This window comes from Streptomyces sp. NPDC048196 (assembly GCF_040652715.1).
Classification (GTDB): domain Bacteria; phylum Actinomycetota; class Actinomycetes; order Streptomycetales; family Streptomycetaceae; genus Streptomyces; species Streptomyces siderophoricus.
Window position 1 is genome coordinate 170,624 of sequence record NZ_JBEZMM010000007.1, and the last position, 55,717, is coordinate 226,340.

The 55,717-nt window shown below is 71.8% G+C and carries 51 protein-coding genes and 1 tRNA gene (1 of these 52 only partly in view); 30 read left to right on the forward strand and 22 right to left on the reverse strand.

Annotated features, from left to right (window positions below):
* From AB0E02_RS11340 to AB0E02_RS11355, 4 genes are all read right to left on the reverse strand, one after another.
* Positions 1 to 1,223 carry the 5' portion of an FtsW/RodA/SpoVE family cell cycle protein gene (locus tag AB0E02_RS11340; RefSeq protein WP_030412304.1) on the reverse strand. 175 nt of this gene lie to the left of the window's left edge, so the window shows 1,223 of its 1,398 coding nt (coding positions 1–1,223); the start codon lies at positions 1,221 to 1,223; its stop codon lies off the left edge, out of view.
* A gap of 22 nt (positions 1,224 to 1,245) precedes the next feature.
* Positions 1,246 to 2,799, reverse strand: a complete 1,554-nt coding sequence (locus tag AB0E02_RS11345; RefSeq protein WP_030412305.1) for a PP2C family serine/threonine-protein phosphatase — start codon at positions 2,797 to 2,799, stop codon at positions 1,246 to 1,248.
* A 132-nt stretch (positions 2,800 to 2,931) separates the two neighbouring features.
* Positions 2,932 to 3,465: an FHA domain-containing protein gene (locus tag AB0E02_RS11350; protein ID WP_362137760.1), complete on the reverse strand. Its 534-nt coding sequence runs from the start codon at positions 3,463 to 3,465 to the stop codon at positions 2,932 to 2,934.
* 10 nt (positions 3,466 to 3,475) lie between these two features.
* A complete protein-coding gene (locus AB0E02_RS11355; RefSeq protein ID WP_030412307.1) occupies positions 3,476 to 4,309 on the reverse strand; it encodes a DUF3662 and FHA domain-containing protein in 834 nt (277 codons plus the stop codon).
* 669 nt (positions 4,310 to 4,978) lie between these two features.
* Between AB0E02_RS11355 and AB0E02_RS11360 the strand changes: the two genes are divergently transcribed.
* Positions 4,979 to 5,062 (forward strand) — tRNA-Leu (locus AB0E02_RS11360).
* 231 nt (positions 5,063 to 5,293) lie between these two features.
* Here the strand turns inward: AB0E02_RS11360 and AB0E02_RS11365 are convergent.
* Positions 5,294 to 6,205 (reverse strand): LysR family transcriptional regulator, encoded by a 912-nt coding sequence (locus AB0E02_RS11365; protein ID WP_362137762.1) that lies wholly within the window; start codon positions 6,203 to 6,205, stop codon positions 5,294 to 5,296.
* Positions 6,206 to 6,350: 145 nt separating this feature from the next.
* On the opposite strand from AB0E02_RS11365, the gene AB0E02_RS11370 reads away from it, so the two are divergent.
* Positions 6,351 to 7,724 carry an MFS transporter gene (locus tag AB0E02_RS11370; protein ID WP_362137763.1) on the forward strand — a complete coding sequence of 458 codons (1,374 nt, stop codon included), beginning with the start codon at positions 6,351 to 6,353 and terminating at the stop codon, positions 7,722 to 7,724.
* 172 nt (positions 7,725 to 7,896) lie between these two features.
* Here AB0E02_RS11370 and AB0E02_RS11375 read toward each other — a convergent pair whose 3' ends face one another.
* The gene (locus AB0E02_RS11375; protein WP_362137764.1) at positions 7,897 to 8,547 is read right to left on the reverse strand and encodes an NAD(P)H-dependent oxidoreductase; all 651 of its coding nucleotides are present in this window, start codon (positions 8,545 to 8,547) and stop codon (positions 7,897 to 7,899) included.
* A gap of 354 nt (positions 8,548 to 8,901) precedes the next feature.
* Between AB0E02_RS11375 and AB0E02_RS11380 the strand changes: the two genes are divergently transcribed.
* Positions 8,902 to 9,264 (forward strand): helix-turn-helix domain-containing protein, encoded by a 363-nt coding sequence (locus AB0E02_RS11380; RefSeq protein WP_030417213.1) that lies wholly within the window; start codon positions 8,902 to 8,904, stop codon positions 9,262 to 9,264.
* Positions 9,265 to 9,364: 100 nt separating this feature from the next.
* Here AB0E02_RS11380 and AB0E02_RS11385 read toward each other — a convergent pair whose 3' ends face one another.
* Positions 9,365 to 9,799: a MarR family transcriptional regulator gene (locus AB0E02_RS11385; RefSeq protein ID WP_362137765.1), complete on the reverse strand. Its 435-nt coding sequence runs from the start codon at positions 9,797 to 9,799 to the stop codon at positions 9,365 to 9,367.
* Between the two features lie 145 nt (positions 9,800 to 9,944).
* On the opposite strand from AB0E02_RS11385, the gene AB0E02_RS11390 reads away from it, so the two are divergent.
* The 4 genes from AB0E02_RS11390 (at position 9,945) to AB0E02_RS11405 (ending at position 15,361) form a co-directional block, all read left to right on the forward strand.
* Complete coding sequence (locus tag AB0E02_RS11390) at positions 9,945 to 11,264, forward strand: ABC transporter permease (RefSeq protein WP_362137766.1); 1,320 nt, start codon at positions 9,945 to 9,947, stop codon at positions 11,262 to 11,264.
* Positions 11,265 to 11,745: 481 nt separating this feature from the next.
* Positions 11,746 to 13,206 (forward strand): DUF2252 domain-containing protein, encoded by a 1,461-nt coding sequence (locus AB0E02_RS11395; protein ID WP_362137835.1) that lies wholly within the window; start codon positions 11,746 to 11,748, stop codon positions 13,204 to 13,206.
* A 609-nt stretch (positions 13,207 to 13,815) separates the two neighbouring features.
* On the forward strand, positions 13,816 to 15,006 hold the full coding sequence (locus AB0E02_RS11400; RefSeq protein WP_362137767.1) for a hypothetical protein: 1,191 nt from the start codon (positions 13,816 to 13,818) through the stop codon (positions 15,004 to 15,006).
* 10 nt (positions 15,007 to 15,016) lie between these two features.
* A complete protein-coding gene (locus tag AB0E02_RS11405; RefSeq protein WP_362137768.1) occupies positions 15,017 to 15,361 on the forward strand; it encodes a rhodanese-like domain-containing protein in 345 nt (114 codons plus the stop codon).
* A gap of 324 nt (positions 15,362 to 15,685) precedes the next feature.
* On the opposite strand, the gene AB0E02_RS11410 is transcribed toward AB0E02_RS11405, so the two are convergent.
* From AB0E02_RS11410 to paaA, 6 genes are all read right to left on the reverse strand, one after another.
* Positions 15,686 to 16,819, reverse strand: coding sequence for an acyl-CoA dehydrogenase family protein (locus AB0E02_RS11410; RefSeq protein ID WP_362137769.1), 1,134 nt, complete (start codon positions 16,817 to 16,819; stop codon positions 15,686 to 15,688).
* A 513-nt stretch (positions 16,820 to 17,332) separates the two neighbouring features.
* Positions 17,333 to 18,376, reverse strand: a complete 1,044-nt coding sequence (gene paaE, locus AB0E02_RS11415; RefSeq protein ID WP_362137770.1) for a 1,2-phenylacetyl-CoA epoxidase subunit PaaE — start codon at positions 18,374 to 18,376, stop codon at positions 17,333 to 17,335.
* On the reverse strand, positions 18,376 to 18,843 hold the full coding sequence (paaD, locus tag AB0E02_RS11420; protein ID WP_362137836.1) for a 1,2-phenylacetyl-CoA epoxidase subunit PaaD: 468 nt from the start codon (positions 18,841 to 18,843) through the stop codon (positions 18,376 to 18,378). The genes paaE and paaD overlap by 1 nt, the downstream gene beginning before the upstream one ends.
* A 152-nt stretch (positions 18,844 to 18,995) precedes the next feature.
* Positions 18,996 to 19,715, reverse strand: a complete 720-nt coding sequence (paaC, locus tag AB0E02_RS11425; RefSeq protein ID WP_362137771.1) for a 1,2-phenylacetyl-CoA epoxidase subunit PaaC — start codon at positions 19,713 to 19,715, stop codon at positions 18,996 to 18,998.
* Positions 19,712 to 20,062: a 1,2-phenylacetyl-CoA epoxidase subunit PaaB gene (paaB, locus tag AB0E02_RS11430; protein ID WP_310724046.1), complete on the reverse strand. Its 351-nt coding sequence runs from the start codon at positions 20,060 to 20,062 to the stop codon at positions 19,712 to 19,714. The genes paaC and paaB overlap by 4 nt, the downstream gene beginning before the upstream one ends.
* The gene (paaA, locus tag AB0E02_RS11435; RefSeq protein ID WP_362137772.1) at positions 20,059 to 21,009 is read right to left on the reverse strand and encodes a 1,2-phenylacetyl-CoA epoxidase subunit PaaA; all 951 of its coding nucleotides are present in this window, start codon (positions 21,007 to 21,009) and stop codon (positions 20,059 to 20,061) included. The genes paaB and paaA overlap by 4 nt, the downstream gene beginning before the upstream one ends.
* 167 nt (positions 21,010 to 21,176) lie before the next feature.
* Between paaA and AB0E02_RS11440 the strand changes: the two genes are divergently transcribed.
* The 3 genes from AB0E02_RS11440 to AB0E02_RS11450 are packed head-to-tail and all read left to right on the forward strand — an operon-like array spanning position 21,177 to position 23,976.
* The gene (locus tag AB0E02_RS11440; protein ID WP_362137774.1) at positions 21,177 to 21,848 is read left to right on the forward strand and encodes a DUF5819 family protein; all 672 of its coding nucleotides are present in this window, start codon (positions 21,177 to 21,179) and stop codon (positions 21,846 to 21,848) included.
* An 8-nt stretch (positions 21,849 to 21,856) separates the two neighbouring features.
* Positions 21,857 to 23,305, forward strand: coding sequence for an HTTM domain-containing protein (locus tag AB0E02_RS11445; RefSeq protein ID WP_362137776.1), 1,449 nt, complete (start codon positions 21,857 to 21,859; stop codon positions 23,303 to 23,305).
* Complete coding sequence (locus AB0E02_RS11450) at positions 23,302 to 23,976, forward strand: TrmH family RNA methyltransferase (protein WP_030802955.1); 675 nt, start codon at positions 23,302 to 23,304, stop codon at positions 23,974 to 23,976. Before AB0E02_RS11445 ends, AB0E02_RS11450 begins: the two co-directional genes overlap by 4 nt.
* A gap of 51 nt (positions 23,977 to 24,027) precedes the next feature.
* On the opposite strand, the gene paaN is transcribed toward AB0E02_RS11450, so the two are convergent.
* Positions 24,028 to 25,710, reverse strand: coding sequence for a phenylacetic acid degradation protein PaaN (gene paaN / locus AB0E02_RS11455; RefSeq protein WP_362137777.1), 1,683 nt, complete (start codon positions 25,708 to 25,710; stop codon positions 24,028 to 24,030).
* Between the two features lie 146 nt (positions 25,711 to 25,856).
* Here paaN and AB0E02_RS11460 point away from each other — a divergent pair, with 146 nt between their 5' ends.
* Positions 25,857 to 27,383, forward strand: coding sequence for a 3-hydroxyacyl-CoA dehydrogenase (locus AB0E02_RS11460; protein ID WP_362137778.1), 1,527 nt, complete (start codon positions 25,857 to 25,859; stop codon positions 27,381 to 27,383).
* Positions 27,380 to 27,970, forward strand: coding sequence for a TetR/AcrR family transcriptional regulator (locus AB0E02_RS11465; RefSeq protein ID WP_362137779.1), 591 nt, complete (start codon positions 27,380 to 27,382; stop codon positions 27,968 to 27,970). Before AB0E02_RS11460 ends, AB0E02_RS11465 begins: the two co-directional genes overlap by 4 nt.
* A gap of 67 nt (positions 27,971 to 28,037) precedes the next feature.
* Here the strand turns inward: AB0E02_RS11465 and AB0E02_RS11470 are convergent, their stop codons facing one another.
* A complete protein-coding gene (locus AB0E02_RS11470; RefSeq protein ID WP_362137780.1) occupies positions 28,038 to 28,562 on the reverse strand; it encodes an Lrp/AsnC family transcriptional regulator in 525 nt (174 codons plus the stop codon).
* A 225-nt stretch (positions 28,563 to 28,787) separates the two neighbouring features.
* Between AB0E02_RS11470 and pdhA (AB0E02_RS11475) the strand changes: the two genes are divergently transcribed.
* The 9 genes from pdhA (AB0E02_RS11475) to AB0E02_RS11515 all read left to right on the forward strand — a co-directional run bounded on the left by pdhA (AB0E02_RS11475) (position 28,788) and on the right by AB0E02_RS11515 (position 39,074).
* A complete protein-coding gene (gene pdhA / locus AB0E02_RS11475; protein ID WP_362137781.1) occupies positions 28,788 to 29,978 on the forward strand; it encodes a pyruvate dehydrogenase (acetyl-transferring) E1 component subunit alpha in 1,191 nt (396 codons plus the stop codon).
* A complete protein-coding gene (locus tag AB0E02_RS11480; RefSeq protein ID WP_030411539.1) occupies positions 29,975 to 31,009 on the forward strand; it encodes an alpha-ketoacid dehydrogenase subunit beta in 1,035 nt (344 codons plus the stop codon). The genes pdhA (AB0E02_RS11475) and AB0E02_RS11480 overlap by 4 nt, the downstream gene beginning before the upstream one ends.
* Positions 31,009 to 32,478, forward strand: a complete 1,470-nt coding sequence (locus AB0E02_RS11485) for a dihydrolipoamide acetyltransferase family protein (protein WP_362137782.1) — start codon at positions 31,009 to 31,011, stop codon at positions 32,476 to 32,478. Before AB0E02_RS11480 ends, AB0E02_RS11485 begins: the two co-directional genes overlap by 1 nt.
* Positions 32,479 to 32,569: 91 nt before the next feature.
* Entirely contained in the window at positions 32,570 to 33,451 is an 882-nt protein-coding gene (locus AB0E02_RS11490) for an NTP transferase domain-containing protein (protein ID WP_362137783.1), read from the forward strand.
* Positions 33,448 to 35,028 (forward strand): molybdopterin-binding protein, encoded by a 1,581-nt coding sequence (locus tag AB0E02_RS11495; RefSeq protein WP_362137784.1) that lies wholly within the window; start codon positions 33,448 to 33,450, stop codon positions 35,026 to 35,028. Before AB0E02_RS11490 ends, AB0E02_RS11495 begins: the two co-directional genes overlap by 4 nt.
* On the forward strand, positions 35,025 to 36,167 hold the full coding sequence (locus AB0E02_RS11500; RefSeq protein WP_362137785.1) for a potassium channel family protein: 1,143 nt from the start codon (positions 35,025 to 35,027) through the stop codon (positions 36,165 to 36,167). The genes AB0E02_RS11495 and AB0E02_RS11500 overlap by 4 nt, the downstream gene beginning before the upstream one ends.
* 104 nt (positions 36,168 to 36,271) lie before the next feature.
* Positions 36,272 to 37,249, forward strand: a complete 978-nt coding sequence (locus tag AB0E02_RS11505; RefSeq protein ID WP_362137786.1) for an NAD(P)H-quinone oxidoreductase — start codon at positions 36,272 to 36,274, stop codon at positions 37,247 to 37,249.
* Between the two features lie 137 nt (positions 37,250 to 37,386).
* A complete protein-coding gene (locus tag AB0E02_RS11510; protein WP_362137787.1) occupies positions 37,387 to 38,250 on the forward strand; it encodes a hypothetical protein in 864 nt (287 codons plus the stop codon).
* Positions 38,251 to 38,510: 260 nt separating this feature from the next.
* A complete protein-coding gene (locus tag AB0E02_RS11515; protein WP_030411532.1) occupies positions 38,511 to 39,074 on the forward strand; it encodes a bacterial proteasome activator family protein in 564 nt (187 codons plus the stop codon).
* Between the two features lie 63 nt (positions 39,075 to 39,137).
* On the opposite strand, the gene AB0E02_RS11520 is transcribed toward AB0E02_RS11515, so the two are convergent.
* On the reverse strand, positions 39,138 to 40,799 hold the full coding sequence (locus tag AB0E02_RS11520; protein ID WP_362137788.1) for a protein kinase: 1,662 nt from the start codon (positions 40,797 to 40,799) through the stop codon (positions 39,138 to 39,140).
* A 321-nt stretch (positions 40,800 to 41,120) separates the two neighbouring features.
* Here AB0E02_RS11520 and AB0E02_RS11525 point away from each other — a divergent pair, with 321 nt between their 5' ends.
* A complete protein-coding gene (locus AB0E02_RS11525; protein ID WP_362137789.1) occupies positions 41,121 to 42,734 on the forward strand; it encodes a protein kinase in 1,614 nt (537 codons plus the stop codon).
* Between the two features lie 21 nt (positions 42,735 to 42,755).
* Here AB0E02_RS11525 and AB0E02_RS11530 read toward each other — a convergent pair whose 3' ends face one another.
* The 3 genes from AB0E02_RS11530 to AB0E02_RS11540 all read right to left on the reverse strand — a co-directional run bounded on the left by AB0E02_RS11530 (position 42,756) and on the right by AB0E02_RS11540 (position 45,072).
* Positions 42,756 to 43,799: a phosphotransferase gene (locus AB0E02_RS11530; RefSeq protein WP_362137790.1), complete on the reverse strand. Its 1,044-nt coding sequence runs from the start codon at positions 43,797 to 43,799 to the stop codon at positions 42,756 to 42,758.
* Positions 43,800 to 43,851: 52 nt separating this feature from the next.
* Complete coding sequence (locus AB0E02_RS11535) at positions 43,852 to 44,271, reverse strand: pyridoxamine 5'-phosphate oxidase family protein (RefSeq protein ID WP_362137791.1); 420 nt, start codon at positions 44,269 to 44,271, stop codon at positions 43,852 to 43,854.
* Between the two features lie 141 nt (positions 44,272 to 44,412).
* On the reverse strand, positions 44,413 to 45,072 hold the full coding sequence (locus AB0E02_RS11540; RefSeq protein WP_362137792.1) for a response regulator transcription factor: 660 nt from the start codon (positions 45,070 to 45,072) through the stop codon (positions 44,413 to 44,415).
* A gap of 327 nt (positions 45,073 to 45,399) precedes the next feature.
* Between AB0E02_RS11540 and pdhA (AB0E02_RS11545) the strand changes: the two genes are divergently transcribed.
* From pdhA (AB0E02_RS11545) to AB0E02_RS11565, 5 genes are read left to right on the forward strand one after another with little or no spacing between them, the layout of a single operon-like run.
* A complete protein-coding gene (pdhA, locus tag AB0E02_RS11545) occupies positions 45,400 to 46,617 on the forward strand; it encodes a pyruvate dehydrogenase (acetyl-transferring) E1 component subunit alpha (RefSeq protein ID WP_362137793.1) in 1,218 nt (405 codons plus the stop codon).
* A gap of 2 nt (positions 46,618 to 46,619) precedes the next feature.
* Positions 46,620 to 47,603, forward strand: a complete 984-nt coding sequence (locus AB0E02_RS11550) for an alpha-ketoacid dehydrogenase subunit beta (RefSeq protein WP_362137794.1) — start codon at positions 46,620 to 46,622, stop codon at positions 47,601 to 47,603.
* Positions 47,604 to 47,626: 23 nt separating this feature from the next.
* Positions 47,627 to 49,108, forward strand: a complete 1,482-nt coding sequence (locus tag AB0E02_RS11555; RefSeq protein ID WP_362137795.1) for a dihydrolipoamide acetyltransferase family protein — start codon at positions 47,627 to 47,629, stop codon at positions 49,106 to 49,108.
* A gap of 6 nt (positions 49,109 to 49,114) precedes the next feature.
* Positions 49,115 to 50,122 (forward strand): helix-turn-helix domain-containing protein, encoded by a 1,008-nt coding sequence (locus AB0E02_RS11560; RefSeq protein ID WP_362137796.1) that lies wholly within the window; start codon positions 49,115 to 49,117, stop codon positions 50,120 to 50,122.
* Between the two features lie 48 nt (positions 50,123 to 50,170).
* On the forward strand, positions 50,171 to 50,626 hold the full coding sequence (locus tag AB0E02_RS11565; protein WP_362137797.1) for a VOC family protein: 456 nt from the start codon (positions 50,171 to 50,173) through the stop codon (positions 50,624 to 50,626).
* A gap of 6 nt (positions 50,627 to 50,632) precedes the next feature.
* Here AB0E02_RS11565 and AB0E02_RS11570 read toward each other — a convergent pair whose 3' ends face one another.
* On the reverse strand, positions 50,633 to 50,809 hold the full coding sequence (locus tag AB0E02_RS11570; protein ID WP_362137798.1) for a hypothetical protein: 177 nt from the start codon (positions 50,807 to 50,809) through the stop codon (positions 50,633 to 50,635).
* A gap of 198 nt (positions 50,810 to 51,007) precedes the next feature.
* Between AB0E02_RS11570 and AB0E02_RS11575 the strand changes: the two genes are divergently transcribed.
* The 3 genes from AB0E02_RS11575 to AB0E02_RS11585 all read left to right on the forward strand — a co-directional run bounded on the left by AB0E02_RS11575 (position 51,008) and on the right by AB0E02_RS11585 (position 54,053).
* Positions 51,008 to 51,847, forward strand: coding sequence for a GNAT family N-acetyltransferase (locus tag AB0E02_RS11575; RefSeq protein WP_362137799.1), 840 nt, complete (start codon positions 51,008 to 51,010; stop codon positions 51,845 to 51,847).
* A 125-nt stretch (positions 51,848 to 51,972) separates the two neighbouring features.
* Positions 51,973 to 52,656 (forward strand): GntR family transcriptional regulator, encoded by a 684-nt coding sequence (locus tag AB0E02_RS11580; RefSeq protein ID WP_362137800.1) that lies wholly within the window; start codon positions 51,973 to 51,975, stop codon positions 52,654 to 52,656.
* 143 nt (positions 52,657 to 52,799) lie between these two features.
* Entirely contained in the window at positions 52,800 to 54,053 is a 1,254-nt protein-coding gene (locus tag AB0E02_RS11585; protein ID WP_351534322.1) for an MFS transporter, read from the forward strand.
* 107 nt (positions 54,054 to 54,160) lie between these two features.
* Here AB0E02_RS11585 and AB0E02_RS11590 read toward each other — a convergent pair whose 3' ends face one another.
* The gene (locus AB0E02_RS11590; RefSeq protein WP_362137801.1) at positions 54,161 to 54,985 is read right to left on the reverse strand and encodes a maleylpyruvate isomerase family mycothiol-dependent enzyme; all 825 of its coding nucleotides are present in this window, start codon (positions 54,983 to 54,985) and stop codon (positions 54,161 to 54,163) included.
* Positions 54,986 to 55,138: 153 nt separating this feature from the next.
* The gene (locus AB0E02_RS11595) at positions 55,139 to 55,669 is read right to left on the reverse strand and encodes an LURP-one-related family protein (protein ID WP_362137802.1); all 531 of its coding nucleotides are present in this window, start codon (positions 55,667 to 55,669) and stop codon (positions 55,139 to 55,141) included.
* Between the last annotated feature and the right edge of the window lie 48 nt (positions 55,670 to 55,717).

Genomic DNA, 55,717 nt, shown 5'->3' on the forward strand with positions numbered 1-55,717 from the left:
CCGGTCACACCGCCGGCGACGACGAAGACCTGCAGCGCGAAGGCGCCGGACAGGCCGATCGACAGCAGCTTGCCGAAGGGGTCGCGGGCGGCCAGTGCCGTACGGATGCCGCGCTCGATCAGCAGGCCGTAGAGCAGCAGGATCGCCATCAGGCCGGCCAGGCCGATCTCCTCGCCGACCGTGGCGAGGATGTAGTCGCTCTTGGGCGCGATACCGCCGATGAGCCGGGAGTAGCCCTGGCCCAGGCCCGAGCCGAGGATGCCGCCGGAGCCGAAGGAGTACATCGCCTGCGCGGTCTCGGTGACACCGCCGTTGAGCAGCTCCAGCGGGTTCAGCCAGTTGTGGACACGCACCTGGACGTGGGACTCGAACGTGGCCACGGCGACCGCGCCGCCGGCGCTGAGCAGCAGACCGAAGACGATCCAGCTGGTCCGCTCGGTGGCCACGTACAGCATGATCACGAAGAGGCCGAAGAACAGCAGCGAGGTACCGAGGTCCGTCTCGAAGACCAGGATCATCAGGCTGAGTGCCCAGATGACGAGGATCGGGCCGAGGTCGCGGCCGCGCGGGAGGTACAGGCCCATGAAGCGGCGGCTGGCCAGCGCCAGCGCGTCCCGCTTCACCATCAGGTAACCCGCGAAGAAGATCGCGATGATGATCTTGGCGAACTCGCCCGGCTGCAGCGAACCGACACCGGGGATGGTGATCCAGATGCGCGCGCCGAAACGGGCCGGGAAGAAGATCGGCGCGATCAGCAGCACCAGCGCGACCACCATCGAGATGTAGGTGTAGCGCTGCAGGACGCGGTGGTCCTTCAGGAAGATCAGCACGCCGAGGAAGAGCGCGACACCCAGCGTCGACCACATCAGCTGCCCCGGCGCCATCGCACCGCCCAGCTGCGGGGTGCTGATCTGCGGCTCCTGGTCCAGGCGCCAGATGAACACCAGGCCCAGACCGTTCAGAAGCGTCGCGATCGGCAGCATCAGCGGGTCCGCGTACGGCGCCCACTTGCGCACGACGAGGTGGGCGACACCGGCCAGCAGGCCGAGGCCCAGCGTGTAGCCGAGCACGCCGGCGGGCACGGCCTCTTCCTTGGCCAGCCCGACGTTGATGTACGCGAACACCGGGATCAGCACGGCGAAGACGAGCATCGCCAGCTCGGTGTTGCGGCGGCTCGGGGCTCCGATCGTGCCGATGGTGGTGGTGTTGGTGGTACTGCTCATGAGATGTACGGCCCCCTACGCCCTACTGCTGGGTGCTGCAATTCTTTTCCAGCTTCTGCTGCTCCTCGGAGGGGGCCTGGCTGGGAGTGGGTGTGGGAGTCGCGGACGCGGGCGCCGACAGCGCCCCTGCCGTACCGGTGCCGGGCTTGGTGGTCGGCGTACCGGGCTTGGTCGGCGTGCCGGGCTTTGTGCCGGGCTTGGCGGGCGTGCCCGCCTGGCCCTTGCCCTTGTTGCGCGCCGCTTCGCGCTCGGCGGCCTCCCGCTGCTCCTTGCTGCGGCAGGCGTTCGCCTGCTTGCTCAGCTCGGTGACCTTGTCGCCGCCCTGCATGCGGCTGTCGACCGCGATCGTCTGCTTGACCTGGTTGCGCTGGTACAGCGGCAGGTACTTGAGTTCGATCTCGGGGTGGTCCTCATCCACGGCATTGAGCTTGAACCAGGCGAGGTCCTGGCTGATGCCGCGGTACAGCGCCACGTGGTCGTCCTTGGCGCCGACGAAGTACTGGGTCTGCGTCCAGCGGTAGCCCGCGTAGAGCCCGCCGCCGACGACGGCCAGCGCCAGCACGCCGAACAGCGACCGCTTGAGCCACCGCCCGCGCTTGGGCTTGACGAAGTCCTCGTCCATGAACGCGCCGAAAGAGCCCTGCGGCGGACCGCCGACCTCCGGGTCGCCGCTCCCGGGCGGCCCGAAGGCACCACCGGGCGCGGACGGCTGCCCGCCCGGGCGGCCGAGCTCGGCGGCGCGGGCGGCCGGCGTCTGGAGCGTGCTGGGGTCGTTGAGCTGGTTCTGGTTCTCCGCGACGGCACCGACGATCACCGGGGTGTCGTTGAGCTGCCCGGCCATCGTGTCGTTGCCGTCCACGTCCAGGACGTCGGCGACGATGCACGTGATGTTGTCCGGGCCGCCGCCGCGCAGCGCGAGCTGGATCAGCTCCTGCACCGTCTCGTGCGGCCCGTGGTAGCCGGCCAGCGTCTCTTCCAGCGTCTGGTGGCTGACGACGCCGGACAGTCCGTCCGAGCAGATCAGATAGCGGTCGCCGGCCCGCACCTCGCGGATCGACAGATCGGGCTCGACGTGATCACCGCTGCCCAGCGCCCGCATCAGCAGCGACCGCTGCGGATGGGTGGTGGCCTCCTCCTCGGTGATCCGGCCCTCGTCGACCAGCCGCTGCACCCAGGTGTGGTCCTGGGTGATCTGGGTCAGCACACCGTCCCGCAGCAGATACGCGCGGGAGTCGCCGACGTGCACCAGGCCGAGCCGCTGGCCGGTCCACAGCAGCGCGGTCAGCGTCGTCCCCATGCCTTCGAGCTGGGGGTCCTCCTCGACCATCACCCGCAGCTGCTCGTTGGCGCGCTGCACGGCACTGCCGAGCGAGGTCAGGATGTCCGACCCGGGGACGTCGTCGTCGAGCTGGACGAGCGTGGAGATCACCTCGGAGGAGGCGACCTCACCGGCGGCCTGGCCGCCCATGCCGTCCGCGATGGCGAGCAGCCGCGGCCCGGCGTAACCGGAGTCCTCGTTGCCCTCGCGGATCATGCCCTTGTGCGATCCGGCGGCGAAGCGCAGTGACAGACTCATGCGCACCTCACCCGTCGGCTCGGGGTACAGCCGGTCTCGCCTGGCCACACAGCCCACCCTCCGGTCGGGAGCACGCCCGGGTCCGCCGAGTGGACCGCCGCGGCTCGCTCGCTCCGCTCGCTCATTGTCGTACTACTTCCGCAGCTCGATGACGGTCTTGCCGATGCGGATCGGGGCTCCCAGCGGAATCGGTGTCGGGGTCGTCAGTCGGGTCCGGTCCAGGTACGTGCCGTTGGTGGAACCGAGGTCCTCGACGATCCACTGGCCGTCACGGTCCGGGTAGATCCTGGCATGCCTGCTGGACGCGTAGTCGTCGTCCAGCACGATCGTGGAGTCGTGCGCACGGCCCAGGGAGATCGTCTGGCCTTGGAGGGCGACGGTGGTGCCGGTCAGCGACCCCTCGGAGACCACGAGCTTCGTGGGCGCTCCGCGGCGCTGGCGGTTGCCGCCGCGGCCGCCTTCCTGGCGGCGCTGTTGTTGTTGCTGCGGCGGGGGCGCGGCCTGGCGCTGCGTACGGGCTTCCTGCCCGCCGCGCCGGGCGGCCCCGCGCTGGGTCACGCGGGTGCCGAACAGATCGCTGCGGATGACCTGAACGGCCACGATGACGAACAGCCACAGTACGGCGAGGAAACCCAACCGCATGACCGTGAGGGTCAGCTCTGACATTGCCCCCGCTTCACCCTTCGGCTTGCCGGTAAACGATGGTGGTACTGCCCACGACGATCCGCGAGCCGTCGCGGAGACTAGCGCGGGTGGTGTGCTGCCCGTCTACCACGATGCCGTTGGTAGAACCCAGATCCTGGATCGTGGGGGGCGTTCCGACCCGGATCTCACAGTGACGCCGGGAGACACCCGGGTCGTCGATCCGTACGTCAGCGTCGGTGCTGCGGCCCAGCACGAGCGTGGGGCGCGAGATCTGGTGGCGGGTGCCGTTGATCTCGATCCAGCGCCGGGTCTGCGCGTGCGGCTGCGGTCCTGCACCGGGCGGTGCCGTACGGGGTACGGGCTGTGCGCCGCCGGGAGGCGGGGACGAAGGCATGGGGGGCGGACTCACGTGGCCGGCGCCGGGCCGCGGGCCCTGCGGGATCGCCGAGGCGCGCTGGGCGGCCGCCTGGCCCGGGTGGTCCTGGGACGTGCTGGAGGCGAGGGTGCGGCTGCGCACGCGGTACAGGCCGGTGTCGAGGTCGTCGGCCTTCTCCAGGTGGACCTTGATCGACCCCATGAAGGTGTAGCGCTGCTGCTTCGCGTAGTCGCGGACCATGCTCGACAGCTCGTCGCCGAGCTGCCCGCTGTACGGGCTCAGCCGCTCGTAGTCGGGGGCGCTCAGTTCGACGATGAAGTCATTGGGGACGACCGTGCGGTCGCGGTTCCAGATGGTGGCGTTGTTGTCGCACTCACGCTGCAGCGCACCGGCGATCTCGACGGGCTGCACCTCGGACTTGAACACCTTGGCGAAGGTGCCGTTGACGAGACCTTCGAGACGCTGCTCGAAACGCTTCAGTACTCCCACGGGGCACCTCCTTCCTCAGTCTTCGTCGGTGTCGTCCTGATCGGGTGGTCCTGATACTGCTTACTGATCGTATCCACGCCTTGGGAAATCGGCTGGTTCCCCTTTCCCGCCTTGAGGACGAGTGTCGCCTCTCACAGGGTTGCCCGGTGCCTGTCCGCTCCTTGCCCGCTGCTCGTGCACTGCGATCGTAGATGTGCCCCGATGACAGTGTCCCGCAACCGCCGACCACTCCGGGCGGCCGGGGGCCGCAGTCGGACGGGCCCCGGACACCCTGCCCGTCCCGTGCCTTTGCACGCCACCTCGCGGTTCCGTCCGTCACCACACCGCCCCGCACGTCCCCTTTGCGGTGCTGCATGTCACCTCGATGTAGACCTCGCGGTGCCGCAGGTCACGTCACCTCGCGGTTCCGGCCGTCACGTCACCTCATGGTTCCGGCCGTCGCTTCATGGTTCCGCCGTCGTCCCGGGGCCCCGCACGCCCTTGTACGGCGCTGCACGGGCCGGGAGCCCCGCCCAGGTCCCAGCAGTCCCGGGCGGGGAGGGGCCCGGGGGAAAGGCGTGTGAACCCACCCCAGCCAGCGTGCTAATGTTCTGGATGTCGGCAGGCGCTCGCACAAGACCCGGACAGAACAAGCCGGATCGCGTGAGAGAATCAACCGGCAGCACCCATGCGCGGGTGGCGGAATAGGCAGACGCGCTGGATTCAGGTTCCAGTGCCCGAAAGGGCGTGGGGGTTCAACTCCCCCCTCGCGCACAGATGAGACCCCCGGTCTCCGGAGAAATCCGGCGACCGGGGGTCTTTCGTTGTGCCTGTGTGCGTTGCCTTCCTCACATTGTTGCCTCGGTCACCTTCTCGGTGGGGATGGGGGTTGGGCGAGGGTTCAGCGCGGGTCGGCCGCGGCTTGTGTGGGCTGCGTCACGGGCGTCAGCGGTTCGTGATGGTTCCGCACGGAGGCCGTAGGGATATACGGCTTCGCGGGATTCGTCAGGGGTGCCGTAGCGAGTCCGCGACGGCCGTGCGGAAGGCGCGGATCCGGGCCGTCTCGCGGGCGGGGTGGTGGACCAGGCCCAGGACCGAGTCGGGGAGCCCGGTCACGGGGACGAAGGCGAGGTCGCGCCGGCCGTGGTAGTCCGCGGTGGGCCGGCACAGCAGCATCGCCCCGCGTCCGGCCGCGGTGAGGGTGAGGCCCTCCTGGAGGGTGCTGATCCGCGGGCCGGCAGGTACGGGGCGGCCCTGGGGTGTGGTGGCCGGGGCGTGGGCCGCGCGCCAGTAGGGCGGAGCCGGATCGTCCGGGGAGATCAGCGGGACACCGGCGAGCTCCTCGGCGCCGATCGCGGTCCGGGACGCCAGGGGATGCCGTACGGACACCGCGAGGGTCTGCTGCTGGGCGGAGAAGACCGGGCCGAGGGCGAGGTCAGGCTCGGCCATGGGCAGCAGCGTCACGGCGACGTCGACGGCTCCGCTGCGCAGCGCGCCGAACGGGTCGCACAAGGGGATCTCGACGATTTCGGTGGCGCAACCGGGGTGGCGGCTCTGGAAGGTGTCGATGGCCTGCATGATCCGGTCGTCCGCGGTCCCCTGGAACCCGATCGTCAGCCGCCCTTCGACGCCCCGGGCGGCACTGCGGGCACGCTCCACGGTGGCGCGCAGGGCGTCGTACGCGGGGCGCAGCGACGTACGGAACTCCTCGCCGAGCGGGGTCAGCCGGACCCGGCGGCTGGTGCGGTCGACGAGGCGCGCGCCGATCCGTGACTCCAGGGAACGCAGCAGCTGGCTGACGCGGCTCTGCGAGACGTACAGCCGCTCGCCGGTGCGCCCGAAGTGCAGTTCCTCGGACAGCACGAGGAAGCACTCCAGCTCGCGGAGTTCGAGGCCGGGGCCGGGGGCAGCGGGCATGACGTGTACTCGCTCTTGAGGTCGAGGGGGATCGGTGGGGAGGGATGGGCAGGGACTGGGATCGATGGGGATCGATGAGTCCTGCTCATAGAAGGGTGAGGAGTTGGCCGTTGTTCCCCGGGGGCCGCGCGCCTTGGCTGGGGGCATGACGAACAGTGAGGACGGGCCGGTGGTGAGGCCGGGGATGGGGCACGTGGGGGTGGCTGTGGGGCAGCCCGTGAAGGCGGCGGGTGGCGAGCAGCAACTTCTAGGGCAGGGTGGTGAGTTGGGCGTGGGGCGGGGTGGGGGCTGGCCGGCGGTGGCGGCGCTGACGGCGGCGACCTTCACGGTCGTCACGTCCGAGATGCTGCCCGTCGGGCTGCTGACCCCGATCGGCCGGGAGCTGCGGGTCTCGGACGGTACGGCCGGGCTGACGCTGACCGTGACCGGTCTGGTGGCCGCGGTGGCCGCGCCGGTGTTGACGCTGCTGGTGGGGCGGCGGGACCGGCGGGCAGTGCTGGCCGCCCTGATGGCCACGCTGACGGCGGCGAACCTGCTTGCCGCGTACGCCCCGAACGTCGCGGTGCTGCTGATGGCCCGGGTGCTGGTGGGGCTGGGGATGGGCGGGGTATGGGCGATTGCGGCGGGGCTCGCGGTGCGACTGGTGCCCGCGCACCGCGTCGCGGCGGCCACGTCCCTGGTCTTCAGCGGGGTCGCGGCGGCCTCCGTGCTGGGGGTCCCGGCCGGTACGTCCCTGGGCGAACTGGGCGGCTGGCGCGCGGCGTTCGTGGGGATGGCCGCGGTGTGTGCGGTGGTGGCGCTCGCGCTGGTCGTCCTGCTGCCGCCGCTTCCGGAGACGGCCGCGGTCCGCCTCGCCGGGGCGCTCGGCCTGCTGCGCGGTGCGCCCGTACGGAGCGGACTGATGCTGGTGACGCTCCTGGTGACGGGCCATTTCGCGGCGTACACGTATGTGCGGCCGGTGCTGGAGGGCGTGGCCGGTGTGCAGCCGGGGCAGATCAGCACGCTGCTGCTGGCCTTCGGCCTCGCCGGACTGGCCGGGAACTTCGCGGCGGGGGCCGGTGCCGCGCGGTCCCCGCGCGCGACGCTGGTGGTGATCTGCGGAGTGCTCGCCGGAACGATCCTGCTGGTGCCGCTGCTGGGGCGCGGCCCCGGGGTGGCCGGGCCGACGGGCCTGATGGCCGTGGGGGGCCTGTTGGCCGTATGGGGCCTGTCCTACGGGGGTGTCTCGGTCAGCACCCAGACGTGGCTGATGGCGGCCGCACCGGGGGCGCGGGAGGCCGCTTCCGCGTTGTTCGTGGCAGTGTTCAACGGGGCCATCGCCCTGGGCGCCTTCCTGGGCGGCCGGGCCGCTGACAGTTGGGGACCGACCGGCGTGATGTGGCTGGGCAGCGCACTGGCGGCGGGCGCGCTGGTGACGGCCGGGGTGGGGAAGGGACCGGGAAGGGGCGGCGAAGGGGATGGTGAAGGGGTCAGGAAGGGGGCGGTGAAGGGGACGCGGTGGGAGAGGAGCGGGGCGTAGGGGGGAGGGGGCGTAGGGGTGTGAGGACTCTCCGTTCGTCGCCGGGAGGTTCGTTGGCGAGCCCCCCGCCGCGGGTTCCGGGCTCTGCGGCCGGCCCGGAGCCCGCGGCTGGGTGGTCCCGTTCAGGGGTTCTGGTGGCCTGGGCCCGCGGTTCGGGGCCCGGCTCCCGTTCTCAGGCGGCGAGGCGTGCGACGAGGGCCTTGGCCTTGGCCGTGGCGTCCTCGTGGGCCTTGTCGCGGGAGGTCTCGTACAGCGGCACCAGGTCGGCCATCGCCGGGTTGACGGGTGCCATGGTCAGCTCGGGGACGATGAAATCGACGTCCAGCCCCATGCCGCCGCCCAGCACGGCCTCCAGGTAGTTCTGCACGTACTCCATGCCCTCACGGGGCGTGCCCGGCGCGTACGAGCCGCCACGGCTGGCGACGACCGTGACGGGCGTCCCCTTGGCGGACGGCGCCTCGCCCGCGGTACGGCCCATGATGATCACCTGGTCGAGCCACGCCTTGAGCGTGGAGGGGATCGTGAAGTTGTACATCGGCGCGGCGATGACGACCGCGTCGGCCTGCTCCAGCTCCTCGGCGAGCTTGACCCGCACGGCGAACGCGGCCTGCTGCTCGGGGGTGTGGGAGGACGGGTCGGAGAACGCGGCGGAGGCGGCGACGCCGTCGAGGTGCGGCAGCGGGTCGGCGGCCAGGTCGCGGTGGATGACGGTGCCTTCGGGGTGCTGCTCCTCCCAGGTCTTGCGGAAGGCCGCGGTGACCGAGCGGGAGGCGGAGACGCCCTCGGGGGAGACGGACGAGTCGATGAGCAGAAGCGTGGCCATGGGAATCGTTCCTTCGGTCGGTGCTGTCCGGTTGATGCGGTCTGGTTGATGCGGTCTGGCTCTGGTAGGTGCCGTCCGGTGGGTGCCGTCCGGTAGGGGCCGGGCGGGGACAGCGGGGCTTCAGCGGGTTCAGCGCGTTCAGCGCGTTCAGGTCCAGCGGGGGCTTGCCAGTGGTCTCACCGGGGGCTCGGCCCCTGTTCAGCGCCCCAGGGATCAGCGGGCACTGCGGTGCTGCCCACGTTGAGCACGTACTGACCAACGTTTGGCTAGCTGGTTGAATTCCGTACGTCACTATTCATAGCACAGGAGCTTACTTTTCTGCAGTAGCCAACGAGAGGGCGGTACGCTGGGTGTATGGCGGACCACAGCGAGGCGACGTGTAAGCAGGTCGACGACGGCATGGCGCGCGTCTTCGAGCTGTTCGGGAAGCGCTGGACGGGACTGATCGTCGCCACCCTGATGTCCGGCCCGGTGCACTTCGCTGACCTGCGGCGGGCGATCCCCGGCATCAGCGAGCGGATGCTCTCCGACCGCCTGATGGAGCTGGCGGGTGTTGGCCTGATCGTGCGCGAAGTGGATGCGGGCCCTCCGCTCCGTGTCTCTTACCGGCTCACGGAGGCCGGCCTTGCGATGGACCCCGCCCTCAAGGAGCTCGGCCGCTGGGCGGAGACGTATCTGGCGGACGGCGGGCAGTGCCCGAAGCGGTTCCGGAGGTAGCCGGTCGGGGGCTTCGTTCCTGGTTCTTTGCCTGTTGGCCCCCTCTTTCCGCTTTTCCTGAGCTCCACCCCTCTTCCCTCTGTCTGGTGGGTTGCGCCAGTTACCCCAGTCGCTCCTGAGCCGCGTTGTAGCGCTGTAGGTAGGTGGCGAAGCGGTCGAGGTCGGCCTCGTCCCAGTCGGCCAGGCGCTCGCGGAAGGCCTGCCGGCGGCTGGCGGTGACGTTGGCGAGCACCTGGGCGCCCTTCTCGGTGGGGTGGAGCACCTGGACGCGGTGGTCGTCCGGGTCGACCCGGCGCTCGACGAAACCGAGCTTCTCCAGTGCGGCGATCTGCCGGCTGACCGTGGACTTGTCCAGGAAGTAGTGCGCCGCGAGGTCCGTAGCGCGGCATCCGCGCTGGTCATCGAGGTGCGCAAGCAGGGTGTAGGAGACCAGCGACAGCTCGGGATGCATCCGGGCGGCGGTCGCGCGGGCCCGCCGGGCGAAGGCGGTCATCTCCTGCTGGATGGTCTCGACGGAGTCATCGCGGTGGGCCACGGGTTGCCTTTCGTAGATGTAGTTGTAGAGTACAACGTAAGTATGAGTTGTATTTGCCAACTGTTGCTGGCAGCTGTTGCCGGCTGCCCGCCCGCAGTCCGCCGCGGGCCGGCGACAGAACCCTCAGCGTGAGAAGGCTCGCCCCATGAGTACGGTCCGACGTCCCGACCACCACCGAAGTGCGCCCCAAGGCAGCCACCGGGCCGCCTCCGCCGGCCGCCCTGCCGCCCACACGGCCGGGCTCCGCCATGTCCTGACGCACCTGGTCACGCCCCTGCTGATGTGCATCGGCATGGGGCTCGCCTACCTGGGCGCGTTCGCCCATCCCGCACCCCACCACCTGCCGGTCGCGGTCGTCGGATCGAGCCGGAGCGCACAACTGCTCGCCCAGTCGATCAACGACAGGTCGGGCGGCGACCTCGCGGCGCGTACGGTCCCCCGTCGCGCTACCGCGGTCGAGCAGCTGAAGCACCAGGACATCTTCGGTGCCTACGTGATGAACGGGGCGGCGCAGGGACAGACGGGGGAGCGGCCGCAGGGGCAGGCGCAGGAGCGCACGCAGGGACAGACGGGCGGGCGAATGCAGGGACAGACGCGCGGCCAGGGGGTCCCCGAACTGCTCGTGGCCACCGCCGGATCCGACACCAGCGCCTCCGTCGTGCAGAAGATCTTCACTCCTCTCGCGGCCCGGCAAGGTGCCCCGCTGAAGGTCACGGACGTCGCGCCGCCCGCCGAGGACGATCCGACCGGGCAGGGCATCTTCTTCCTGCTGGTGGCGATCAGCATCGGCTCGTACGCCTCGGTCGCGGTGATCGGCGGTGCCGGCGCCGTCCTGCCGCTCCGGTTGCGGGCCGTGTTGGCGATCGGTACGTCCGTCGTGGTCAGCCTCATCGGCACGGCGTTCGCGGGCCCGGTGTTCCACCTCGTCGACCACGGACTGTGGGGCCTGTGGGGCATGGCGTGGCTGTACTCCGCCGGCGTTCTGCTGATCGGCACCGGCCTGCACACCTTCCTCAAGCGGTGGACGACGCTCGGCGTGATGGCCCTCTTCGTGATGCTCAACTTCACCTCGTCCGGCGGGATTTTCCGGCCCGAGATGCAGAACGGCTTCTTCGCCGCCCTGCACTCCTTCTGGAACGGTGCCGGCTTCGTGGAGGGCCTGCGCAGTCACGTCTACTTCGACGGTTACGGCCTGTCCGGGCACGTTGGGACGCTGGTCGGCTGGCTGCTCGTCGGCGTGCTGATGGTCGGTCTGGCGGGGCTGGCCGAACGACGCCGACGGGCCGCGGAAGCGGAGGCGACGGCCAATGCGGCGGCGGTGGCAGCGGCTGCGGTAGCGGCAACGGTGCCGGAGCCCAGGCCGCAGCGGCCGGTGGGGGCGGCGACACCCGGCACCGGCTCGGCGGAAGCGGCCACGGAGGAAGAAATGACGGAGGAAGAAATGGAGGAGGCGGTGGGGGTCTAGCGGGCCGATGACTTACCACTGCGAGGGTGGTCGCTGAGTGCCTGGCGGGTTGTGATTGCGGCTTGACGGCTTGACGGCTTGACGGCTTGGTGGGTGAGGGGTTGGCGGACTTGGTGGCTTGGGAGTTGGGGGCTGACGGCTGGACGGCTGGACGGCTGGACGGCTTGACGGCTTGGGGGTTCGGCGGGTTGGCGTCAGTGGCTGACCGCCTGGCCGCCTGACCGCCTGACCGCCTGAGCTTCTGACCGCCCCATCCCCTGCCTCCCCTCGACACGACCAGCGATACGCAGAGTTATCCACAGGCCCTGCGCGCGATGGCGCGACGTCGGTAACGTCATTGCACGTCGGCAGGCCGGGAGCAGTCCCGTCCGGCAGCCGGTAAGTAGTGCCCAGTGACAGAGAATTCGCCGACCCCACCGACCCGGTGGATGTCGCCGAAGTCGCCGCAGCCGTGAAGGTCCTGAAGGGGGAGGTGGCCCGCATGACGCGTGTGCCGTACGTACCGGGGTTTGCCAAGGCCGATGCACAGGGCCCGTCGCCCAAGGCGGCCGGCCGGGCGTTGCGGGAGCGGCTGCCCCGTGCCGCGCAGTCCGCACTGTCGAGCACGCTCGAACGCCCGGACGCGGTAGCGGCGGTGGAGGAATCCAACGCTGGACGGCTTACGGACCTGACTCCCATACGGGTCGGCCGGATGGCAGCGAGCCCGTTCGCCTTCCTCCGCGGCTCCGCGGGCCTGATGGCGTACGACCTGACGGCCGACCCGGTGACCGGTATCGGTGCCCAGATCTGCGGTGACGCCCACGCCGCCAACTTCGGGCTCTACGGCGATGCCCGTGGCGGTCTCGTCATCGACCTCAACGACTTCGACGAGACCCTGTACGGGCCGTGGGAGTGGGATGTGAAGCGGCTCGCCACGTCGATGGTCCTGGCGGGCCGGGAAGCGGGCGCGGCTGAGGACGAGTGCCGCAAGGCTGCCCAGGACGCGGCGGGCGCGTACCGGCGCACGATGCGGCTGCTGGCGAAGCTGCCGGTGACCGAGGCGTGGAACGCGATCGCCGACGAGGAACTGGTCTCGCACACCGACGCCCGGGACCTGCTGGGGACGCTGGAGCGGGTGTCTGCCAAGGCGCGGAAGAACACCAGCGCGCGGTTCGCGGCGAAGGCGACCGAGCGGACGGCGGACGGAGGCCGTCGGTTCGTGGACGCGCCACCGGTGCTGCGCCGGGTGCCGGACGCCGAAGCGGCGGCCGTGGCCGCCTCCCTCACCGGCTATCTGGACACCCTCCCCGAGGACCGGCTGCCCCTGCTGGCCCGGTACGCGGTGCACGACGTGGCTTTCCGAGTGGTCGGCACGGGCAGTGTGGGCTTGCGGTCGTACGTGGTGCTGCTGCTGGATCACCGGGGCGAGCCGCTGGTCCTGCAGGTGAAGGAGGCCCGCAGCTCGGCGCTGGCACGGTACGTGGAGAAGGCCGGCTTCCCGGCCCCGGCGGTGACGCATGAAGGCCGCCGGGTGGTGCTCGGCCAGCGGAGGATGCAGGTCGTCAGCGACATCCTGCTCGGCTGGACGACCGTGCAGGACATACCCCCGGCCGCCGGGCGAGGGACCTGCTCCACCCACGACGACCACGGGACGGGCGGTTCGGCTGCCGGACTTCCGTTCCAGGTCCGCCAGTTCAGGAACCGTAAGGGCAGCGTCGACCCGGCCCAGCTGACCGGCGACCAGCTGGACGACTACGCCCGGATGACCGGCGCCCTCCTGGCCCGAGCCCACGCCCACAGCGCCGACCCACGCCTGGTGGCCGGCTACTGCGGCAAGAGCGAAGAACTGGACGAGGCCATAGCGAAGTTCGCCGTCGCCTATGCAGACCGCACGGAGGCAGACCACACGGCACTGACCACAGCAGTGAAGAGCGGCCGCATAGCGGCAGAAATGGGGGTATGAGCTCGGCCGATCTCGGCCGCGCCACAGCAGACCACACCTGCGCGTGACTGTCCGGTCTCTTCGGGGCCTGCCTGTGGCGACCAACGATGGCCGCGCTGATCGAGGGGGCCCATTGCCGATCGACGGTGGTCTCTGTTGTCGCCCGATGCCCGATGCCCGATGCCCGATGCCCGATGCCCGATGCCTGTGCCGACCGGCGGTGCCGACTGTTGATCGACGAGTACCGACCGTTGATCGTGGTGCCCTCAAGCTGCTGTCGTGCTGCTGTCATGGCGCTGGCCGGGAGTCGGCGGTCGGTGGGGGACGGGGAGGCGGTCAGTGGTGAGCGGTAGGGGGGCGGGTGGTCGCCGTAGGCGGCGAGCGGTGAGTGGTGCGCGGGGGTGGGGAGCCGCGGGTGGTGAGCCGAGGGGAGGCGGTAGGTGGTAGGTGGTGCGGGGTCGGGGGTGGGTGAGGGGTGGGGTGGGGGCGGGGGAGGGGCCCAGGGGGAAGGCAGCAGGGAAAGGCGAAGCGCCACCCTCCAGGGCAGACCGCGGCCGAGGTACGGGTAACGGAAGCCTTCAGCCGGTGGCGAGGCAGGGAGCGGGTTGGCTCGGGCCGTACGCTGACCGGGTGACGAACTCGCACGCGGAGAACACACAGGACGGCCAGCACCGAGCGGACGGACCGGGCACGGCGGATGCCCTGGGAGAACCGCAGGCGCCGGATGCTCGCGACGGCGGTCAGGGCGCCCCAGCCGCCGGCACGGAAGGACAGCCGGCCCAGTTTGACGGCTCCGGCTCGTCCGGCGACGCCGCCCCGTCGGGCGAACCCAGCAATGTCACCGGCCCGGGCCCGTCCACTGGTCAGGGCGCCTCCGCTGGCCAGGGCCCGTCTGTCGGCCAGAACGCGTCCGCCGACCACGGCCCCTCCGCCGCCCAGGCCCCGTCCGTTGATCCGGACTCATCCCCCGGCCAGGACTCCCCCGGTCAGGACTCCCGCGGCCAGGGCTCCCCTGGTCAGCAGGCACCCAACCCGCAAAACGCGGCCGACGAGGGGACGCGGCGGTTGGCCAAGGCCGTGTTGGCGGCGGAGCAGGCGTTGATCGAGTTCGAGATCGCGGTGGAGACGTTCCGGGTGGAGGTGGAGAACTTCTCCCGGCTGCACCATCAGCGGCTCGGCCCCATGTATGCGCGGCTGGACGAGCTGGACGCGCAGATCGCCGAGGCCGTGGCGGCGCGTACCGGCGACCCCGAGGACATCCGTAAGGCGCACGAGGCGCGGGCGTCGGTGCTGCCCATGCCGGAGGTGGAAGAGCTGTTCCACGGCTGGATGGGGTCGGACGGGCTCTTCCCGGAGGCGCAGGCGATGCTCACCGAGCAGCCGGTGCAGCCGCCGCAGAAAGTACGGCCCAGCGAGGAGGTCCGTAAGGTCTACCGCGAGCTCGTCCGCAAGGCACACCCGGACCTGGCGCGGGACGACGCGGAGCGGGCGCGGCGGGATGCGTTCATCGCGCGGGTCAATGCGGCGTACGGCCGGGGCGACGCGGCGGCGCTGCGGGAGCTGGCGCGGGAGTGGGAGGCCGGTCCGGCGCCGGCCGAGGAGTGGCTCAGCGAGAGTGAGGAGCTTTACGCCCGTCTGGAGTGGCTGGCCACGCGCAAGGAACTGCTGGCGGCCATTGCCGCCGAGCTGGAGGAGAGCGCGATCGGCGCGATGATCAAGATGGCGCCGGAGGACCCGGACCGGCTGCTGGACGAGATCGCCGAGAAGCTGCTCGCCGACGTCGCAGAACGTGAGGCGTACCTCACGCAGCTGGTCGGGTAGCGTCGGGACCATGCAATTTGGTTCTGTACCCACCGTCGGTGTCGATGCGCTCTCGGCCGAGGCCTTCCTTCTGGACGTCCGGGAGGACGACGAGTGGGAGGCGGGGCACGCCGAAGGTGCGCTGCACATCCCGATGAGCGAGTTCGTCGTCCGCTACGGGGAGTTGACCGAGAAGGCGCCCGAGGGCGACAAGGTCTACGTTCTGTGCCGCGTCGGTGGCCGTTCGGCCCAGGTGGCGCAGTACCTGGTCCAGCAGGGCATCGACGCCGTGAACGTCGCGGGCGGCATGCAGGCATGGGAGGCCGCCGGTCGTCCCGTTTCGGACGGTAAGGGCGGAACGGGGACGGTTGTCTAGCCGGCCGGTGCCTAGCTGGGCAGGGGCTAGTCGGCCAGTGTTTGGCTAGCTAGCTAGCTAGCCAGCCAGCCAGCTAGCCAGCCAGCCGGTCGGTCAGTGCCTGCGTGGCACAGTTGGCCGGCTTCCGCCAACCACCTGGCCGCTGCACAGTGCCCGCCTGCGTTGCCACGCCCTCCGCCCCTCCCCTCCCCGCAGGCCGAGAGGGCAACGCACGCTCGCCCGATGAGCGCGCACCAGACCGGGGAACGCGCGATAACCCAGGGAGCGCGCCAGCCCCGTGAGCGCATGGCACCCCGTGATTCCGCGCGCCCTCCCCACCAAATCTCACCCCAGCGGATGCGCCGCGAGCAGGTCGCCGAGGGACTCTTCGTGGGCGGCAGCGGGCCCGAGGGAGAGTTCGAGCTGCTTGGCCCAGGCGTGGTAGCGGTGCAGCGGGTAGTCGGTGTCGGCACCGAAACCGCCGTGCAGGTGCTGGGCGGTCTGGACGACGCGGCGTACGCCCTCGGAGGCCCAGATCTTGGCGACCGCGATGTCCCCGGCAGGTGGGAGCGGGCCGGGTGCGTCGGAGGTGAGGCGCCAGGCGGCTTGCCAGAGGGTGGCCTCCATGGCGCGCAGGTCGATGAAGCGGTCGGCGGCCTGGACGGCTACCGCCTGGAAGGTGGCCAGCGGGAACCCGAACTGTTCGCGCTTGCCGGTGTATTCGCTGGTCATGGCGAGTACCCGCTCGCCGAGCCCCAGGGCCAGGGCGCAGGTGCCGATGGTCAGGAGGTGGCGGAGGGATTCCCAGGCGTCCGGGTCCGTGAGCGTTTCGGCGGTGCTGATACGAACGGAGTCGAGCCGTACCTCGGCCTGGCGCTCGCCGCTGGTCGAGATCTGGTCGGCGAGCGTGACGCCGGGGTGGGCACGAGGGACGAGGGCGAGGACGGCGTCGCCCTCGGCGGTGTGTGCCGGCAGCAGGATCCGGTCGGCGGTCGCGGCCCAGGGGACGGCGGTCTGCGTGCCGTCGAGGATGCAGTCGGTGCCCTCGTGGGTGGCGCGCACGGCGAGTTCGGCCGGTTCGTGGCCCGTACGGCCGGCGGCGGCGACGGTGACGACGAGGTCGCCGGTGGCGATCTGCGGCAGTACGTCCGTGCAGAGCGCGGCATCGGCGTACCGCTGGAGGGTGAGCGCAGCTGCACCGGACTCCAGGAGAGGTACACGGGCCAGCACCTTGGCCGATTCGCGCAGTACAAGGCAGAGGGCTATCGGGTCGAGGCCGGCGCCGCCGTACTCGGGCGCGATGAGCAGGCCCAGCAGATCCGCGTCGGCGAGCTTGCGCCACAGCGCGCGGTCGAAGTCGTCGGCGACCGCTCCGGTGGTGAGTGCCGGGCTGGGTACGTCGTCCGGAGCGGCCCCCGAGAAGACGGCCCGCGCCGCTTCGACGGCGGCCTGTTGCTCCTCGGTGAAGGTGAAGTCCACTGCCTGTCCTTCCTTCCGCACGACACCGCGACCTGACGAGCCATCAGGTCAGGCGCCAAGGTAGAACAGGTTCCAGGAATTGGGAATGGTGTGGTGACGAGGAGGCGCTAGCCCGGCCCCCTGGCTTACGAACTTCCCCAAGCGCTTCAAGCCCGCGGGACCGAGCGACCGTCCGTCCGTCCCCTGACCCGTCGGACCGCCCGGGACCACTCGACATGCGCCAAGCGGCGGTTGCGTATGGGCTGCTGCCGGGAGTACTGGGCTGGAGTTCGGCGGAGAAGAGGAAAGGACCGGGAAGGGCGATGGGCGGGAGCCCATGGGCGGACTTGGCCCTGAACAGGCAAGGGCAGAGCTTCGGCCGCGGCCGGTCGAGCGGGGTCCAGGCAGACCAGGCCGCCGGCCCGCAGGCGGTGGGCGAGGCGAGGGTGCCGAAGGCGGCGCCGCCGGTGTGCGGCAGACCTCCATGCGTTTCGGCCGCTCGAAGGTCAGGTCTCCTCCTCCCGGGCCCACCCCCTACCGATCGAAGTCCAGCTCCACCTTCTCCGTGGCCGGGTGGGACTGGCAGGCGAGGACGTAGCCGGCGTCGACCTCGTCGGATTCGAGGGCGAAGTTGCGGTCCATGCGTATCTCGCCGGAGACCAGGAAGGCGCGGCAGGTGCCGCAGACGCCGCCCTTGCAGGCGTAGGGGGCGTCGGCGCGGTTGCGGAGGACGGCTTCGAGGAGTGATTCGCCGTCGTGGACGGGCCAGGTGCCGGAGCGGCCGTCGAGGGTGGCGGTCACCGTGCTGTGTGCGGGGGCCTTGGCCGTGGGCGCGGTCGGGGTGCCGTTGTCGACGTGGAAGATCTCTTCGTGGATGCGGTTGCGGGGGACGCCGAGGGTGCGCAGGGCGCGTTCGGCGCCCTGGACCAGGCCGTACGGGCCGCAGAGGTACCAGCCGTCGATGGCGTCGGTCTTCAGCAGGGCGGGCAGCAGGGTGCGGAGCCGGTCCTCGTCCAGGCGGCCGGAGGGCAGGCCGGCCTGCTGTTCCTCGCGGGAGAGGGTGTGGATCAGCTGGAAGCGGTCGGGATAGCGGTCCTTCAGGTCGGCGACCTCCTCCAGGAACATCGTGGAGGCCGCGGTGCGGTCGCTGCGGATCAGGCAGAAGCGGGCGTCGGGCTGCTGGGCGAGGAGGGTGGCGGCGATGGACAGTACGGGGGTGATGCCGCTGCCGCCGACGATCCCCACGAAGTGACCGGGGCGCGGGGCGAGGACGAACCGGCCGGCCGGGGCCATCACCTCCACCGTGTCGCCGACCGCCAGCTCCTTGAGCGCATACGTCGAGAAGGCGCCGTCCTCGACGTGCCGGATGCCGACGCGCAGGACGGGCTCGTCGGTGGCCGGGGCGCAGATGGAGTACGTACGGCGGATCTCCTGGCCGTCGACCGTTCTGCGCAGGGCGATGTGCTGCCCGGGGGTGTGCCGGAAGGCGCTGCGGAGTTCGGGCGGAACGGTGAAGGTGACGGCCACCGCGTCGTCCGTGAGCCGCTCGACCTGCTGGACCCGGAGCGGGTGGAACATCACAACTCCTTGAAGTGGTCGAAGGGTTCGCGGCAGGACTCGCAGCGGCGCAGCGCCTTGCAGGCCGTGGAGGAGAACCGGCTCAGCAGGGTGGTGTCGGTCGATCCGCAGTGCGGGCAGCGGATAGTGAGGGCGACGGAGACCGGTCCGCCGGACGGGCCGGCCGGGCGCGGTGGGGCGATGCCGAAGTCGGCCAGCTTGCGGCGGCCCTCGGCGGTGATCGCGTCCGTGGTCCAGGGCGGGCTGAGGACCGTACGGACCTCGACGTCGGGTATGCCGTGGACGTGGAGTATCCGCTCGATGTCGGCGGACATGGCCTCGATGGCGGGGCAGCCGGTGTAGGTGGGGGTGAGCTCGACCTCGACGCGGTCGGGGGCGGTCAGCCGCAGAGCGCGCAGGACGCCGAGCTCGGCGAGGGTGAGGACGGGCAGCTCGGGGTCGGGAACGGAGCCGGCCAGTGCCAGCAGTTCCGCTTCGAGGGCCGTGGTGGGGGCGGCGGCGGGCGGGGTGGCCGTCCCGACCCTTCCGCCCGTGCCGGCCGTGCCGCCCGTGGTGGGCCTGCCGGCCGTGCCGGCCGTAGGGGGAATGACGGGCCTGGTGGTCGTGGTGTCTCCGGTGGTCACCATGTCGCCCCCGGGTGACTGCGGTGGAGGTGCTGCATCTCGGCGAGCAGCCGTCCGAACGATTCTGTGTGCAGGCCCTGGCGGCCCGCGCCGGCGGTCCACGCGCCGCGCTGCGGTCCTTCGGGGAGGCGGAGGGTGGCCTGCTCGACGGTGGCGGTGATGCGGGTGGTCCACACGTCGTGGAACGTGGCCCAGGGCAGCGTTTCCAATCCGGCCACCGGCTCGAACATCTCGCCCGTGAAGCGCCACAGGGCGTCCAGGGCGCGCTGCATCCGGGTGTGGCTCTCGTTGGTGCCGTCGCCCAGCCGGAGGGTCCACTGGGTGGCGTGGTCGCGGTGGTAGGCGACCTCCTTGACGGCCTTGCCGGCCAGGGGCGCCAACTCGGTGTCTCCGCTTGCCAGTTGCTCGAAGAGCAGCTCCTGGAAGGTGGAGAAGTAGAGCTGACGGGCGATGGTGTGGGCGAAGTCGCCGTTGGGCTGCTCGACGAGCTGGAGGTTGCGGAACTCCCGCTCCTCGCGGAGATACGCCAGCTCGTCCTCGTCGCCGGCCAGGGAGAGCAGCACCCGGGCCTGGCCGAGCAGGTCCAGTGCGATGTTGGCCAGCGCCACCTCCTCCTCCAGGACCGGGGCCTGGCCGGCCCACTCGCCCAGGCGGTGGGAGAGGATCAGCGCATCGTCCCCGAGGGGCAGGGCGGGGGTGGTCACGGTGTCCGTCACAGGTGGTGCACCCCCTCCGGGATCTCGTAGAAGGTCGGGTGGCGGTACGGCTTGTCGCCGGCCGGTTCGAAGAAGGCGTCCTTCTCGTCCGGGGAGGAGGCGGTGATCTGGGCGGAGGGCACCACCCAGAGGGAGACGCCTTCGGAGCGCCGGGTGTAGAGGTCGCGGGCGTTGCGCAGTGCCATTTCGGCGTCCGGGGCGTGGAGGCTGCCGGCGTGGGTGTGCGACAGGCCGCGGCGGCTGCGGACGAAGACCTCCCACAGGGGCCAGTCGGTGGGGCGGGCGTCCGCCGCTTCGGCGGGGGCGCCGGAGGCGGGGGTTTCCGCGGGGCGGGGTGTCGTCGTCATCGTCCGGCCTTCCCGTGCTTGGCCGCGTGTGCGGCGGCTGCCTCGCGCACCCAGGCGCCTTCTTCGTGGGCCTGTCGGCGGCGGTTGATCCGCAGTTCGTTGCAGGGTCCGTTGCCCTTGAGGACCTCGCGGAACTCGGTCCAGTCGATGGAGCCGAAGTCGTAGTGACCGCGGTCCTCGTTCCACACCAGGTCGGGGTCGGGGAGGGTGAGGCCGAGGGCCTCGGCCTGGGGGACGCAGATGTCGACGAAGCGCTGGCGGAGCTCGTCGTTGGAGTGCCGCTTGATCTTCCAGGCCATGGACTGGGCGGAGTGCGCGGACTCGTCGTCCGGCGGGCCGAACATCATCAGGGAGGGCCACCACCAGCGGTCGACCGCGTCCTGCGCCATCGCGTGCTGGGCGTCCGTGCCGCGGCTGAGGGTCAGCAGGAGCTCGTAGCCCTGGCGCTGGTGGAAGGACTCCTCCTTGCAGATGCGGACCATCGCGCGGGCGTAGGGGCCGTAGGAGCACCGGCACAGTGGGACCTGGTTGGTGATCGCCGCGCCGTCCACCAGCCAGCCGATGGCTCCGACGTCCGCCCAGGTCAGGGTGGGGTAGTTGAAGATCGAGGAGTACTTCTGGCGGCCGCTGTGGAGCTTGTCGAGGAGTTCGTCGCGGCTTGTGCCGAGGGTTTCGGCGGCGCTGTAGAGATACAGGCCGTGGCCGGCCTCGTCCTGCACCTTGGCCATCAGGATCGCCTTGCGGCGCAGGGAGGGCGCGCGGGTGATCCAGTTGGCCTCGGGCTGCATGCCGATGATCTCGGAGTGGGCGTGCTGCGCCATCTGTCGCACGAGTGTGGAGCGGTACGCCTCCGGCATCCAGTCCCGTGGCTCGATCCGCTCGTCCGCGGCCACGGTGGCGTCGAACGCGGCCTCCTGAGCCGCCTCCTCCGGCGCGATCGTCGTCATGTGTGCCCCCTCGCTCCCGACCGACCGATCGTTCGGTTCAATGGTGAGTGGGCGGGCAGCGGGTGTCAAGCCTGTGGATAAGTCGGGGGAGGGTGTGCCCGGTGCGGCCGCGTAGGTACGGTTCCCCAGCGGAGTTGACCGCATGGATTTACGGGAACGGGGCGGGAATGCAGTCATACGGGGACGAACCGCGGCCTTTGGCCGCGCTGTCGCTACCCTCGCGGATCGTCATAGGCGTGGCGGCCTGCGCCGTCGCCGTCATCGTCGCGATTCATCTCGCCATGATGTTTCTGCACGTCGCGCCGCAGAACACGCTCAGCAAGCAGCAGGGCGCCCTGATCAGCGACTACGTCTATCCCGAGTACGAACAGAACTGGAAGCTGTTCGCGCCCAACCCCCTCCAGCAGAACGTCGCGGTCCAGGTCCGCGCGGAGATCCGTGCCGAGGACGGCAACGGCCGCACCACCGGCTGGACCGACCTGACCGCCCGTGACGGCCGGGCCATACTCCACAACCCGCTGCCCAGCCACACCGAGCAGAACCAGCTGCGCCGGGGCTGGGAGCTCTTCGTCAACAGCCACAACGCCCAGGGCCGTCCGATCGGCACCCGCGGCGAGCTGGCCGAGCGCTACATCCGTCGGATCGTGATGTTCCGGATGCAGGGCGAGTGGACCGCGGGCGGCGGCCGGGTCGAGCGCATCCAGGTCCGCTCCCGTACGGCCGCCGTGAGCCCGCCGTCGTGGAGCACCGAGAAGATCAGCGACAAGCCCGTGTACCGCGTGCAGCCCTGGTGGCAGGTCACCACAGCTGACCTCCCCGAGGGGGCGAACAGCCAGTGACGTCCCCGATGCCCCAGCAGCCCCAGAACGCCTCACAGCCCTCGCACACCACGGAGCCCACCGACGTGCCGCAGCAGGCGCACGCACCCCACGACCCCCAGGCCCCCGCCGCGCCCCCGTCCCCCTACGAGGAGACCCGGATCGAGCGCGCCGTCGGCCGCCTCTTCGGCCGCGCCACCGGCCGCGCGCTGGCCCCGTACCAGACCGCCGTGATCCGGATCGGCTTCTCGGCGACCTGGCTGCTGTTCCTGCTGCGCGAGTGGCCGCACCGCCTCACGCTCTACGGGCCCGACAGCCCCTGGAGCCTGGACATGGCGCGCCGCCTCCTGGACGCCAACCACGCCTTCTCCATGCTGCTGTGGTCCGACGGCCGCGGCTGGTTCGAGTGCGTCTACCTGATGGCCGTCGCGTCCAGCGCGGCGCTGCTGCTCGGCTGGCGCACCCGCACCATGTCGGTGCTCTTCATGCTCGGCGTGATCTCGCTGCAGAACCGCAGCGTCTTCATAGGGGACGGCGGCGACAACGTCATCCACCTGATGTCGATGTATCTCGTGCTCACCCGGTGCGGCCAGGTCTGGTCGCTGGACGCCCGCCGTGCCAAGCGCGCCCGGGCCGCGGCGGAGGTGTCCGCGGCGGAGGCGTCCGCGGCCAGCGGGGAGGCGCCCGAGGAGGCGCAGACCGCCGTCCGCACGCCAGGTGCGGGCCGCGGACGCGATCTGACCGGCATCGTCCTGTGGGCCGTGCTCGGCCTCGCCCTCGCCGTCGCGCAACTCACCGGCAGCTACGCCCTCCTGTGGTTCGACAACGGCCCGTTCCCGCACATCGGCTGGAGCCTGGTCCTGTGGGGCCTGTGGGCCGTGCACGGGCTCTGGTGGGCGGTCCAGCGCTATGCACCGGGGGAGCCGCGCACCGTCCTGGACACCCTCACCAAGCTCGCCCACAACGGCGCACTGCTGGTGATCATGGTCGAGGTCTGCCTCGTCTACTCCACCGCCGGCTGGTACAAGATCCAGGGCTCCCGCTGGCAGGACGGCACCGCGGTCTACTACCCGATGCACCTGGACTACTTCTCGCCCTGGCCCGCGCTCTCCCAGCTGCTCGGCAGCAACGGCCTGATGGTCATGCTGATCACCTACGGCACGGTGATCGTCCAGGTGGCCTTCCCCTTCACGCTCTTCAACCGCCGGCTCAAGAACGTGCTCCTGGTCATCATGATCTGCGAGCACCTCTCGATCGCGTTCCTGCTGGGGCTGCCGTTCTTCTCGCTCGCCATGATCGCCGCGGACGCGGTCTTCCTGCCGACGAACTTCCTGACCTGGCTCTCCGCCCGCGTCTCCGGCCTGCGCGAACGCCTCTTCCCGCGCACCGTCCCGGCCGGCCCGGACGGCGGCCCCGGAGGCGGTGAGCCCCCGGCCCGTACGGAGCACGGCGGCGGTGGCCATACGCTCGTGGGGTGAGCAGCGAGAAAACCGCCCCCGCCGAGCCCCTCCAGTACGACGAGGGCTACGGGACCCAGATCGGCGTCGGCCCGCATCCGGCGCCCTGGCCGCAGGACGACCGTTACGACCCGGAGCTGCTCGCGCACGGCGACCGCCGCAACGTCGTCGACCACTACCGCTACTGGACGCGGGAGGCGATCGTCGCGGACCTCGACACCCGCCGCCACGACTTCCATGTGGCGGTCGAGAACTGGGGCCACGACTTCAACATCGGCTCCGTCGTGCGCACCGCGAACGCGTTCCTGGCCAAGGAGGTCCACATCGTCGGCCAGCGGCGCTGGAACCGACGCGGGGCGATGGTGACCGACCGCTACCAGCACGTCCGCCACCACCCGGACACCGCGGACCTCACCGCCTGGGCCACCGCCGAGGGACTGCCGATCATCGGGATCGACAATCTCCCGGGGGCCGTGCCGCTGGAGACGACGGAGCTGCCGCGGCGGTGTGTGCTCCTCTTCGGTCAGGAGGGCCCGGGGCTGACCGAGGAGGCGCGCCGCCACGCCTCGCTGGTCTGCTCGATCGCGCAGTTCGGCTCGACCCGCTCGATCAACGCGGGGGCGGCGGCCGCCATCGCGATGCACGCCTGGATCGGCCGCCACGCGCGGATCGACGGGCCGGACGCCGGCTGACCGGCGCCGGGCCCGGCCATGTCACGCGGGCCGGCGCCCGGCCCGCTCACGTCATGCGGGTCGGCGCACCTCCACCATCCGGAAGCGGTTGGCCACGAACGCGCTGTCGCAGAGCACCGCATTCGCCGCCGGGTTACCGCCGGAGCCGTGGAAGTCCGAGAACGCCGCGGTCTGGTTCACATAGACCCCGCCGGTGAGGTTCAGCGACAGCTGGGCGCACTCCTCCAGGCAGGCGTCCTCCACCAGCCGCTCGACCTCGGCGTCCGTGGTGTACGCGCCGACCGTCATGGCGCCCTTCTCGCGGACCGTCCGCCGCAGCAGGTCCACGGCGACGGCGGCGGAGTCGACGGCCACCGCGAACGACACCGGCCCGAAGCACTCCGACAGATACGCCGCCTCGGCATCCGGCTTGGCGCCGTCCAGCTTGACGATCACCGGGGTGCGGACCGTCGCACCGGGGAAGTCGGGGTTGGTCACCTCACGGGAGGCCAGGGCCACCTCGCCGAGCCCGGCGGCGGCGTCGATCCGCTCCTTGACCTGCGGATTGACGATCGCGCCCAGCAGCGCGTTGGCCCGCGCGTCGTCGCCCAGCAGCCCGCTCACCGCGCCCGCGAGGTCGCTGACCACCTCGTCGTACGACTTGGGCCCGGCGTCCGTGGTGATGCCGCCGCGGGGGATCAGCAGGTTCTGCGGGGTGGTGCACATCTGGCCGCTGTAGAGCGACAGGGAGAAGGCGAGGTTGCTGAGCATGCCCTTGTAGTCATCGGTGGAGTCGATGACGACGGTGTTCACGCCGGCCTTCTCGGTGTGGACCTCCGCCTGCCGGGCGTGGGTCTCCAGCCAGTCGCCGAACGCGGTCGAGCCGGTGTAGTCGATGATGCGCACCTCGGGGCGGACGGCCAGCGTCTTGGCCAGGCCCTCGTCCGGCTTGTCCACGGCCAGGCACACCAGGTCGGCGGGGAAGCCGGCGTCGTCGAGGACCTCGCGCGCCACCTTGACGGTCATCGCCAGCGGCAGCACGGCCCGCGGATGCGGCTTGACCAGGACCGGGTTGCCGGTGGCCAGGGAGGCGAACAGGCCGGGGTAGCCGTTCCAGGTCGGGAAGGTGTTGCACCCGATCATCAGGGCCACGCCGCGCGGCACGGCCGTGAAGCTCTTGGACAGCTCCAGCGGGTCGCGCTTGCCCTGCGGCTTGGACCAGGCCGCCTGCCCCGGGGTGCGGGTCTGCTCGGCGTACGCGTACGCCACCGCCTCCATGCCGCGGTCCTGGGCGTGCGGTCCGCCGGCCTGGAACGCCATCATGAACGCCTGGCCGCTGGTGTGCATCACGGCCTGGGCGAACTCATGGGTGCGGGCGCTGATCCGGGCCAGGATCTCCAGACAGACCGCCGCGCGCAGCTCCGGGCCGGCGTCCCGCCAGGCGGGGATGGTGGCACGCATCGCGGGCAGCAGGACGTCCACGTCCGGGTGCGGGTAGCTGATCCCCAGCTCCGGCCCGTAGGGCGAGACCTCCTGGCCCGTCCAGTCGTCCGTGCCGGGCTGGGTGAGCTCGAAGCGCTTGCCGCGCAGCGCCTCGAATGCGGCCGCACCGTCGGCCGCGGCGGTCTCGCCGTACGCCTTGGGGTGCTCGGGGTGCGGGGACCAGTAGGCGCGGGTACGGATCGCCTCCAGCGCCTGGTCGAGGGTCGGGCGGTGCTTCTCGATCAACTGCGCTGCGGTCATTTCGGCGGCCATCGATGACCAACTCCTCGTCGAGCCGGGCGGAGAGCGGATAGGGCTGGGAGCGGACAGGACAACGGAGTTAGAGTAACCGAACGATCGGTCGGGGCAAGAGGGCCCGGCGAGCCTGTGGAAAAGTCGGTCGGGGAGGATCAGCTGGCATGACGGCAATCGGCACCGGCAACACCGTGGCAGTGGTGGGTACGGGCACCATGGGGCAGGGAATCGCGCAGGTGGCGCTGGTCGCCGGCCATCGCGTACGGCTCTACGACAGCGCCCCCGGGCGCGCGGACCAGGCCGCCGGCGCGCTCGTGCGGCGGCTGGACCGGCTGGTGGAAAAGGGCCGGATCACGGCGGCCGAGCGGGACGCCGCCCGCGACCGCCTCTCCCCCGCCACCGCCCTGGCCGAGCTGGCCGACGCCGCGCTGGTCATCGAGGCGATCCTGGAGGAGCTCAGCGCCAAACAGGAGCTGTTCAGGTCGCTGGAGGACATCGTCGGCGACGACTGCCTGCTGGCCACCAACACGTCCTCGCTGTCCGTGACGGCGGTCGCCGGCGGCCTGCGCCGCCCCGGCCGCTGCGTGGGCCTGCACTTCTTCAACCCCGCGCCGCTGCTCCCGCTGGTCGAGGTGGTCAGCGGCTTCGCCACGGACGAGGCGGCCGCCGACGCGGCGTACGACACCGCCGCGGCCTGGGGGAAGAAGCCGGTCCGTTGCGCCGACACCCCCGGCTTCATCGTCAACCGCGTCGCCCGCCCCTTCTACGCCGAGGCGCTGCGCGCCTACGAGGAGCGGGTCGCCGACCCCGCCACCATCGACGCGGTGCTGCGCGACGGCGCGGGCTTCAAGATGGGGCCGTTCGAGCTGACCGACCTCATCGGGCAGGACGTGAACGAGGCGGTCACCCACTCCGTGTGGCAGTCCTTCTTCCAGGACCCCAAGTTCACCCCCTCGCTGGCGCAGCGCCGGCTGGTGGAGGCGGGGCTGCACGGCCGCAAGGCGGGGCGCGGCTGGTACGACTACTCCGAGGGCGCGAAGCGGCCCGCGCCGCACACCGCGGCGCCCTGCCCGGCCCCGGAGGCCGTCGCCCTGCACGCGCAGTTGCCCGGTCCCGCCGCGGTGCTCCGCGAGCTCATCGAGGAGGCCGGCATCAAGGTCACCCGCGACCGCACGCCCGGCGAGTCGGAGGGCTTCCTCCGGCTGCCCGGCGGGGCCTGCCTGGCGCTGACCAACGGCTACCCGGCGACGAGCGTCGTCTACGACAAGTACATCCGCTTCGACCTCTCGCTCGACTACCGGGCCGCCACCCGGATCGCGCTGGCAGCCTCGGACACCTGCTCCGAGTCGGACCTCGCGGAGGCCGTCGGGCTGTTCCAGGCGCTGGGCAAGGAGGTCAGCGTCATCGGCGACGTCCCGGGCATGATCGTCGCCCGGACGGTCGCGATGATCGTCGACTTCGCCGTGGACGCCGCCGCCCGCGGGGTGGCCACCCCTGAGGACATCGACACGGCCATGCGGCTGGGCGTCAACTACCCCGGGGGCCCCATGGAATGGGCCGAACGGCTCGGTGCCCACTGGGTGTGGGACCTGCTGGACTCGATGCACCACCAGAATGCCCAGGGACGCTACGTACCGTCCTGGGCGCTGCGGCGCCGTGCGGACCTTGAGGAACAGGTGCTCTCATCATGACCATGGCCAAGCGCGACACCTACACGCCCGATTCGCTGCTCGCCGTCGCCGTCGAGGTGTTCATCGAGCGCGGCTACGACGGCACCTCCATGGAGCACCTCTCCAAGGCGGCCGGCATCTCCAAGTCTTCGATCTACCACCATGTGCGCAGCAAGGAAGAGCTGCTGCACCGTGCCATAAGCCGGGCCCTGGACGGCCTCTTCGGCGTGCTGGAGGAACCGGCTGCCCTCCAGGGGCGGGCGATCGAGCGGCTGGAGCACGTCACCCGCCGGGTGACCGAGGTGCTGATGGACGAACTCCCCTACGTGACACTGCTGTTGCGGGTGCGGGGCAACACGGACACCGAGCGGTGGGCCATGGAGCGCCGCCGGGAGTTCGACCACGAGGTGGCCGCGCTGCTCAAGCAGGCCGCCGCCGACGGCGACCTGCGGAACGACGTGGACGTTCGGCTCGCCACGAGGCTGCTCTTCGGCATGATCAATTCGATCGTGGAGTGGTACCGGCCCGGGCGGGGCGGCGCGGCGCGCCGCGACGAGGTCGCCGAGGCCGTGGTGCGCACGGCGTTCACGGGCCTGCGCCGGCTCTGACGGGGCCCTGTGGGGTCCACAGGGCCCCCTCTGCCCCCCTGAAGCCCGTCCCGCGGCACCGGGCGCTTCACTCCCCCTCGGGCCCGAGATCGGTCTCCTCGAAGACCAGCAGGGTGCGGGTGCTGAGCACCTCCGGTATCGACTGGATACGGGTGAGGACCAGCTCCCGCAGCTCCCGGTTGTCCTTGGTGTGCACCAGCAGCAGCACGTCGAAATCGCCGCTGACCAGCGCGATGTGGGTGGCGCCAGGTAGCGCGGTGAGCTGCTTGCGCACGGTCCGCCAGGAGTTCTGCACGATCTTCAGCGTGATGTACGCGGAGGCGCCCTGGCCTGCCCTTTCCTGGTCGACAAGGGCGCTGAACCCGCGGATCACCCCGTCGTCCATCAGCCGGTTGATGCGCGCGTAGGCATTGGCGCGGGAAACGTGCACCCGCTCGGCCACGGAACGTATCGAGGCCCTGCCGTCGGTCTGCAGCATGCGCAGGATCGACCGGTCGATGGTGTCCAGCGGGCGGGCGGCCGGGACGGCCGGGACGGGCGGTTCGGGCGTCGGTGGCTGACCGTTGTTATTGGCCATCTGTTCGTCCGGCATATGGTCCCGCCTCCCCTTTGTGGACGCCCTGTCTTCATCTGAAGCTGTGGAGAACCGTTTGTCCACAGGCTGAACCCGCCTGTAGCCAAAATGCATCAGCGACCGAACAATCGGTAGGGAAGGGCTCGCCCGCCCCGACCGGTTTCATCCTGCCCATCCGCCGTTCGCCCACCACCCTTCTGCGGCGCCATCGCGCCACCCCTTCGAACCGAGGAGGTGCTCGTCATGACGGTCCTTGAGCAGCCCGGCAGCAGCAGGAACAAGAGCAGCCTGGCCGGCCCGCCGCCCGCGTGGCGCCCGCGCGTCGATCCCGCGCCTCTCCTGCCCGACGAGGAGCCGTACCGCATCCTCGGCACGGACGCCGCCGCCCGGCTCGACTCCGGACTGCTGACCCGGCTGTACGCCCAGCTCGTGCGCGGCCGCCGGTACAACGCCCAGGCCACCGCACTGACCCGGCAGGGACGGCTGGCGGTCTATCCGTCCTCCACCGGCCAGGAGGCCTGCGAGGTCGCCGCCGCGCTGGCGCTGGAGGAGCGGGACTGGCTCTTCCCCAGCTACCGCGACACCCTGGCCGCCGTGGCCCGCGGCCTCGACCCCGTACAGGCGCTGACCCTGCTGCGCGGCGACTGGCACTGCGGCTACGACCCGCACGAACACCGCATCGCCCCCCTGTGCACCCCGCTCGCCACCCAGCTTCCCCATGCCGTCGGCCTGGCACACGCCGCCCGCCTCAAGGGCGACGAGGTGGTGGCGCTGGCCATGGTGGGCGACGGCGGCACGAGCGAGGGCGACTTCCACGAGGCGCTGAATTTCGCGGCGCTCTGGCAGGCCCCGGTCGTCTTCCTGGTGCAGAACAACGGCTTCGCCATCTCCGTGCCGCTCGCCAAGCAGACCGCCGCGCCCTCCCTCGCCCACAAGGCGGTCGGCTACGGCATGCCCGGCCGCCTGGTGGACGGCAATGACGCGCCCGCGATGCACGAGGTGCTCGGCGAGGCCGTCCAGCGCGCCCGCCGGGGCGGCGGCCCCACCCTCGTCGAGGCCGTCACGTACCGCATCGAGGCGCACACCAACGCCGACGACGCCACCCGCTACCGCACCGACGCCGAGGTCGAGACCTGGCGGGCGCACGACCCGATAGCCCTGCTGGAGCACGAGCTGGCCGGCCGTGGCCTGCTGACCGACGAGTTCGTCGCCACCACCCGGGAGAGCGCCGAGCAGCTGGCCGCCGACCTCCGCGAGCGGATGAACGCCGACCCGGTGCTGAACCCGATGGACCTGTTCACCCACGTGTTCGCCGAGCAGACCGGCCAACTGCGCGCCCAGGCGGCGCAGTTGCGCGCCGAGCTGGAGGCCGAGGCCACCGGACACCCCGAGGAGACCGCGGGCACCGCGCCCGCCGAGGAGGCCAGGCCATGACCACCACCGCTCCGGCCACCGCGCGCAAGCCCGCCACCATGGCGCAGGCGCTGACCCGTGCGCTGCGTGACGCCATGGCCGAGGACCCCGCCGTCCATGTGATGGGCGAGGACGTCGGCGCCCTGGGCGGCGTCTTCCGCATCACCGACGGCCTGGCCAAGGAGTTCGGCGAGGACCGCTGCACGGACACCGCGCTCGCCGAGGCCGGCATTCTGGGCACCGCCGTCGGCATGGCGATGTACGGGCTGCGGCCGGTGGTCGAGATGCAGTTCGACGCGTTCGCCTACCCGGCGTTCGAGCAGCTGGTCAGCCATGTCGCCCGGATGCGCAACCGCACCCGCGGCGCGGTCCCGATGCCGCTGACCATCCGCATCCCCTACGGCGGCGGCATCGGCGGCGTCGAGCACCACAGCGACTCCTCCGAGGCGTACTACCTCGCCACCCCGGGGCTGCACGTCGTCACCCCCGCCACCGTCGAGGACGCCTACGGCCTGCTGCGGGCCGCCATCGCCTCCGACGACCCGGTCGTCTTCCTGGAGCCCAAGCGGCTGTACTGGTCGAAGGCCGAGTGGTCGCCGGACACGCCCACCCCGGTCGCGCCCCTGGGCCGGGCCGAGATACGCCGCCGCGGCAGCAGCGCCACCCTGATCACCTACGGCCCCTCGCTGCCCGCCTGTATGGAGGCAGCCGAGGCCGGCCGCGCCGAGGGCTGGGACCTGGAAGTGGTCGACCTTCGCTCCCTGGTGCCGTTCGACGACGAGACGGTCTGCGCGTCCGTACGGCGCACCGGACGGGCCGTGGTCGTCCACGAGGCCGGCGGCTTCGGCGGGCCCGGCGGGGAGATCGCCGCCCGGATCACCGAGCGCTGCTTCCACCACCTGGAGGCGCCCGTGCTGCGGGTGGCCGGCTTCGACATCCCCTACCCGCCGCCCATGCTGGAGCGGCACCACCTCCCGGGCGTCGACCGGATCCTGGACACCGTCGCGCGCCTGCAGTGGGAGTCCGACTGGACCGAAGGACGTGGTGCGTGATGGCCGTGGTCCGTGAATTCACCCTGCCCGACCTGGGGGAAGGCCTCACCGAGGCGACGATCGTGCAGTGGCTGGTCGAGGTGGGCGAGGTCGTCGCCGTCGACCAGCCGGTGGTCGAGGTCGAGACCGCCAAGGCGATGGTCGAGGTGCCGTGCCCGTACGGCGGCGTGGTGACCGCCCGCTACGGCGACGAGGGGGCCGAAGTCCCGGTGGGCACCCCCCTGGTGACCGTCGCGGTCGGCGCGGTACCGGACGATCTGGCGGAGCCTGCCCCCACGACGGGCGCCGGTTCGGGCACCGCCACCGGGACGGCGACCGCCCCCGAGGCACCGGCCGCCGACGCGGCGGAGAACGGCTCCGGCAACGTCCTGGTCGGTTACGGCACGAGCGCGGCCGCGGCGCGGCGGCGCCGGATCCGCCCCGCGGACGGCGCGCGCCCCGAGGCGGGCGGCCCGCAGCCCCCGAGCGGGGGCGAGCCGGCCACGCCGGCCGAGGAGGCCGGTGCGGACCGCCCGGCCCGCGCCGCGGACGCCGACAGCCGTACGGTGGCCGTCATCTCGCCGCTGGTGCGCCGCATGGCGCGGGAGAACGACCTGGACCTGCGGGACGTGACGGGCACCGGGCCGGACGGCCTGATCCTCCGTACGGACGTCGAGTCCGCGCTCCGCGCCCGCCGGGAGCAGGCGCCGCAGCCGGCCACCGCAGCCGCCGAAGGGACTGCCGGCGCGGCCACCATGGCCGCCGCCCCTGGTGCCACGGCCGGCCTCGCCCCCACCCCGGGCGAGGAGCGGATCCCGCTGCGCGGGATGCTCGGCGCGGCCGCCGAGAAGTTCAGCCGCAGCCGCCGCGAGATCCCCGAGGCGACCTGCTGGGTGGACGCTGACGCCACCGAACTCCTCGCCGCTCGCCGGGCGATGAACGTCCCCGGCGCGCCCAAGGTGTCGCTGCTCGCGCTGCTGGCCCGGATCACCACGGCCGCGCTCGCGCGCTTCCCGCAGCTCAACGCCACCGTCGACACCCGCACCCAGGAGATCGTCCGGCTGCCCTCGGTCCATCTCGGCTTCGCCGCGCAGACCGACCGCGGCCTGGTGGTGCCGGTGGTCCGTGACGCCCAGGCCCGTACGGTCGAGGACCTCTCCGCCGAGATCGCGCGGCTCACGGAGACCGCCCGGGCCGGCGGGCTGTCCCTGGCCGAGCTGACCCACGGCACCTTCACCCTCAACAACTACGGCGTCTTCGGGGTCGACGGCTCCACGCCGATCATCAACCACCCGGAGGCGGCGATGCTCGGCGTCGGCCGGATAGCCGCCAAACCCTGGGTGCACGAGGGCGAGTTGGCGGTTCGGCAGGTCGTCCAGCTGTCGCTCACCTTCGACCACCGGGTGTGCGACGGCGGCACCGCGGGCGGCTTCCTGCGGTTCGTGGCCGACTGCGTCGAGCGGCCCGCACTGCTGCTGCGGGGCCTGTGAGCCCGGCCCCTCCGGACCCGCCCCGTCGGGCCCGGAGGGGCACCACGAAGGACGCCTGTGTGAGCGCGCCGAGGACGGCGATACTCAAGAGGTGAACGACCACACCGACCACGACGTGATCGTCCTGGCCGGCGGCGCGGCCCGGCGGCTCGGCGGGGCGGACAAGCCCGCCCTGTCCGTCGGCGGCCGCCCGCTTCTGGACCGGGTGCTCGCCGCCTGCCCCGATGCGGCCCGCGCCGTGGTCGTCGGCCCCGCGCGCCCGACCGCCCGCGCCGTGCTGCACGCCCGCGAGGACCCGCCGGGCGGGGGCCCGCTCGCCGCGCTGGACGCCGGCCTGCGGCACAGCACCGCCCCCACCGTGCTCGTCCTCTCCGCGGACCTGCCGTTCCTGACCGCCGCGACGGTACGCGACCTGCTGGCGGCGGCCGCCCCGGCGGACGGGGCGCTGCTCCAGGACGCCTCCGGCCGCGACCAGCCGCTGGTGGCGGCCTACCGCGCCGAGCCGCTGCGCCGCGCGCTGGCGCGGATCCGGGACGAACACGGCACACCCGCCGGCCTGCCGCTGCGCGCCCTGCTGGCCGGGCTGACGCTCGTCCGGGTCCCGGACCCCACGGACACCGCCGCCTTCGACTGCGACACCTGGGAAGACCTCGGCGCGGCGCGCGCCCGGATCAGGGAGCATGGACACGTGCTGGATGAATGGATCACCGCAGTCAAGGCCGAACTGGGCATCGACCTCGATGTCGACGTGGCGGCGCTTCTCGACCTCGCGCGGGACGCGGCGCACGGCGTGGCCCGCCCGGCCGCGCCGCTGACCACCTTCCTGATCGGGTACGCGGCGGGACAACAGGGCCGGGACGTCAAGGAATTGACCGACCGGGCCGCCGCCCTGGCGAACCGCTGGGCCGCGGAGGCCGAGGGGCCGGCGGGGCCCGGGGACGCCGCGGGCACCGGAACGAAGCCCGCGGAATGACCGACGGCGAGACCGGCGGGGCGCTCGGCGCCGCCCGGGACGACCGGCGCGGCGGCGACCCGTTCGAGGACGCGCTCGCACTGGCCAACCACACCCGCGCCACGGCCACCGGCCCGGCCCGGCGGCCGGAAACCGGCCCCGCCACCCCGTCCGCGGGCGGCCCGCCCACGGCGGACTCCGGTGCCGCACCCGCGCGCGGCGACCACGACCCGGACGCCGCCACCGGCTCGTCCGGGCCTTCCGGCCCCGCGGAGGACGGCCGGCCGCCGTCCTCCGCCCCGCGCCGCAGGCCGCCCGCCACGCCCTGGCAGCGCGCCCGCGACCTCGCCGCGCACGCCGTCGCCGGGCCGCTCGCGCCGGTGGCCACCCCGCTCGCCGCGGCGCTCGGCCGGACGCTCGCGGTCCCGCTGACCGCACTCACCGACCTGCCGTCGTTCGACACCTCGGCCATGGACGGCTGGGCGGTCTCCGGCCCCGGCCCCTGGCGCGTCGACCGGCCCGCGGGTGCCGCTGCGGGCATCCTCGCCGGTCAGGCCCCTGCCGAGGTGCTCCAGGACGGCCATGCCATCGCGATCGCGACCGGCGCGCGCCTGCCGTCCGGCGCCACCGCCGTATTGCGCAGCGAGCACGGCGAGGTACGCGACCTGCCCGGCGGCGGCCGGCAGCTGCACGCGCCGAGGCCCGTACCGCCGGGCCAGGACATCCGCCCGCGCGGCCAGGAGTGCCGCCGCGGCGACCACCTCCTGCCCGCCGGCGCGCTGGTGACCCCCGCCGTCCTCGGGCTGGCCGCCGCGGCCGGCTACGACGAGCTGACCGCCTACCCGCCGCCGCGGGCCGAAGTGTTCGTCCTGGGCGACGAGTTGCTGGACCACGGGCTGCCGCAGGCGGGCCGGATCCGGGACGCGCTGGGGCCGATGCTGGGGCCCTGGCTGCAGGCCCTCGGCGTGGTCGCGGCCGCCCCGCGGCACCTCGCGGACGACGCCGACACGCTGTACACGGCGCTGGCGGAGTCCACCGCCGACGTGGTGATCACCACGGGCGGTACGGCCGCGGGCCCGGTCGACCATGTGCATCCGACCCTGCGCCGCCTCGGCGCCGAGGTGCTGGTGGACGGCGTGGCGGTGCGCCCCGGGCATCCGATGTTGCTGGCCCGGCTGGCCCCGCGCCGGCACCTCGTCGGTCTGCCCGGCAACCCCCTCGCCGCGGTGTCCGGGCTCTGCACGCTGGCCGAGCCGCTGCTGCGGGCGCTTGCCGCCCGCCGCCCGCCCGCCCCGTGCCGTACCCCGCTGACCGCGCCGGTGCACGGGCATCCGCACGACACCCGGCTCGTCCCGGTGGCCTACCGCGACGACGAGCGGTACGGCCTGACGGCCGAGCCGCTGCACTTCCACGGCCCGGCCATGCTGCGCGGGATCGCCGCCGCCGATGCGCTGGCGGTCGTCCCGCCCGGCGGCGCGCAGCGCGGCACCGAACTCGAACTTCTGGAACTTCCCTGGTCAGCGGGGTGGTCGGGGGGCGGGCCGGCGGACCGGGCCGCCCTCGGTGACCCGTTCGGGCCGGCCGGAGGCGTCGCGTGAAGCTCCCCTCCCACGACAGCACGGCGCACGAGGTGCCCGAGGACCGCTCCCACCGCCTGATACTGCCGCGCCGGGCGCCGAAGGCGCCGCTGCGGCAGGTCGCCCGCCGGCTGATGATGGCCCTGGGGGTGCTGCTGGCGACGGTCTTCATCGTCTGGATGGACCGCGACGAGTACCACGACAACGCCGACGGCGCGCTCGACCTGCTCGACTGCTTCTACTACGCGACCGTCACGCTCTCCACGACGGGCTACGGCGACATCGTCCCGTACGGCGACAGCGCGCGGTTGCTGAACATCCTGCTCATCACGCCGCTCCGCGTGCTCTTCCTGATCATCCTGGTCGGTACGACCCTGGAAGTGCTGACCGAACGCACCCGTGAGCAGTGGCAACTCAAACGCTGGAGAAACGCCGTGCGCGACCACACCGTCATCGTCGGCTACGGCACCAAGGGGCGGTCCGCCGTGCAGACCCTCCGGGCGACCGGCGTCGGCCGCGACCGCATCGTCCTCGTCGACCCCAGCACCAAGGTGATCGAGGCGGCGGTGGCCGAAGGATTCGCCGGGGTCGTCGGCGATGCGACCCGCAGTGATGTGCTGCTGCGCGCCGAGATCCAGCGCGCCCGGCAGGTCGTCATCGCCACCCAGCGCGACGACACCGCCGTGCTCGTCTCGTTGACCGCCCGCCAGCTCAACAAGCGGGCCCATATCGTCGCGGCGGTGCGGGAGGAGGAGAACGCCCCGCTGCTGCGGCAGTCCGGCGCCGACGCGGTGATCACCTCGGCCAGCGCGGCCGGCCGGCTGCTGGGCCTCTCCGTGCACAGTCCCAGCGCGGGCACGGTCATCGAGGACCTGATCCAGCAGGGCAGCGGCCTGGACCTGATCGAACGCCCGGTGGTGAAGGCCGAGGTGGGCAGGTCCGTACGCGAGACCGACGATCTGGTCGTGTCCGTGCTGCGCGGCCACCGGCTGCTGGGCTACGACGATCCGGAGGCCAGCCCGCTGCAGAGCACGGACCGGCTGATCACCATCGTCCGGGCGGCCGTGTCGGAGGAGCCGGACCTGCCCGCCAAGCAGTCGGCACGGCCGACCCTCCCGGGCACCACCGTCTCCCCGATGCGCCGGCGGGACGACGAATGACGGCCCGTTAACCCGGTCCGACATGCGGCGGTGTGACGACGCGTCCGTGGTCACCGGCCCCCGTGCCATCGCTCTGCCCGCGGACGGCGAGTAGCCTCGCGCCCATGCGAGCGATCACTATCCCGGAGCCCGGTGGCCCCGAAGCACTTGTCTGGACGGATGTGCCCGACCCGCAGCCCGGCGAGGGCGAGGTCCTGATCGAGGTCGCGGCCAGCGCCGTGAACCGCGCCGACCTGCTCCAGCGGCAGGGCTTCTACGACCCGCCGCCCGGAGCCCCGGCGTACCCGGGACTGGAGTGCTCGGGACGGATCAGCGCGGTCGGCCCTGGCGTGCACGGCTGGGCGGTCGGCGACGAGGTGTGCGCGCTGCTGTCGGGCGGCGGCTACGCGGAGAAGGTCGCGGTGCCGGCCGGGCAGGTGCTGCCGGTGCCGCCCGGCCTGGACCTGGTCACGGCTGCCGCGCTGCCCGAGGTGACCTGCACGGTCTGGTCCAACGTCTTCATGATCGCCCACCTGCGGCCGGGCGAGACGCTGCTGGTCCACGGCGGCGCGAGCGGCATCGGCACGATGGCGATCCAGCTCGCCAAGGCGGTCGGAGCGCGGGTCGCGGTGACCGCGGGCGGCCCCGAGAAGCTGGCCCGCTGCGCGGAGCTCGGCGCGGACATCCTGATCGACTACCGCGAGCAGGACTTCGTCCAGGAGATCCGCAAGGCCACCGACGGCAAGGGCGCGGACGTCATCCTCGACATCATCGGCGCGAAGTACCTGCAGCGGAACGTGAAGGCGCTGGCGGTCAGCGGGCGACTTGCGATCATCGGGCTGCAGGGCGGGGTGAAGGCGGAGCTGAACCTCGCCGCGCTGATGGCCAAGCGCGCCGCGATCACCGGCGCCGGGTTGCGTGCCCGCCCGCTGAGTGAGAAGGCGGCCATCGTCGCCGCCGTGCGCGAGCACGTCTGGCCGCTGATCGGCAACGGCCAGGTCCGGGCCATCGTGGACCGTACGCTCCCGATGTCCGAGGCCGCGGAGGCGCACCGCGTCGTGGACGCGAGTGTGCACGTCGGCAAGGTCGTGCTGACCGTCTGAAACGGCCGTGGCGGCCTTCCGGAACACCCCTCCCGGGCCGTCGGCGGATAACCCGGCGGACAGTCCCAAGATGCCGTGCATCTGATCACATGTGACGCTGGGCTGGTCACCCGACGGCTCGGCACGGGAGGGGCACTGTGGTCGCTCCAGGTTTCCGTTCGCGCATTGCCAGCAGTCTGTTGGTCGCCGCCGTCGTCCTGCCCGTTCCGGTGGGAGCCGCCCCCGCGGCGGCCGCGGACCGGCAGGCCACACCGGTGGACCGTTCACCGCAACTCGTCCGGCCGGGCGATTCGCCGGACGACGACGTGCCGGAGGAGTTCCGGCCCGAGATGCTCGGGGCCGAGGCCTTCGTCGCCGAGGACTTCGGGAGCGATCTGCCGCAGGTCGAGGAGCCGTTCGTGCCGGGCCGGGGCCACCCTGGCCACCCGGGGGCTCCGGCCCGCTTCCGTGAGCTCCCGGACGGCTTTCCCGGCTTCCCGTACGACATGGCGGGCTATCCGCGCCGGGGGCCGCACCACCACCCGGGCCGTTGGCACGGCCGATGGCACCACCACCCCCATCCGTTCGGTCCGGGCTTCCACGGGGCGGGCCCGGGCAGTGCGGAGTTCGCGGGCCACGGCCACTTCCGGAAGGTGGGGCCGGGCGATCCGTCCGACTCCGCCCGCGCCCACCCGCTGCCCGGCCGGCGCGATCCGGTGAAGCGGCACGCCCCGGCGGAGGCCGTATCCGACGCCGCACCCTCGCACTCCACGCCGTCGCACCGCGTCAGGACGGCGGACCGGCGCAGCCACCGCTCGTACGAAACGCTGCCGCCGCTCCCGTCGCCCACCGTTCCCGAGGACGCGACCGCGGGCACCACGGACGGGGACGGGGACACGACCCGCCCGTACGCCCTGGAGTCCCCGACGGCCCCGGTCGAGCGGGTGCTGCCGATGGGTGCGGGTCTGGCGCTGACGGGCCTGGGCCTGGCGTTCCTGGGCCTGCGGCTTCGCCGCCGCTGAGGCCGCAGTTCCCCGTTCCCTGTCCCCGCCTCTCCTCGTTTCACGTGAAACGAGGAGAGGCGGGAACGGCACACCGTTTCACGTGAAACGCTCCCGGTTGTTTCACGTGAAACCGTTGAAACGGTTGGCGTGGTTTCACGTGAAACAGCGCGAATCCGTGGTTTCACGTGAAACGCCGGGGATCGGGTGCCCCGGAAAGGTGGATCACGTTCTCCTGGGGGCACCACCGTCGAGAAGCCCTCGTACGAGAGAATGGCGGCATGGATATGCCGATGAACGAACGGTCGCAGGAGAACCCGCACGTCCTGGTTGTCGGCCCGGACGGCATGGCGCTCGGCAGCGCCGGCTCCGGTGGCGGGGACGACGGCGACGAGCCCCGCGAGGTCCCGGTGACGGACATGGTCGAACAGCCTGCGAAGGTCATGCGCATCGGCAGCATGATCAAGCAGCTGCTGGAAGAGGTGAAGGCCGCTCCTCTCGACGAGGCCAGCCGGGTCAGGCTCAAGGAGATCCACGCCAGCTCGGTGAAGGAGCTGGAGGATGGGCTGGCGCCCGAACTGGTGGAGGAGCTGGAGCGACTGTCGCTGCCGTTCACCGATGAGTCGGTGCCGACGGAGGCGGAGCTGCGGATCGCCCAGGCGCAGCTGGTGGGCTGGCTGGAGGGCCTGTTCCACGGCATTCAGACCGCGCTGTTCGCCCAGCAGATGGCCGCCCGCGCCCAGCTGGAGTCGATGCGCCGGGCCCTGCCGCCCGGTGTCCTGCCCACGGAGGGCGACGAGGGCAAGCCCGGCCACGGCGGCGCCCGCTCGGGCCCGTACCTCTGACCGTATGCACGAGGGGCCGGCACGCGAGATGCGTGCCGGCCCCTTCTGTATGCGGTGCGACCGTCAGCCGCTGCGACCGGTGGAGATGGTCAGCTCGATCGTGGCGTCCTTGGTCGGGTACCACCAGCTGATGGCGGCCGGGGACTGATCCGTGACGGTGTTCTTGCCCCAGATCGCGCTGTCCTCTTCCTTGACGATCTTGTACTTCCAGCCGGCCGCCTTGATGCACTCCTTCACCGAGTCCAGGTTCTTGAACCGGAACGACGGGAAGAGGATCTTGCGCTTGTCGGCGTAGCTCTTGGTCGGGTTGGTGCACTCGGACGTCAGGATCGTCGCCGTCTTGTCCTCGGGGCGGACGCTCTCGCTGGGCGAAGCGGAGTAGCTGGACGGTGTGACGTCGCCGCCGGTGTCGTCGGTGGAACCGGCGCTCAGACCGATGCCGATCGCTATCGCGGTGACCACGACGACACCGACGATCGCCGAGACCACGATCACCGGGGTGTTGTTCTTCCGCCCGCCGGGCCCGCCGGCCGACGGCATCGAGGCGGTGACCGGCGGCGGGGGCGGGGTGTACGCCGGCGGAGCCTGGTAACCACCTGTGTTGAACGGCGCCGGGCCCGGGACCGGACCGGGGGCCGGCGTCGGGTAGGCGTTGTTCGGCGGCGGCGGGGGCGTCTGCGGGCCGAAGCCGACCGCCTGCGTCGGCTGGTAGGGCTGCTGGACGTTCGGCGGGAGCGGCGTCTGCGGGTTTCCGGACGTGGTGGGGAAGACCGCGGAGGACACCGAGGAGCCGCTGGTGCGCGCCCGCGGGCCCTCACCGATGATCAGCGGGGTGGCACCGGACTGGCCGGACCCGGCGATGCGCAGACACTCGTCCCGCATCGCCTCGGCGGTGGGGAAACGTTCGTTGGGGTTCTTCTTCAGCGCCCGGGCCACCAGCGCGTCCACGGCCGGCGGCAGCGAGCGGTTGATGCTCGACGGGACCGGCGGCTCTTCCTGGACATGGGCGTAGGCGATGGCGAGCGGGGAGTCCGCGTCGAACGGCAGCTGGCCGGTCAGCAGCTCGAAGAGCATGATGCCGACGGAGTACAGGTCGGAGCGGGCGTCCACCCCGCGGCCCAGCGCCTGCTCGGGGGAGAGGTACTGCGGGGTTCCGACCACCATGCCGGTCTGGGTCATGGACGTCACGCCGGACTGCATGGCGCGGGCGATACCGAAGTCCATGACCTTGACGACGCCGCGCTTGTTCAGCATGACGTTGCCGGGCTTGATGTCGCGGTGGACCAGGCCCATCTCGTGGCTGACTTCCAGCGCCGCAAGCACGTCGGCGGTGATCTTCAGGGCCTTTTCGGTCGGCATCGCGCCGTGCTGGGCGATATCGGCGTCGAGGTCGGAGCGCAGCGGCTGGCCCGCGACGTACTCCATGACGATGTACGGCACCATGCCGCCGTCGAGCTCGTCCTCGCCGGAGTCGAAGACCGAGACGATGTTGGTGTGCGTGAGCTTCGCCACTGACTGCGCCTCGCGGCGGAAGCGCTCGCGGAAGGCCTGCTCGCGGCCGAGCTCGGTGTGCAGTGTCTTGATCGCGACGTCGCGGTCGAGCACGGTGTCGTGCGCGAGGTGCACGGATGCCATTCCGCCGGCCCCGAGAAGATCACGAAGCTGGTAACGTCCTCCGCCGACCGAACGGCCCTCGAATTGGCCCTGAGCGCCGTCCTGGCTCATCGTTCCGCTTCCCCCTAGGCGCACGGCGCACTACCCGTACGTTATAGCGATCAAATCTGGAATTCCGGAGCCAAGTGTGCCCCAGGGCCCGGACACGTCAAGCTGTGTGCCCGTTCCGTGACCAGATGTGCAAGATCCGGTCACGGACCTGAGACGTTCGGCACCCTGAATCACCGGGGGTGAACTTGCGATGTCAGGCGAACGGCGGGTTTGATGGCCGGTCCACGACGGACCGGTGGGTGCCGCGGAACCTGTAGCGTGCTCTAGCGAAGACCGATGACCTTACCGCTCCCGGGCGGATCGATTCGACGGCGAGGACCGATGGCACCGACGCAGAGCCCCCAGGGCCCGTCCGATCCTGAGGCCACCGGCTCCCATGTCCCCGAGGCACCGGAGATGTGGGGCAACGGCGGCCTGGTCGGCGACGGCCGGTACCGGCTCACGCGGCGCCTCGGGCGCGGCGGTATGGCGGAGGTGTTCGCCGCCGAGGACGTACGCCTCGGCCGCACCGTGGCCGTGAAGCTGCTGCGTGCCGACCTCGCCGAGGACCCGGTGTCCAAGGCCCGCTTCACCCGCGAGGCACAGTCCGTGGCCGGGCTGAACCACCATGCGGTGGTCGCGGTCTACGACTCCGGTGAGGACCTGGTCGGCGGCAACACCGTGCCGTACATCGTGATGGAGCTGGTCGAGGGCCGGACCATCCGCGATCTGCTGCTGAACGCCGACGCCCCGCCGCCGGACCAGGCGCTGATCATCGTCTCGGGCGTGCTGGAGGCGCTGGCCTACAGCCACCAGCACGGCATCGTGCACCGTGACATCAAGCCCGCGAACGTGATCATCACGAACAGCGGCGCCGTGAAGGTCATGGACTTCGGCATCGCCCGCGCTCTGCACGGCGCGCAGTCCACCATGACCCAGACCGGCATGGTCATGGGTACGCCCCAGTACCTCTCCCCGGAGCAGGCGCTCGGCAAGACCGTCGACACCCGTTCCGACCTCTACGCCACCGGCTGTCTGCTCTACGAACTCCTCACCCTGCGGCCGCCGTTCACCGGTGAGACCCCGCTCTCGGTCGTCTACCAGCACGTCCAGGACATGCCGGTGCCGGCCTCCGAGGTCGCCGAGGGCGTGCCGCCGGAGCTGGACGGCCTGGTCATGCGGTCGTTGGCCAAGGACCCCGACGACCGGTTCCAGACCGCGGAGGAGATGCGCGGCCTGGTCCAGTACTCGCTGCAGATGCTGCAGGAGCAGGGCGGGCACACCGGCACCTGGAACACCGGCCCGGTGGTCATGCACGAGGGTGGTCACTCCCCTGTCATGGGGACCGCCGCGACCACCGCGCTGCCGCACCCCGACGCCGGCCAGACCACGGCGCAGCCGATCCTCACGCACGGAATGCGGGAGGACGACGGCGGCTTCGAGGGCGGGCCCCGCCCGGCCAGGGGCGGCCGCGGCAAGGTCTGGCTGATCGCGGCGCTCGCACTGATCGCCATCGCGGTCGGGGTGGCATTCGCGCTGCAGAACACCAAGGACCCGGGCCGGAAGCACGAGACCCCCACCACGCAGTCGCCGACGCCGAAGAAGCACAAGGAGACCACCGAGCCGACGACCGAGGAGCCGACCACTCCGGAGACCCAGCCGGAGGGCACCGGCGGCGACAGCGGTTCGTACACCCAGGCGCCGACGACGCAGCCGAGCACCCCGCAGACCTCCGAGCCGCCGACCTCGCAGCCGCCGACGACCGAGGAGCCGACCACCGAGCCGCCCACCGACACCACCGGTGGCACGGCCGACGGCGGCACCGCGGACGGTGGCACGGCCGACGGCGGCACCGCGGACGGCGGGACGGCCGACGGCGGCTCGACGGCCGGGACGGACAGCGGGGCGTCCTCGGGCGCGGACAGCGGCACCACGCTGGGCACGACCGGCGGCTGACCGGCCGCGCGCCGTCACGGGTCAGCGGGTGAACGCGTCGCGCACGGCGCGGTATTCGCGGGTCCACCACACCGCCAGGGCGGCCGCCGCCGGGAATTGCGGATCGGTGCGGCGGTCGCCGAGCTGGTAGCGCCAGGTGAGCATCCAGAAGTCGTTCAGCCGCTCCCACCACACCCGGTGGACGGCCGCGGCGAGCTCGTCGGCACCGGCTCCGCAGGCGCTGCGGTAGGCACCGGCATACGCCGCGACCTTGGCCAGGTCCAGGGTGCCGCAGGGGCGTACGAAGAAGATCGCGGCGGCGCGCACCGCCTCCTCGGCGCGGGGCTGGACGCCCAGCCGGTCCCAGTCGACGATCGCGGTCGGCTCGGTGCCGCGGTAGAGCACGTTCAGCGGGTGGAAGTCGCCGTGCACCCAGCCGGTGGCGGGTTCCGCGCCGGGTGCCGGGCGCCGGTGGGCCTGCCGTTCCAGGAGGGCCCGACGCTCCAGCAGCCGGTGCTCGGCGAGCTCGTCGAAGCTGGTGCGCGGGCGGGCGCAGCGGGCCAGGTCCAGCAGCTCGTCGATGGTCTCGAAGGTCCGCTCGGGGTCGGCGCCGGCGTCCGCGCAGGGCAGCCGGGGCGGATGTGGTTCGTCCGCCATGACCTGGGCCAGCGCGGTGTGCACGAGCCCGAGCAGGGCGCCGAGCCGGCGGGACTGGCCGGCGGTCAGGGCGGCCCCGCTCAGGTGCCGCCCCTCGACCCAGGGGTGAAGCGCGTAGCAGCGGCCGTCGAGGACGGTGACGGTGCGGCCGTCGGCGTCGGCGACGGGCGGGGCGACCGGGAGGCCGAGTGCGGCGAGCCGCCGGGTGGCGCGGTGCTGGCGGGTGAGCGCGGCCAGGTCGCCGTCGAGGTGGTGCTTGAGGAAGTAGCGGCCGCGGGTGGTGGCGAGGAAGTAGCCGTGGTTGAGCAGGCCCTCGGCGACGGGTTCGCAGGACAGCGGCGCGCCGGCGCCGGTGTAGTGGCGGAGCAGGGATCCGAGGGCGTCTTTGTCGGGCGTCGCCGCCGTCCGGACTACAGATGAGCGCAGCACGCGCCAGATGTTAGATCAACTACACCTATGCGGGTGGGGGTATCGGAAAGCCTCACCCAGAGTGAGCGAGGTCGGCGGCCGGCGCCTCGGTGAGGTGGTGCAGGGTGACGAACTCCGGCTCGACGCGCAGGAAGACGGGATCGAAGGGCACGCCGTCCGCCAGCCGGGGTGTGCGGCCGAACCGCTCCCGCTCGGCGGAGTCCGGGACGGTCACCCGGGCGGTGCCGATGACCTGCACGGACCAGGTGTCCGGTGCCCCGCTGCCGACGTTGTCGGCCTCGTACGCGACGACGCTCCCGTCCAGCGCCCGGTGGTAGCCGTAGCCGCCGTGCAACCGGAGGATCAGCCGCCCGCCGTCCAGGACGAGGTGCCGGGTGACGGTGGTGAAGGGCAGCGCCCGCCGACTGGCCGAGACCCGGCCGTAGCGGGTGCGGCCGAGCAGCTCGATGGCACGGTGGTGGTCGGTGGGCATGCCGCCACCCTGCCGGTGGGGGCGGGCGGTCAACAGGGTCCGGCAGCCTGGAACGAACGGGACGATGGTCCTGAATCGCCATGACCCGGGCGGCCGCAGTAGTGGCGGAACCCGCGGCGTGGCCGCCCCGTGACCCCTCGGTCAGCGGCGCTCCGCCTGCCGGCGCGCCACATAGGCGGCGGCCTGGGAGCGGCGCTCCATGCCGAGCTTGGAGAGCAGGCTGGAGACGTAGTTCTTGATGGTCTTCTCGGCGAGGTGGAGCCGCTCCCCGATGACGCGGTTGGTCAGGCCCTCGCCGATCAGGTCGAGGATCCTGCGCTCCTGCTCGGTCAGGCTCGCCAGCCGGTCGTCCCCCTTGGCGGCGTTGCCGTCGCGCAGCCGCTCCAGTACGCGGGCGGTGGCCACGGGGTCGAGCAGCGACTTGCCGGCGGCCACGTCACGTACGGCGGAAAGCAGTTCGTTCCCCCGGATGGCCTTGAGGACATAACCGGACGCACCGGCCATGATCGCATCGAAGAGCGCCTCGTCGTCCGCGAAGGAGGTGAGCATCAGGCACTTGATGTCCGGATTCTGTGAACGGATCTCCCGGCAGACCTCGACCCCGCTGCCGTCCGGCAGTCGGACGTCCAGCACAGCCACGTCGGGACGCGTCGCAGGGATCCTGACCAGGGCATCTGCGGCGGTGCCGGCCTCGCCGACCACCTCGATGTCCGCCTCGACAGCGAGCATTTCGTGCACCCCGCGGCGGACGACTTCATGGTCATCGAGCAGAAATACCGTGATTTTTCCGTCTTCGGGCACGGGCCCAGTCTCACACATCAAGTCTTCCCGTGCTCCAGGTCACCGATATAACGTGCCGTTGTCCCGGCGGCCTGCAACGCTGTGACCAGGAGTTGTTCCAGCCTTCGTGATTTTACTTGGAAATCCAAGCAAAATCGCAGGTCAGCGCCGTTTCCACTTCGGCTTTGACAATGGGTAACGTGCAATGAGCAGGCCACTGTCCGGGAGCTTTGTTCCACCCGGATCCGGCCGCGTTCGCACACACCCCGTGCGCCGTATCGGATACCGGGTGAGCCGCAATACGGCCACCGGCGGACCCCGGGGGCCGGACAGACGGAGGAGCAGCACGTGACCGTGGAAGGCACTGCGCAGCGGAAAAACACCCGCGGCAGCAGCAAGCGCACCACCGCCAAAAAGGCGACGCCGGCCAAGAAGGCGTCCCCGGCCAAGGCCCGTACCAACGGCCGGCCCGAAGAGGCGGAGCAGGATCAGCTCGTACAACTGCTGACCCCGGAAGGGAAGCGGGTCGAGCACCCGGACTACGCCATCGACCTTTCCCCCGAAGAACTGCGCGGCCTCTACCGCGACATGGTGCTGACGCGGAAGTTCGACGCCGAGGCGACCACCCTCCAGCGCCAGGGCGAGCTGGGCCTGTGGGCCTCGCTGCTGGGCCAGGAGGCGGCTCAGATCGGCTCCGCCCGTGCCCTGCGCGACGACGACTACGTCTTCCCGACGTACCGCGAGCACGGCGTCGCCTGGTGCCGCGGGGTCGACCCGACGAATCTGCTGGGCATGTTCCGCGGCGTCAACAACGGCGGCTGGGACCCGAACAGCAACAACTTCCACCTCTACACCATCGTGATCGGTTCGCAGACGCTGCACGCGACCGGCTATGCGATGGGTGTCCAGAAGGACGGCACGGATTCCGCGGTCATCGCGTATTTCGGTGACGGTGCCTCCAGCCAGGGCGATGTCGCGGAATCCTTCACGTTCTCCGCGGTGTACAACGCCCCCGTCGTGTTCTTCTGCCAGAACAATCAGTGGGCCATTTCCGAACCCACCGAGAAGCAGACCCGGGTGCCGCTCTACCAGCGCGCCCGCGGTTTCGGATTCCCCGGCGTACGGGTCGACGGCAATGACGTGCTGGCCTGTCTCGCGGTGACCAAGGCGGCGCTGGAGCGGGCGCGCACCGGCCAGGGCCCGATGCTGATCGAGGCGTTCACGTACCGGATGGGCGCGCACACCACCTCCGACGACCCGACGCGCTACCGCGGGGACGAGGAGCGGGTGGCCTGGGAGGCCAAGGACCCGATCCTGCGGCTGCGCACGTACCTGGAGGCCGAGGGCCTGGTCGACGAGGCGTACCTCGCGACCATCGACGAGGAGAGCGAGGCCCTGGGCAAGCGGGTCCGCGACGCGGTACGCGCCATGCCGGACCCGGACACCATGGCGATCTTCGAGAATGTCTATGCCGACGGGCACGCGCTCGTCGATGAGGAGCGCGCGCAGTTCGCCGCGTACCAGGCGTCGTTCGTCGATGCCGATGTCCTGGCGGAGGGGAACTGACCATGGCCGTCCACGAGAAGATCACCATCGCCAAGGCGATCAACGCCTCGCTCCGCGCCTCCATGGAGGCCGACCCCAAGGTCGTCGTCATGGGCGAGGACGTCGGCAAGCTCGGCGGCGTCTTCCGGGTCACCGACGGGCTGCAGAAGGACTTCGGCGAGGACCGGGTGATCGACACCCCGCTCGCCGAGTCGGGCATCGTCGGCACCGCGATCGGCCTGGCGCTGCGCGGCTACCGCCCGGTCGTCGAGATCCAGTTCGACGGCTTCGTCTTCCCCGCCTACGACCAGATCGTCACCCAGCTCGCCAAGATGCACGCCCGCGCGCTGGGCAAGATCAAGGTGCCGGTCGTCATCCGCATCCCGTACGCGGGCGGCATCGGTGCGGTCGAGCACCACTCCGAGTCCCCCGAGGCGCTGTTCGCGCACGTCGCGGGCCTCAAGATCGTCACTCCCTCGAACTCCTCCGACGCCTACTGGATGCTCCAGCAGGCCATCGCGGGCGACGACCCGGTCATCTACTTCGAACCCAAGCGGCGCTACCACGACAAGTCGCGGCTGGACACCGAGTCGATCCCGGACCCGCTGCACAAGGCCCGGATCACCCAGAGCGGCTCGGACCTGACGCTGGCCGCCTACGGCCCGATGGTGAAGGTCTGCCTGGACGTCGCCAAGGTCGCGGCCGAGGAGGGCAAGTCGGTCGAGGTCGTCGACCTGCGCTCGCTCTCCCCGATCGACTTCGACACCCTGCAGTCGTCGGTGCAGAAGACCGGGCGCCTGGTCGTCGTCCACGAGGCGCCGGTGTTCTTCGGCGCGGGCGCGGAGATCGCCGCCCGGATCACCGAACGGTGCTTCTACCACCTGGAGGCCCCGGTCCTGCGCGTCGGCGGCTTCCACGCCCCGTACCCGCCCTCCCGGCTGGAGGACGAGTACCTTCCGGGTCTGGACCGGGTGCTCGACGCCGTCGACCGTGCGCTGGCGTACTGAGGGTTTGAGGAGAGTTCGTAACCATGACTACAGGCACCGCCAACGCCCAGCGCTTCCGCGAGTTCAAGATGCCCGACGTGGGCGAGGGGCTCACCGAGGCCGAGATCCTCAAGTGGTACGTCCAGCCCGGTGACACCGTCACCGACGGCCAGGTCGTGTGTGAGGTCGAAACCGCCAAGGCCGCCGTCGAACTGCCCATCCCCTACACCGGGGTGGTGCACGAGCTGCGCTTCGGCGAGGGCGTGACCGTCGACGTCGGCACCGCCATCATCGCGGTGGACACCGACCCGGGCGCGGGACCGGCCGAGGCCCCCTCGACCGCGAGCGCGCCGCAGGAGGCCGTACCGGCCGAGGAGGACGCCGAGCCGCAGGGCCGGCAGGCGGTACTGGTCGGCTACGGCGCCGCGCCGTCCTCGACCAAGCGCCGGGCGCGCAAGCCGCAGGCCGGTGTGCCGGCCCAGCCGGAGCCGGTGAAGGCCGCGCTCCAGGCCGAGCTGAACGGGCGGCCCGCGGCGCAGCCGGCCGCTCCCGTCGCACCGCAGCCGGCCGCCACGGTGACGCCGGACGCCCGGCCCGTGGGTGCCGGGACCGCCGGGCGGCCGCTGGCCAAGCCGCCGGTGCGCAAGCTCGCCAAGGACCTCGGCATCGACCTGGCGACCATCTCCCCGACCGGGCCGGACGGCATCATCACCCGCGAGGACGTGCACGCGGCCGCCGCCCCGGCACCGGCGCAGGCACCGGCCGTGGAGGCTCCCGCCGCACAGGTTGCCGCGCCCGCGGTGACCGGTGTCGTGGACGCCGCGGCCCGCGAGCGGCGGGTACCGGTCAAGGGCGTACGCAAGGCCACCGCGCAGGCGATGGTGGCCAGCGCCTTCACCGCGCCGCACGTCACGGAGTTCATCACCGTCGACGTGACCCGCACGATGAAGCTCGTCCAGGAACTGAAGCAGGACCCGGACATGGCCGGCCTGCGGGTCAACCCGCTGCTGATCGTCGCCAAGGCCCTCCTGGTCGCGCTCAAGCGGCACCCGGAGGTCAATGCGTCCTGGGACGAGGCGAACCAGGAGATCGTCTACAAGGACTATGTGAACCTCGGCATCGCGGCGGCCACCCCGCGCGGGCTGATCGTCCCCAACATCAAGGACGCCGGGTCCAAGACGCTCCCGCAACTCGCCGAGGAACTGGGCGAATTGGTCGCCACCGCCCGCGAGGGCAAGACCTCTCCGGCGGCCATGAGCGCTGGCACCGTCACCATCACCAACGTCGGTGTCTTCGGTGTCGACTCCGGTACGCCGATCCTCAACCCGGGGGAGTCGGCGATCCTCGCCGTCGGTGCGATCAAGCTCCAGCCCTGGGTGCACAAGGGCAAGGTGAAGGCGCGCCAGGTCACCACCCTCGCGCTGTCCTTCGACCACCGTCTCGTCGACGGCGAGCTGGGCTCCAAGCTGCTCGCGGACATCGCGGCGGTGCTGGAGCGGCCGAAGCGGCTGATCACCTGGGGCTGACCCGGGATGCGGGGCCGGTCGGGCAAGGGCGTCGTTTCACGTGAAACGACGCCTGGGGCCGGGGCCGGTGTTTCACGTGAAACACCGCCCCACGCCCCCGCCGGACCGGCCCGCCCTCATGCCAGGACCGCGCCCGCTGCCGTCCCGTCCGGTGCCGTCGACGAACAGCTGATCGCCCGGCCCGCGCCCGCGCTCCGGCCGTACGTCAGCTCCTACGCCGCATACCGGCAGGCCGGGGTCCCGCCCGCCCTCCACCGCGGGCTGCCCTCGCCCCGGCTGACCCTGATCTTCACCCTCGACGAACCGCTCACCCTGGCCGGTCACCCGGACCCCGGCCAGGCTCCCGGCAGCTACGCCACCCTCCTCGGCGGATTGCACACCCGTCCCGCGCTGATCACCCATCAGGGCCGCCAGTCCGGCATCCAGCTCGGTCTGCACCCGCTGGGCGCCCGGGCGCTGCTGGGACTGCCGGCCGGTGAGCTGGCCGATCTCGATCTTCCCGCGGAGGCGGTGCTCGGGCCGCGGGGTCGGGACATCGCCGAGCGGCTGCGGGCGGCCGCCGGCTGGCCGGAGCGGTTCGCGCTGCTGGACGCCCATCTGCTGCGGTGGCTGGACCGGGAGCCGGGTGGCGCGGGGTCCGCCCCGGCGCCCGAGGTCGCCCGCGCCTGGCAGCTGCTGACCGCCTCCCGGGGCGCCGTACCGGTCGCGGCGCTCGCCGACGACATCGGCTGGAGCGCCCGCCATCTGACCGCCCGCTGCCGGCAGGAAACCGGTCTGACGCCCAAGGCCGCCGCCCGGGTCATCCGTTTCGACCGCGCACGACGACGGCTGGGCGCCGCGGCCCGTACCGGTTCGCCGCCGCTCCTCGCCGAACTGGCCGCCGACTGCGGCTACTTCGACCAGGCGCACCTCGCCCGGGAGTTCCGCTCGCTGGCCGGCTGTCCGCCCAGCCGGTGGCTCGCCGAGGAGTTCCGAAACGTCCAAGCCCCGGCGGACGGCTGCGCGAAAGGCTGAGGCCGGCGGCCCACCCGGGGCCGTACCGACCGAGGAGGAACGGCGCTCATGCCGCAGACCACATCTGAGACCACCACATCCCCGCACGGCTCCGCGCCGGCACCCGCGCCCCAGGTGTGGCCGATGCTCCGGGCCCGGGACGCCCGCGCCCTGATCCGGTTCCTGACCGAGGCCTTCGGCTTTGAAGCGACCGCGGTGTACGGCGACGGGGAGCGGGTCGCGCACGCCGAGCTCTCCTGGCCGGAGGGCGGCGGCATCATGCTCGGTTCCGTCCGCGAGGCGGACGACGACCCCTGCGGGCTGCAGCCGGGTGCCTCCGGTGCCTATGTGGTCACCGACCGGCCCGACGCGCTGTGTGCTCGCGCCCGGGCCGCCGGTGCGGAGATCACCGACGAACCGGCCGACACCGACTACGGGTCGCGGGGCTTCAGCGCCCGCGATCCGGAGGGCAACCGCTGGTCCTTCGGCACCTACCGCGGCGCGCCGCACCCGGTCCGGTCGTAGGGCCGGTCAGCCGCGGATGAGCTCCACGGCGCGGCTGAAGTGGGCCACCGGCCCGGTCGGGCGGGACTCATCGGCGTGTGCGGCGCCGCGGGTCAGCGCGATCCCCGCCCACAGACCGGCGACGATCAATGCCAGTACGACGGTGTTCCGCGCACGACGGCCGGCGTTCGTCCTGGACTGCATGGTCAACTCCCCTGGAATCCCGGAGCCTCCCCGGCTCCATGCCTCCATTCACCCATGGAATCCGGGCCGCTCTGTACGCGCGAGGTACGGACTCGGGTCAGACCTGAGGTGGACCCGCCGTCCGCCTGTGGTCCCCCTTGCGACCGGGGCCGGGAAAGGGTTTGCGGTCGCCGTCCGGAGCCGCTTACCGTCGGCGGAATGAGCCGCGACGTGATCATCCGCCGGTACCGGGACGCTGACCAGGACGTTGTCGTCGATCTCTGGTCGCGGGCGGTGCGCCGGGCGCATCCGTTCATCGAGGGGGAGGGCGAGGGCGAGCGCGCGCGGATCCTCCGCGAGGTGTATCTCGTCCGGGCCGAGAACTGGGTCGCCGAACGCGCGGGCACGGTCATCGGGCTGCTCGGCCTGCTCCCCGGCGGCGAGATCGGCGGACTGTTCGTCGCGCCGGAGGCCCAAGGCGGCGGCGCAGGGCGGCAGTTGGTGGAACGCGCGGCGGCGCGGTACGGCGCGCTGACCCTGGAGGTCTTCGAGGGCAACGCCCGCGCCCGCCGCTTCTACGCGCACCTGGGCTTCACCGAGCGGGGGCGGCGGGTGGACGAGGAGACCGGCCACCCGCTGCTTGTCCTGGAGCGGGCCGCGCCGCTGAGGTCGGTGGGCTGGCTGCACGTGCGGGAGGGCCGGCTGCTGAGCGTCCGCACCCGCGGCAACGACACGTTCTACCTCCCCGGTGGGAAGTACGAGCCCGGGGAGTCCGCCCCTGAGGCGCTGTCGCGGGAGCTGTCCGAGGAGCTCGGCCTCGACGTCCCCGCCGGGACCCTGACGGAGGCGTTCGTCATCCATGACGTCGCGCACGGCAAGAACGGCCGCCGGCTGCACATGACCTGCTTCACCGGCGGGCCGCAGGACATCGTGCCGGTGCCGGGCCGGGAGATCGCCGAATACGCCTGGTTCGACCGCCGGGAGGCGCGCGAGCGCTGTGCCCCGGCGCATTCCCAGGTCGTGGACCGCCTGGTGGCCCAGGGGCGGATGCCGGGCTGACCCAAGGCCCCGGCCGTCCGTCGATCGTCCGCGCCCGTCCGCCGGTCCGCCCGTCCGCACCCACCGATCGTCCGCATCGCGGAATCACGTTTCGGACGCATACCTGTTGTATCTATCCTGTGCGCATGCCCACAGCGTCCACGCCCACCGCCCCCGCCGGAGAATCCACCGCCAGACAACCGCCCGCCGCCGAGCGGGTCTATGCGCACGTCAAGGACGCCGTCCTGCAGCGCCGCTACGAGGGCGGCATGCTGCTCACCGAAGGCGAGCTGGCCGACGCGGTGGGGGTGTCCCGGACGCCGGTGCGCGAGGCGCTGCTGCGCCTGGAGGTCGAGGGGCTGCTCAAGCTCTACCCGAAGAAGGGCGCCATGGTGCTGCCGGTCTCCGCACAGGAGATCGCCGACGTGGTCGAGACCCGGCTGCTGGTGGAGAAGCACGCCGCCGCCAAGGCGGTGCCCGCGAGCGAGCCGCTGCTCACCGAGCTGACCGAGCTGCTGGACACCATGCGCGAGCAGGCCGCGTCCGGTGACCTGGCCGCCGTGTCCGTCACCGACCGCGCCTTCCACGCCGCCATCGTGCGCAGTGCCGGCAACCAGATCCTGGACCGGCTCTACGAGCAGTTGCGCGACCGCCAGTTGCGGATGGGCGTCGCGGTGATGCACGCCCACCCCGACCGGATCGCGAAGAACATCGCCGAGCACGCCGAGATCCTCGACGCGCTGCGGGCCGGCGACGCGGACGCCGCGACAGAGGTCGTGCACCGGCACGTCAGCTGGGTCCGCAACCTCGCCCAGGGAGACGTGCGATGAGCGGTGGCACCGGCGGACCGGACGGCTCCATAGACGGCGGATCCGGCCCGGGTTCCGGCTCCGTGGGCGGCGGTTCGGCCCGCTCCGGCATGGGCGGCGGGGCCCGGCTGCTGCCCGCCGACCCGCCCGGCGGCCCCCGGGCCATGGCGGTCTGGGGCATCGGCGTCGCCGTCTACTTCGTCGCGATCACCTACCGCACGAGCCTGGGCGTGGCCGGGCTGGACGCCGCCGAACGCTTCCACATCAACGCCTCGGCGCTGTCGACCTTCTCCATCCTCCAGCTGCTGGTGTACGCGGGGATGCAGATCCCCGTCGGCCTGCTGGTCGATCGGCTCGGCGCCAAAAGGGTGCTGACCCTCGGCGTCGTCCTCTACACCGCCGGCCAGTTCGGCTTCGCGCTCTCCGCTTCGTACCCCATGGCGCTCGGCTCGCGCGCGCTGCTGGGCTGTGGTGACGCGATGACCTTCATCAGCGTGCTGCGGCTGGGTTCGCGCTGGTTCCCGGCCCGGCGCGGCCCGATGATCGCCCAGATCGCCGCGCTGGTCGGCATGGCCGGCAACCTCATCTCCACCCTCGTACTCGCCCGCTTCCTGCACACCTTCGGCTGGACCCCGACCTTCGCCGCCAGTGCGGCCGGTGGCATCGTCGTGCTGATCGTGCTGCTGGCCTTCCTCAAGGACCACCCCGAGGGCTTCGAGCCGCCGCCGGCCCCGGCCGGGCACACCGGCACCGGGTTCGTGCGCCGGCAGATCGCGGACGCCTGGCGGGAGCCCGGCACCCGGCTGGGCATGTGGGTGCACTTCACCACCCAGTTCCCGGCCATGGTCTTCCTGCTGCTGTGGGGCCTGCCGTTCCTCGTCGAGGCACAGGGCCTGTCCCGCGGCACCGCCGGTGAACTGCTCACCCTGGTGGTGCTCTCCAACATGGCCGTGGGGCTGGTCTACGGCCAGATCATCGCCCGCCACCACGCCGCCCGCATGCCGCTGGCACTGGGCACGGTCGGTGCCACCGCCCTGCTCTGGGCAAGCGTGCTGAGCTGGCCGGCCGACCATGCGCCCATGGGCCTGCTGATCGCGCTCTGCTCCGTGCTGGGCGCCTGCGGTCCGGCGTCGATGATCGGCTTCGACTTCGCCCGGCCCGCCAACCCGCCCGAGCGCCAGGGCACCGCCTCCGGCATCGTCAACATGGGCGGCTTCACCGCATCGATGACGACGCTGCTCGCGATCGGCGTCCTGCTGGACGCGACCGGCGACAACTACCGGATCGCCTTCGCCTCGGTCTTCGTCCTCGAAGCGGTCGGTGTCTCACAGATCCTGCGGCTGCGCCGCCGGGCCGCCCGCCGCGAGCGTGAGCGGCTGGTCGTCAGCCGCGTCGAGGCGGTGCATGTTCCGGCCTGAGCGGCGCTGTTTCACGTGAAACGGCGGGTGTTGTTTCACGTGAAACGGGGGCCGGCCGACGCGAAGTGGTCCGCCGGCCCGAGTTCACTACGGCGTGAGCGCGTGCGCTACGGCGTGACCGCGAAATTGTCCAGGATCGCCTCGGCCAGCTCCTGGTCACCATCGATCTTGATCTGCTCGGCGACCGCCGCCGGGCGGACCCGGCCGCAGGCCAGCTGGTGGAAGGTGTCCCAGTCCAGGGCGAGGGTCACCGTCGGGCCCAGCGAGACGCTGCCGTCGATGGTGGCGTTGCCCTCGTTGTCGATCCGGACCGTACGCAGGAACTCCACCGGGCCGCTGACGTCGAAGACCACCACCGAACCGGCGGGTGCCTGGGCCCTCTTGGAGACGATGCCGGGCAGCACCTTGACCAGCAGGTCGCGGGTCACCTGTGCGCCGGGGGAGTCGAGATTGCCGGGCTTACCGAGCGCCCGGCGCAGGTCCTGCTCATGCACCCAGACGTCGAACGCCCGCTGCTGGAGCACGAATTCCAGCGACCGGTCCTCATCGAGCGGGCTGCGCACCACCGCGTCGGGCTCGCGGGACTCGTTGCGCAGCTGCCGGGAACGGCGGATGACGGTGTATTCGAGTTCGCTGAGCATCTCCGGCGCGGTGTGATGCCGGCGGACGTCGACCTGCACCTCCATGCGGCGCGCCGACTCACTGCGGACGTGGTAGAGGTCGCGCGGCAGCGTGTGGATCGGCCGTGGGTCGCCCAGCATTTCGCATTCCAGGCCGATGATGTGCGAGACCACATCGCGAACCGACCAGCCTGGCAGGCACGTCGCCCGGTTCCACTCGCCTTCGACGAGCGGAGTCACCAGCTCGGTTATCGCTTCTATGGAGTGCGTCCAGGCATCGATGGAGGACTGAAGGCTGGGATGGACGGTCACGGGACCCCTCGGACGGTTCGTACGCGGGCTGCTGTCTGTGCAGTTAAGTTACCGCTGCGCACGGGCACCCCGGCAGTGCTTTCGGGGGACCATCGTAGGACGATGTCCCGCGACGGCAGCGGGTTCCGGCGCAGCGTTCCGGGCGCCCGCAGCTCAGTCCCCGCCGCGCTCCCGCTCGGCCAGCCGGATCACGCACACCGCGACGGCGATCAGCAGCGCCGGATCCGCGTCGTCCCGTACGACCTTGACCGCATACGTGTCGCGCACGGTCAGCCAGCGCCGTGAGATGTCGGCGAGCAGTTCGCCCTCGTACTCGACGGCGAACTCCCGGTCCAGGATCTTGCCGCTGACGTCCAGCACGGTGCCGTCCGCAAGCTCCACGCGGTAGTGGTTGCGCAGCAGCGAGAGCCGCTTGCGGCGGATGGTGGCCAGCGGCGCGTCGTCCCGCTCGATGGTCATCGTGTCGCGCAGGGCCAGCATCTTCTTCCGGATGGTGATCAGCACCCGGCCTTCGGCGTCCTTCAGCTCGAAGGTCTCCCGCATCCGGAGCGCCTTGCCGTCCACGAGGAAGGCGTGGTGGCCGTGTTCGTCGTCGATCCAGTAGTCGTCGCCGATGCCGAAGATCCGGTCGCGGACGAGGAAGGTGCCGGAGCGCGGCGGCTGCGCCGCGGGTGAGGGCTGCATGGCTGACCTGTTCCCCGGCGCCCCTGCGGAATGCGCACGCACCTGAGT

Excerpts from the sequence above, each read along its gene's own strand:
- AB0E02_RS11345 (WP_030412305.1), bottom strand. The coding sequence starts at position 2,799 with ATGAGTCTGTCACTGCGCTTCGCCGCCGGATCGCACAAGGGCATGATC.
- AB0E02_RS11350 (WP_362137760.1), bottom strand. The coding sequence starts at position 3,465 with ATGTCAGAGCTGACCCTCACGGTCATGCGGTTGGGTTTCCTCGCCGTA.
- AB0E02_RS11365 (WP_362137762.1), bottom strand. The coding sequence starts at position 6,205 with ATGCCCGCTGCCCCCGGCCCCGGCCTCGAACTCCGCGAGCTGGAGTGC.
- AB0E02_RS11370 (WP_362137763.1), top strand. The coding sequence starts at position 6,351 with ATGACGAACAGTGAGGACGGGCCGGTGGTGAGGCCGGGGATGGGGCAC.
- AB0E02_RS11375 (WP_362137764.1), bottom strand. The coding sequence starts at position 8,547 with ATGGCCACGCTTCTGCTCATCGACTCGTCCGTCTCCCCCGAGGGCGTC.
- AB0E02_RS11380 (WP_030417213.1), top strand. The coding sequence starts at position 8,902 with ATGGCGGACCACAGCGAGGCGACGTGTAAGCAGGTCGACGACGGCATG.
- AB0E02_RS11390 (WP_362137766.1), top strand. The coding sequence starts at position 9,945 with ATGAGTACGGTCCGACGTCCCGACCACCACCGAAGTGCGCCCCAAGGC.
- AB0E02_RS11395 (WP_362137835.1), top strand. The coding sequence starts at position 11,746 with ATGACGCGTGTGCCGTACGTACCGGGGTTTGCCAAGGCCGATGCACAG.
- AB0E02_RS11405 (WP_362137768.1), top strand. The coding sequence starts at position 15,017 with ATGCAATTTGGTTCTGTACCCACCGTCGGTGTCGATGCGCTCTCGGCC.
- paaE (WP_362137770.1), bottom strand. The coding sequence starts at position 18,376 with ATGTTCCACCCGCTCCGGGTCCAGCAGGTCGAGCGGCTCACGGACGAC.
- paaB (WP_310724046.1), bottom strand. The coding sequence starts at position 20,062 with ATGACGACGACACCCCGCCCCGCGGAAACCCCCGCCTCCGGCGCCCCC.
- paaA (WP_362137772.1), bottom strand. The coding sequence starts at position 21,009 with ATGACGACGATCGCGCCGGAGGAGGCGGCTCAGGAGGCCGCGTTCGAC.
- AB0E02_RS11440 (WP_362137774.1), top strand. The coding sequence starts at position 21,177 with ATGCAGTCATACGGGGACGAACCGCGGCCTTTGGCCGCGCTGTCGCTA.
- AB0E02_RS11445 (WP_362137776.1), top strand. The coding sequence starts at position 21,857 with ATGCCCCAGCAGCCCCAGAACGCCTCACAGCCCTCGCACACCACGGAG.
- paaN (WP_362137777.1), bottom strand. The coding sequence starts at position 25,710 with ATGGCCGCCGAAATGACCGCAGCGCAGTTGATCGAGAAGCACCGCCCG.
- AB0E02_RS11460 (WP_362137778.1), top strand. The coding sequence starts at position 25,857 with ATGACGGCAATCGGCACCGGCAACACCGTGGCAGTGGTGGGTACGGGC.
- AB0E02_RS11465 (WP_362137779.1), top strand. The coding sequence starts at position 27,380 with ATGACCATGGCCAAGCGCGACACCTACACGCCCGATTCGCTGCTCGCC.
- AB0E02_RS11470 (WP_362137780.1), bottom strand. The coding sequence starts at position 28,562 with ATGCCGGACGAACAGATGGCCAATAACAACGGTCAGCCACCGACGCCC.
- pdhA (WP_362137781.1), top strand. The coding sequence starts at position 28,788 with ATGACGGTCCTTGAGCAGCCCGGCAGCAGCAGGAACAAGAGCAGCCTG.
- AB0E02_RS11480 (WP_030411539.1), top strand. The coding sequence starts at position 29,975 with ATGACCACCACCGCTCCGGCCACCGCGCGCAAGCCCGCCACCATGGCG.
- AB0E02_RS11485 (WP_362137782.1), top strand. The coding sequence starts at position 31,009 with ATGGCCGTGGTCCGTGAATTCACCCTGCCCGACCTGGGGGAAGGCCTC.
- AB0E02_RS11495 (WP_362137784.1), top strand. The coding sequence starts at position 33,448 with ATGACCGACGGCGAGACCGGCGGGGCGCTCGGCGCCGCCCGGGACGAC.
- AB0E02_RS11505 (WP_362137786.1), top strand. The coding sequence starts at position 36,272 with ATGCGAGCGATCACTATCCCGGAGCCCGGTGGCCCCGAAGCACTTGTC.
- AB0E02_RS11515 (WP_030411532.1), top strand. The coding sequence starts at position 38,511 with ATGGATATGCCGATGAACGAACGGTCGCAGGAGAACCCGCACGTCCTG.
- AB0E02_RS11520 (WP_362137788.1), bottom strand. The coding sequence starts at position 40,799 with ATGAGCCAGGACGGCGCTCAGGGCCAATTCGAGGGCCGTTCGGTCGGC.
- AB0E02_RS11525 (WP_362137789.1), top strand. The coding sequence starts at position 41,121 with ATGGCACCGACGCAGAGCCCCCAGGGCCCGTCCGATCCTGAGGCCACC.
- AB0E02_RS11535 (WP_362137791.1), bottom strand. The coding sequence starts at position 44,271 with ATGCCCACCGACCACCACCGTGCCATCGAGCTGCTCGGCCGCACCCGC.
- AB0E02_RS11550 (WP_362137794.1), top strand. The coding sequence starts at position 46,620 with ATGGCCGTCCACGAGAAGATCACCATCGCCAAGGCGATCAACGCCTCG.
- AB0E02_RS11555 (WP_362137795.1), top strand. The coding sequence starts at position 47,627 with ATGACTACAGGCACCGCCAACGCCCAGCGCTTCCGCGAGTTCAAGATG.
- AB0E02_RS11560 (WP_362137796.1), top strand. The coding sequence starts at position 49,115 with ATGCGGGGCCGGTCGGGCAAGGGCGTCGTTTCACGTGAAACGACGCCT.
- AB0E02_RS11565 (WP_362137797.1), top strand. The coding sequence starts at position 50,171 with ATGCCGCAGACCACATCTGAGACCACCACATCCCCGCACGGCTCCGCG.
- AB0E02_RS11570 (WP_362137798.1), bottom strand. The coding sequence starts at position 50,809 with ATGCAGTCCAGGACGAACGCCGGCCGTCGTGCGCGGAACACCGTCGTA.
- AB0E02_RS11575 (WP_362137799.1), top strand. The coding sequence starts at position 51,008 with ATGAGCCGCGACGTGATCATCCGCCGGTACCGGGACGCTGACCAGGAC.
- AB0E02_RS11580 (WP_362137800.1), top strand. The coding sequence starts at position 51,973 with ATGCCCACAGCGTCCACGCCCACCGCCCCCGCCGGAGAATCCACCGCC.
- AB0E02_RS11585 (WP_351534322.1), top strand. The coding sequence starts at position 52,800 with ATGGCGGTCTGGGGCATCGGCGTCGCCGTCTACTTCGTCGCGATCACC.
- AB0E02_RS11595 (WP_362137802.1), bottom strand. The coding sequence starts at position 55,669 with ATGCAGCCCTCACCCGCGGCGCAGCCGCCGCGCTCCGGCACCTTCCTC.